Genomic DNA, 57,671 nt, shown 5'->3' on the forward strand with positions numbered 1-57,671 from the left:
CAATATAACTATTCCCAGACACCACGGTGCCATCGACTGGGCAACGTTCACCAGGCCGTATTTCAATCAACATACCTGTTTCAACATCACTAATCGGCAAATCTATATAGCTTCCAGATTGCTCTACACGTGCTGTTTTGGGTTGCATGCCGACTAAGTATTGAATAGCTTGCGATGTTTTACCTTTGGCTTTCGCCTCCATAAAACGACCCAAAAGAATCAACGCCACAATTACTGCGGCTGCTTCAAAGTACACATGAACCGTACCTTGCGGTAATAATTGCGGAGCAAATGTTGCTACACAAGAAAAACTATAAGCAGATAAAGTCCCGACTGCGACCAAAGAATTCATATCCGGGGCAAGTCGCGCAAGTGCTGGTATGCCGTGCTGATAAAAGCGTCTTCCGGGTAGGATTAACACCAAAGTGGTTAATATAAACTGAATATACCAACTATTTTGTGTCCCTAAATTATGCGCAATAAAATGATGAAAAGCTGGAATCATGTGTGATCCCATCTCCAAGATAAAAACAGGAACAGCGAGTACCAATGCGATGATTAAATCACGTTTGAGTAACCGAGCTTCGTCGGCTTTTTTTTCTGCCATTGTCGGTTGTTGCTGCGTAGCAATGCTAGCACTGTATCCCGCTTTTTTAACTGCCGCGATCAATTCTTGTGTTTTTGAAGCGGGAGCCTGAACAAAGGCTTTTTCACTGGCTAAATTTACCGTTGCTTTATTGACACCGTCTACAGCGTTTAAGGCTTTTTCAACCCGTGCCACACATGAAGCACAGGTCATTCCATCAATATTTAATTCAATATTGGGCTGTGCAATATGAAAACCTGCTTTTTCTACGGACTTCGCCAATGCAGAATTTTCAACAGATGCCAATGCCGTAATCGTGGCTTTTTCAGTTGCCAAATTCACTTTTGCATCGATGACTTCTGGAACTATCTTTAAGGCTTTTTCCACCCGTGCCACACAAGAAGCACAGGTCATCCCTTCAATTTCAAGTTCAAGCTGCTTTTGTGCAACGCCAAAACCTGCCTTTTCAACGGCCTGAATTACAGCAGAATAATCCACATTTTTATCACTCTGAACATGTGCTGTTTCAGTGGCTAAATTCACTTGAGCATCAGTGATGCCATCGACTTTTTTTAAGGCTTTTTCCACCCGTGCCACACATGAAGCACAGGTCATCCCTTCAATAGCAAGTGTGCCATCAAAAAGTTTGCGTTCTGTCGAATCTGTCATGGCAACATCCCAATCATATGTGCTTGTTTTAGGCTATATCTTAAACTTTACCACAATGGGAAGGTCAAGTTTTTCTGACTCACAGCAAGGCTTTTCTTTAAGGTATAAAGAATTGCGAAGATTTAAAAACATAATCAATAATATTGAATAATGATTATTCAATTAGTTTATTTTTCTGATATTAAAACTACACCTTTCCTCATTATTCAGTAAGATAGAGATTCGTGACCACCAAACGAATTACTCTCTTTCGCATGTACAAACTGTCGAACATTTGCTTTAACTGCGCATATTTGTGTGCTTTTTTATTTTTAATTTTAAGTTGGAGTCTAGATCATATTGATGTTTGGCTCACTCAAGTGGTTATCCCTGCTGTCACGATATGCATACTCTTAGGCTTCCTGTTTAAATACATCGCTAGAAAGTTAGGACATGAACCGCCTAAACGAAAAATTAAACAACAAAATCCCAAAAACGATGATCAAGACGCGGCTTAAGACACGTACAAATAGCAAAATCATCAATAAAAAAGCCCATTCAATTGAATGGGCTTTTTTTCATGTCAGAATTATTAGTCAGCACTAATATCTTCAAATAAAACTGAAGAAAGGTAACGTTCACCACCATCCGGTAAAATGACCACAATGGTTTTGCCTGCATTCTCAGGACGTGCAGCAAGTTTTGCCGCCGCAGCCATAGCAGCACCGCTAGAGATACCCACTAATATACCGTCATGAGTTGCCGTTTTACGCGCCCACTCAATTGCTTCAGCACTTTCAATACCGATCACTTCATCAACAAGGTCTAGATCTAAGTTACCCGGAATAAAGTTAGCGCCAATCCCTTGAATTTTGTGTGGCCCAGGAGTAAGTGTTTCGCCTTTTTTCGCTTGGGCAATAATCGGAGATTCAGCAGGTTCTACCGCAACAGAATAAAGTGGCTGATTTTTCACTTTTTCAAAATAACTTGAAATGCCAGAAATCGTACCACCTGTACCTACACCCGATACTAAAATATCCACTTTACCACCAGTTGCTTCCCAAATTTCTGGGCCAGTGGTCAATTCATGAATTTTAGGGTTTGCAGGGTTTTCAAACTGTTGTGGTAAATAATACGTTTCAGGATGTTCGGCAACGAGGCGCTGTGCTTCTTCGACTGCACCTTTCATGCCTTTAGCAGGTTCAGTCAATACGAGATTTGCACCAAAAGATTTCAACACCTTACGGCGTTCGATACTCATACTTGCTGGCATGGTTAATGTAATTGCATAACCTTTCGCTGCTGCAACAAATGCCAAAGCAATGCCTGTATTGCCACTTGTAGGTTCTACAATATGCATACCCGGTTTTAATAAACCTTTTTCTTCTGCATCTGCAATGAGAGCTGCACCTACACGACATTTCACTGAAAATGCTGGGTTACGGCTTTCAACTTTAGCCAAGACCGTTGCTTCTGACTGAATCGCACGATTAATACGAACTAAAGGTGTATTACCAATCGCTTCAGCGTTATTACTATATACTGCGATACCTAAATTACTCGTTGCTGGAAAAGCTGAATCTGTTGTCATGACTATTTATCCCTTGTGTATTTATTGAATACGATCTTTAGATGATACAATTATTTTCAAAGTGTGCATGATTTTTTAAGCTAATGTCTTATATTTATGTGCATTTTGTGAAAGCTTGCACTAAAATCAAGCAATAAATTTAACTGATTAACTAAATTTAAACTTATAAAAATTAATGATATTTGATTTCATAAAAAACCATAGAAATTGTCTTATTTATTCAATGTATTAAGCCGTGATATCCGTATACTTGAGCTGTTGTTAATCGTATGGACATATCCAATGAATACCGATCTGGAAATCACTACTATGCGTGATTCTGCCGAATTAGTCGTGGGCGTTTTAAAGTCGCTGGCAAATACGGATCGTCTACTAATTTTATGTCATCTAGCACAGCAAGAATTGAATGTGTCTCAGATTGAAGAAATCACTGATATTAAACAGCCAACCCTCTCACAACAATTAATGATGTTACGTAAAAGTGATGTTGTGACCACGCGTCGTGATGGTAAGCAAATTTATTATTCAATTAAAGATGCAAATTTAGTTCAAGTTCTCAATACTCTTTACCAATTGTATTGCAACCAATCTTATAAATAACACTCAGTTATTTTAAAATTTCAAGCCAGACATGCTGTTCTTGCACCACTATAGATGAATTATCGCAATGGACAGCAATTCAATATCTAAATTTACCCTCCAGACTTCTTCAAAATTTCAATATCTATATTTATATCGAATATCCAAAGCTTTAAATCAGCTCATACTTTTTATTAATTCATTTAGAATGATGGTTTCTTATATATCCCACAAATGTACTGCAATGTTGTACGCTCAAAATTTATTGCACAAGACTTCTTAGCATTTTTTATGCATAATATATATGAAATTGTGATTTAGATAAGTTTATGTCAGATTTAAAACCTCATATCTTACAGAAATTTCCAGCTTGGCAGTGGTTACAGCACTACAGCCCCGTGAAATTTAAATCTGATGTACTTGCTTCGCTGATCGTGATTGCCATGTTGGTTCCTCAAGGTATGGCCTATTCCATGCTGGCAGGTTTACCTCCAATCATGGGTTTATATGCCAGTATTTTACCGATGATTGTCTACGCCCTCATTGGTGGAAGTTCAACCTTATCGATAGGCCCTGTGGCAATCATTTCGATGATGACCTTCGCCACGCTCAATCCACTATTTGAAGTCGGTTCGCCTGTTTATATTGAAGCCGCTACACTTTTGGCCTTAATGGTCGGACTGATTTCTCTGATGCTAGGTGTACTACGTTTTGGTTTTTTAATTCAGTTGATCAGTCATCCTGTCATTAAAAGCTTCATTATTGCTTCGGCACTGCTCATTGCACTTGGTCAGTTTAAGTTTCTCGTCGATGTCCCGCTAAAAGCCAACAACATCCCTGAGTTTGTTTTAAGTTTGTGGGAATATCTGAGTTTGACTCACTTTGCTTCATTCATCTTTGGTGTGCTGGCCATACTGTTTTTAATCTATGTGCCGAAAATATTGGCGACTCAATCAATTCAATCTAGATTCGGCTCTACAGCCTTTCTAAGTAAAGCACTGCCACTGATATTAGTGGTGATCTCGATTGCATCGGTGATGTTATTTGACCTGCAAAATGTCGGCATTAAAACTGTCGGTGAAATTCCTTCAGGTTTTCCACCCTTAAGCTTTCCACATTGGAACTGGGAATTGGTACAAACCTTACTGCCCGGTGCAACAATGATTGCCATGATCAGTTTTGTTGAGTCACTGTCTATCGCCCAAGCCACTGCCTTACAACAACGAAGCCAACTTAATAGTAACCAAGAGTTGATCGCTTTAGGTTTAGCCAATCTAAGCGCAGGTGTTAGCTCTGCCTTTCCAGTGACGGGTAGCTTATCTCGTACAGTTGTTAATGCAGATGCAGGTGCAAAAACACCGGTGGCTGGCGTGTTGTCGTCATTGCTGATTATCGTTGTCAGTCTCTACTTCACTGGTTTTTTCCAAGACTTACCTTTAGTCATTTTGGCGGCCACGATTATTGTTTCCATTTGGAAATTAGTCGACTTTAAACCTTTTGTGGATACATGGCGTTATTCAAAAGCTGACGGGATTGCGATGTGGGTGACCTTTTTCGGTGTGGTGTGTATCGATATTTCTACAGGTCTCATTATTGGCATCATTTCTACTTTTATTCTGTTGTTATGGCGCATCAGTCGTCCACACATTGCGGTGATCGGTTTAGTCGAGGGCACACAGCACTTCCGCAATGTACAGCGCCATCATGTCTATACCGCACCACATATTCTGTCGCTCCGTATAGATGAAAATATCTCGTTTTTAAATGCCAATACGCTTAAAGGTTTCTTGATCAATGAAGTCAGTGAAAATATTGACCTAGAGCATGTTGTTATCAATTGCTCAAGCGTCAGCTCAATTGACCTCAGTGCCTTAGAAATGTTGGAAGATTTAAATGCTGAATTATCAAAATTAGATATTCGACTGCATTTTTCCGAGGTCAAAGGCCCTGTCATGGACAAATTGCAGCACTCAAAATTACTCACGCATTTGAGTGGTCAAATTTTTCTCACCCACTATCAAGCCGTTACAGAGCTTGCGACAGCCAGTTCTGAGTACCAAATTTAAAGGCCTATTAGCTCACTGTTTAATCAATGCGAATTTGATAAACAGTGAGTTTTGAAGGGTTTACATTTTAATACACAAAAATAGATTATAAAAAACAAAGGTTTATTTTTAAATTAAATTATTTTTTAAGCATTCCACATTTTCGTATAAAATACAGGGCTAATTTTCATCATTTTGTCATTGTAATTCTGACAAGGCTCTCCTATGTTTTCAGCATTTACACGCTTGAGTTTAGTAACCCGAATTATTATCGCCATTATTTTAGGTGTATTGGTTGCTGTTGTTGCTCCAGGCGTTGCCCCCTATTTAAGTTTGCTTGGTGATTTATTCATTAAGGCATTGAAATCCGTAGCACCGATACTGGTCTTTGTACTTGTGCTGTCATCCATTGCAAATTTCAAAGTGGGTAGCAGTAATGCATATATTAAACCAATTATATTGATGTACGCTATTGGTATGTTCCTTGCTGCTTTAAGTTCAGTAGTAGCAAGCCTTTTATTCCCTAGTACATTAATTCTTGATGTTGCTGCAGAAAACCTTGTGCCGCCAGGCAGTCTTGCTGAAATATTGAAAAACTTATTATTAAGTTTTGTCGCAAACCCTGTTACAGCAATTTCTGAAGCAAATTTCATTGGTATTTTGGCTTGGGCTGTTGCCTTAGGTATTGCATTTCGTCATGCATCAGAGAACACCAAAGTCTTTTTATCTGACGCTGCTGATGCAGTGAATAAAGTGATCCGTTTAGTGATTAACTTTGCACCTATTGGTATCTTCGGTTTGGTTGCTGTTACATTTGCCGACTCAGGTCTAAAAACGCTTGTTAGTTATGCGCACTTACTTGCGGTATTACTCGGTACCATGTTCTTTGTAGCTTTGGTCATTAACCCACTAATGGTGGCATTTATGACTCGCTCAAACCCGTTCCCATTGGTTTTCCAATGTCTACGTGAAAGTGGTATCACTGCATTCTTTACACGTAGTTCCGCTGCAAACATTCCAGTTAACTTAGACCTTGCAAAGCGTCTTGGTGTACCAGAGTCAACTGCAAGCGTAGCGATTCCTTTAGGTGCAACTGTCAATATGGCAGGTGCATCGGTCACAATTACAGTCCTCACACTAGCAGCAGTTCATACTTTGGCATTTCTGTTGATTTCACCACGATGTTGATTTTATCAGTCGTTGCTACCGTTTCTGCATGTGGTGCTTCAGGTGTTGCTGGTGGTTCATTGCTGCTTATTCCAGTGGCTTGTGGCCTGTTTGGTATTTCAAGTGATATCGCGATGCAAGTTGTAGCCATTGGTATGGTTATTAGCGTACTCCAAGATTCAACAGAAACCGCTTTAAACTCTTCGACTGACGTATTATTTACAGCTGCAGTAGACCGTGGTTTAAGATAATATCCTGATATTGGATACTTTTTAAGGCGAGGCCATGCCTTTACAGACTTTACCGCTTTGGATACAACTGGGTGCTTTTTTCCTCGCAGTGAATGCAGGAATGATTAATGTACTTGGACTGGTGACCATCTTGCACCAGTCAGTATCTCACATGACCGGTAATGTCAGTATGTTAGCCATGGCCTTCATTGCATGGCAGCCAAATACGATTATTTATTTGATTTTAGTCTTACTCTGTTATGTGATTGGCTCATTTTATAGTGGGCTTATTCTTGGAAATAGTCACTTTAGCTTAACCAGACGTTATGGCGTCCCATTAAGCTTGGTGGCTTTTTTTATTGTCCTGTGTTGGCTACTATTGCCCTATTTTCCACGTTACGCTTTGCTTTGGGCATGTGTGGCTATGGGTGTACAAAATGCAATGGTTAGCCACTATAAAGGTACCATTATTCGTACCACACACCTTTCTGGTGTTTTGACGGACTTAGGTTTGGCTTTGGGTTATAAAGCCCGTGGACTTCCGGTTGAGTCTAAACGTGTGGTCTTACATTTATTAATTTTGGCGGGATTTATCGTTGGTGGCATACTTGCCAGTTGGCTTTATCCTTATTTAAAATTAAACGCATTCCTGATTCCTGCCGCACTCAGTTTAGTCATGAGCGCAGTATATTGGATCATCTATTTTCATTATCGACATATACACGATTAGTTGGAACGTATTATGGTTAAAAATGCATTACAGGCGCAACTGCTTAAAGCAGGTCTGGTCGATAATAAAAAGGCAAAAAAATTGTCAAAACAAGCCGTACATGAAAAACGTACTGGTGAAAGTAAAGATGCTGAAATCAAGGCGAAAATTGAGCAAGATCAGCAGCAAAAAATCGCAAAAGATCACGCTTTAGAGCAAGACCGTAAAGCAGTTTTGCAAGAAAAAGAATTAAAAGCTGCCATCATGCAAATGATTAATCAGCATAAAATTCGTGATACTGATGGCGAATCTACCTATCAATTTATCGATGACGCAAAGATCAAAAAGCTTTATATCAATCAGCAAATTTATAATGCCTTGGTTGCTGGCAGTCTTGTTATTGCACGTGAAAATAGCAACTATGCTTTTTTACCAAAAGAATTAGCCGACCGTATTAATGCGAAAATGGAAGGCTTTATTATTGTGAATAATTCTGAAGTGAATGAGCAAACCACGGATGAAGAAGATCCATATGCAGCTTATGTAATTCCTGATGATTTAATGTGGTAAGCATTTCATATCACTAATGAAGCTCCCAATTAGGGAGCTTTTTTTAGCTCAACATTTATTTATTTTAGTTCATCAATTAGGTTATACCTTCAAAAAATCATTCCTCAGCACCTACTAAGTAACATTATGGACTATACATGTCGTAACTCCGTAAAGATTACTACGATAAAATTGCTTAAATAAGCATCATAATTACAATAGTTTGATCATTAACCCTTTCATTTACATCAATAAGAGTAGGATGGTTTTGGAAAAATTTCAGTTCATTAAAAATATTCAAGACTGGTCAGATCAATACCCTTGGCTAGAAATGCTGACTTCTCTCAGTCTTATTATTATTTTTGCCATTATTGCAAATTTTATCGCCAAGCAAATTGTGGTGCGTGGTATTCGTAAGCTCGTGTCTAAAATGGCCTTTAGCCATAGTCAAATTTTGTCAGAACATAGTGTGATTAAACGCTTTGCTAACATTGTTCCAGCAATTGTGATCTTAAATGGCATAACTACAGTCCCACATTTATCTGTGAAATTTATCTCAATCGTGCAAATGGCTTGTCAGGCCTTTATCTTCCTGACTATTGCTTTGGCCATTTCTGAATTACTGAATATTTTTAATCTGATTTATCAACGTAATCCAAAATCTAGAAACAAACCAATTAAAGGTTATTTGCAACTGGTTAAATTGATCATTTTTTTGGTGTGTGGCCTGATGATCTTAGGTACTTTCCTAAAAAAAGATGTATTTACATTACTCGCAGGCTTTGGTGCTATGGCGGCCGTGCTCATGTTGGTTTTTCAGAACACCATTTTGTCACTGGTGGCTTCGGTACAAATTTCTTCTTATGATATGGTGCGAATTGGTGACTGGATTGAGATGCCGTCGCTTAATGCAGATGGCGATGTCATTGATATGTCATTACATACCATAACCGTGCAGAACTTTGATAAGACTTTTACCACGATTCCAACCAATAAATTGGTGACTGATACCTTTAAAAACTGGCGTGGTATGGCTCAGTCAGGTGTTCGTCGTATCAAACGCTCACTTTATATTGATCAAAGCTCTATTCATTTCATGACACAGGATGAGCAAAACAAACTCAAAGAATTTTTATTACTAGATCAATATCTTGATCATAAGCATGAAGAGCTTGCTCAGTTTAATCAGCAACTTTCAAATCAATCGAAATATAATCAGCGCCGTTTAACCAATCTTGGGACCTTTCGTGCCTATGTAGAATTCTACTTACAACAGCATTCAGGCATTGCCCAACACCAAACGATTTTGGTGCGCCAGTTACAACCCACGAGTGAAGGCATACCTTTAGAGATTTATGCTTTTAGTAAAACAATTGCATGGAAAGATTATGAAGCGATTCAATCTGATATCTTTGACCATCTGATTGCAATCACACCCGAGTTTGGACTTAAAATCTATCAAGCTCCTTCTAGTGCCGATTTTAAAGCCCTCGTTCAACCAAATGCCGATAAAAGCTAAGAGCTAAACTTTCCTCTCCCCATGTATATTCAAAGAAGAAATTCTGCAAATTTAAAAAGTCACAATGGCTTTTGAATATACATGGGGCTATCGGTTACCCCCCCTCTACTTCCGCAATTACTTTAGATCATGCGATATAAGGAATAAAAGCGAATCAGATAAATGCGCTAATCGCTCGATTCCTTAAAAATATAATTCATCCGAAACAACTAAATATAATTAAAAAATCAGAACAAATACTATACAAATGTAGACATTTTTAGATACTATTTGTTAACAGTTGCATAAAAACGCTTCTAAAATAGGAACTTGATCATGGAAGGCCCCAATCAACCTTCTCGGAAATCAGTTAAAAACGAATCACAATTACTCATAGAATCGATGAATCGCACTTCTGCCAAACATACGCTCATACAGGCAGAAGCATGTGACCTAGAGAATCGTGTCCGTATTGAGCGTGCTTTATCCGACCCGATTGCACGTATTCCGGCACAGTTTACAAATGCTTATTACAAATTTTTGTACTACAACCAGAAAGACTATTTAAAACAGGTCAACTATTTCGCTCAATTGGCTTTTTTAATCTATTTTTGGGCAGATCGCTATGTGCTGCCAGACGTAGAAATGCTTTCAGGTGTGATTCGTATCATTGCAATTATTGGTGCATTTAGCCTGAACTATGTTCTGTTTAAATATATCAAACAGATTAAATTGCTCGATTTAATATTACCACTCGCCACTTGCCTTTCAGCGATACTCTGGTTTGAGATATTACTTCAGTCGCAAAATGAACTGGTTCATAGTTATCAATATGCTGCCATTATTTTGATTGTATTGGGTAATTTAAGTATTCATGTGCATTTTCGCCCTTCGATTATGACCTCAGCCATGATCACGGCAGCGATCCTTTTTGGCGCATGGCGCATTAATGATTTTGGTGATTTTACAATATTTTTATTGGTGTACGTTCCTGTGCTGCTGTTCAGTATGTATATCTGCTGGAACTCTACGCTCAACTCTCGTAAAACGTTTCTAAGAGCGCTGCTAGATGACTGGAACTTTCATACTCTGCGCAAAATTGCCCATACGGATGAATTAACCCAGTTAAGCAATCGTCGCCAATTTGTACATGCTGCAAATAAAAAAATCCAAGAAACCCCAATGACGGTCTGTACCAGTCTTTTGATTTTTGATGTCGATCATTTTAAAGCGATTAACGATCAATACGGACATGATGTCGGCGATCAAGTGTTATGTCAAATTGCTGAAATTGCACGGAAAGAAATGCGTTTTTACGATATATTGGCGCGTTTCGGGGGTGAAGAATTTATTGTACTTTTGCCTTATACCGTCCCAGAAGATGCATTAAAAATTGCTGAACGGTTAAGACATAAAATGGAACAACATCAGTTTCATATGGATGGTCAATTGATGAAATTTTCGATCTCCATTGGTGTTTCCAAAATTGACCCTGACCACGCCAAACTTGATCAGTTAATTAAACAGGCCGATATTGCTCTATACGAAGCAAAACGCCAAGGTCGTAATCGGGTTGTACATTTTAATTCTATGAACTTTTGCAGCCAAGCTTTTAAGTAAATAAACAAATCAAAATGGAGAAAAACCAGCGAATCCATTACACTCAGAGCTGAAGAAAGAAAGATTAATTACAGCAAAATTCTCAGGTTATCTGCATGCTTAAATGGTTTGAAAATTTAGTTGACGCTTATCCTGAACAGGACTTGAATAAACCATTGCCGACAAAATTTTTCCCCTTTGTATGGCAAGCTGCGACTGGCGTAAAAAAATACCTATTGTTATTGGTACTCTGTACAGCTGGTGTAGCGAGTTTTGAAGCATTGCTTTATTCCAAAATTGGCGATTTAGTCAATTGGATCAGTAAGTCTCAACCTGAAACCTTTTTACAGCAGCACCAGACCAATCTGACCATTTTGAGCTTTATTTTATTGGCAAATATCTTCTTTTCTTGCCTTCAAACCATTATTAAACATCAGATTCTATATAGCACCTTTCCAATGCGCCTACGTTGGAGATTTCATAACTTATTACTGAAACAAAGTTTAGATTTCTTCCACAACGACTTTGCAGGTCGTTTATCTGCCAAAGTCATGCAAACTTCACTGGCTGTACGTGAGTTTTGGATTATTCTTGGTGACATGTTGGCCTATGTCTTCATTTACCTGATTTCTATCACCGTGATTTTAGGTGCTATATCGCCACTGTTAATTATTCCATTATTACTTTGGCTGGCTTTATTTATTGGTTCTGCATGCTATTTCATCCCAAAATTAAGCAAAATTTCAAATGAACAAGCCAATGCACGCGCAGTAATGACTGGTCGTGTCACCGATGCCTACACCAATATTCAAACGGTGAAATTGTTTGCCCATGCAGGCCGTGAAAGCCAATATGCCAAAGCCTCAATGAAAGAATTTATGGTGACGGTGTATAAGCAAATGCGTCTTGCAGCAAAATACAATATCGCGACGAATTTGCTGATCATTGTTTTATATGGTGGCGTACTTGGAACAGCCGTTTGGCTCTGGATGGATGGTCAAGCTGAGCTTGGGGTCATTGCAGCAGCGACCGCCATGATTTTAAAACTCAGTAGTATTTCCGAGTTTATGATGTGGCAAACATCTGCCCTATTTGAAAATGTCGGGACCATTCAAGATGGGATGAAAACCATGGGCCGCCCGATTCATATTCAAGATAAACCTGATGCAACCGACTTAAAAGTACAGCAAGGCGAAATTAAATTTGAAGATGTCAGTTTTGCTTATAATGATAAAAAGGTCATCAATCAATTTAATTTAACCATTCGACCAGGTGAAAAAATCGGTATAGTCGGGCGTTCAGGTGCCGGAAAATCGACATTAATTCAACTTTTACTCCACTTTTACGATATCAACCATGGTCGTATTTCGATTGATGGCCAAAATATAGAAGATATTACCCAAGATAGCTTGAGAAAAAATATTGCTTTGGTGACCCAAGACACCTCGTTATTGCATCGCACGGTTGAAGAAAATATTAAATATGGCCGTCCGAATGCGACTGATGAAGAAATGTATGATGCAGTACGCAAAGCGAAAGCTGATGAATTCATTCCTCAATTGATCGATTTACGTGGTCAACGTGGCTATGACGCATTTGTTGGTGAACGTGGTGTTAAATTATCTGGCGGTCAGCGTCAACGTATTGCAATTGCTCGAGTATTTTTAAAAGACGCACCAATTTTAATTTTAGATGAAGCCACAAGTGCGCTCGATTCAGAAGTCGAAGCTGCGATTCAATCGAGTTTAGATGATTTGATGCAAGGCAAAACTGTGATTGCCATTGCGCATCGACTCTCAACAATTGCGCAAATGGATCGATTGATTGTCTTGGATCAAGGACGTATTGCTGAGCAAGGTACCCATGAAGAGCTTGTCGCTTTGAATGGTATTTATGCACACTTGTGGCAGCGTCAAACCGGTGGATTTTTAATAGAACAACATAAAGTAGAATCAAAGGAAGATGAAAATGCTGTATCTGGAAGACCTTAAAGTTGGTGATCACTTTAGCAGTCGTGAATATGAAATGACTGTTGAAGAAATAAAAAAATTTGCCATCGCTTATGATCCTCAGGAATTTCATACAGATGAAGTCAAAGCCCAACAGCACCCGATCTTTCAAGGGCTAGCGGCAAGTGGTTGGCATACTGCTGCTGTAACAATGCGCTTATGGACTGAATGTTTCCCTGTGGCTTATGGCTTAATTGGCTCAGAGTCAAGTCTGCGTTGGCCGCGCCCAACACGTCCGGGGGATAAAATTCGTGTAGAAGTTGAAATATCAGCAATTACTCCATCGAAAAGTAAGACAGACCGCGGCATTGTGACCTATGTTACTCAAGCGCTCAATCAGCACAATGACGTTCTTTATATGTCTACGACCAAAATAGTGGTCTTTTCCAAAGATTTTAAACCGAATTAATCCTTAACGGCCTACTTTACAACGCTAAGGTAGGCCGCTATAAATAATTGAGCCTAGTCAGTTTGTCCAACAATTTTTGTGGGATACAACACAGAATCATGCCAATATAAGCTTGAACAGAAGAAAAACCCGCATTGCAACGGAACGCTATGAAAACAATTAATTCCCGTCAGGATCAGGGTATTCCCGGAGTATATGGATTGCTCCTATTAGATGTGGTCTCTCGATGGGGCTACACTGCAGAGACATTATTTAGTCCCTTCGGATTAAACAGCGAACAATTGGCTGAACCAGATTTCCGTATTCCAACACCCATCGCCAATCAATTGGTAGAGCACGCCCTACGATTAACTGGTGAGCCAACTCTAGGTTTTCATTTGGGCAACCAAATGCGCATCTCAATTCATGGTTTTATTGGCTATGCCATCATGACGGCGAAGGACATAACTGATGCCTTAGTCTTGGCAAACCGTTTTATTCAGTTACGCATGCCCTTTTTACAGCTTTTTTTCTCAACTTTTGGAACCAAAGCTACTGTTCAACTACAAACCGACGTTACGATTGAGCCTTTGCGTACTGAGATTTCAATTGCCTTAATTTTTGGCATGATCAGCATGGGCAAAGCAATTACCGGTGTGGATTATTCTGCTGGTGAAATTGATTTTGATTTTCCTCAACCTGAAGGTTTTGAGCGGTTTATTGCAAAATATCCACGCCACCAATTTAGATTTGATCAGCCACATCTCTTACTTAGTTTTGATAAGCAATATTTAACCAATAAATTGGTCCATGCAGACCCAATTGCCAGTCAAATCGCGATTAACCAATGTGAAGCTGAACTCTCAGCTTTGGGCGAACGTCACCGTATTGCCATGCGCGTTCGTGATATTTTAACCAACTCCGAACAGCACTATTTAAGTATCGAAAGTGTTGCTGAACGGCTACACATGTCCGATCGAACCCTTAAACGCCAACTTGCTGCCGAAGGGACTTCATTTTCAACATTGGTCGACGAAGTTCGCTACCGTCATGCTACTTCGCTCCTGTCACGAACTGATTTTACCTTAGAGCAAATTGCTGATGAATTGGGCTATAGCGATGTCGCCAATTTTAGCCGTGCTTTTAAGCGTTGGAGTGGTCGTAGCCCAAGCAATTGGCGTAAAGATCCGTACTTATAAGTCTTTTGTTTTAAGTAAAAAGCATGTATAACTCATGCCAAAAATGAATTTAATGGATTTAAGGAGTTATCAATGAATCATCCTTCAGATTTAAAGTACGCAAGTACACATGAATGGGTGCGAATTGAAGGTGACCTTGTTGTTACAGGCATTTCTGATCATGCACAAGACGCATTGGGTGATTTAGTTTATGTTGAAGCACCAGATGTTGGTCAACATATCACTGCTGGCGAACAAGCGGGTGTGGTTGAGTCGGTAAAAACCGCTTCTGATATTCATGCTCCGGTTTCTGGTGTGGTTGTTGAAGTCAATCCAGACCTTGAAGATGATCCAGATTTTGTAAACGATGCGCCTTATAGCAAAGGTTGGATTTATAAAATTAAACCAGACAATATGGCTGATGTAGATGCTTTATTGACCAGAGAACAATATGAAGCTGGCCTGTAAATATTTCTAATATCTAAAAAAATCAGCCCTCAGGCTGATTTTTTTATTTCAATATGATGGCTGAATTGGCTTATATACCATTTGCATGAATATGCAGCTTATATTTCTTCCGAAGCTTCGGTACTTTCAGGTTCTTCTTTCTTTTCTTCAACCATACTAAACGATTGCGCAGCCGCTGAAGTACCATTTGCACGTGAACTTTTTAGTTTAATTTGCAAACGTAGTTCATTGGTTGAATCAGCATTTCTTAAGGCTTCTTCATAAGAAATTGCGCCGTCATTATATAAATCAAATAAAGCTTGGTCGAAAGTTTGCATCCCAAGTTCACGAGATTTTGCCATGATCGCTTTTAATTCATGAAACTCACCTTTCAAAATCAAATCTGAAATAAGCGGCGTGTTTAACATGATTTCAACGGCTGCACGGCGTCCTTTACCATCTTCAGTCCGGATTAAACGCTGAGAAACAATCGCTTTCATATTGCTCGATAAATCCATAAGCAATTGATTTCTTCGCTCTTCTGGGAAGAAGTTGATGATCCGATCTAGGGTTTGATTGGCATTATTTGAATGTAGCGTACCTAAACATAAATGCCCTGTTTCAGCAAAGGCAATCGCATGTTCCATAGTCTCGGTGTCACGAATTTCACCGATTAAAATCACATCTGGCGCTTGTCGTAGTGTATTTTTTAAGGCGTTATGCCACGAATGACTGTCTACACCGACTTCACGATGTGTAATCATGGATTTTTTATGCTTATGCACATATTCCACTGGGTCTTCAACAGTGATGATATGTCCTGCGCTGTTTTCATTTCGATAATCAATCAGCGCCGCTAAAGAGGTTGATTTACCCGAACCTGTACCACCAACCACTAAAACCAAACCACGTTTTTCCATAATCACGTGCTTAAGCGAAGCCGGTAATTTAAGCTTTTCAAAATTTGGAATTTCTGCGGTAATGGTACGAATGACCATACCTACATGTAACTGTTGCTGAAATACATTGACACGAAAACGCGAAACGTTTGGCACACTAATCGCAAAGTTACATTCTAATTCTTTCTCAAATTCTTTGCGCTGCTTCTCATTCATCAAACTATAGGCGAAAAGCTTTGTTTTCTCAGCATCAAGCGCTTGCTGCCCAAAAGGTTTCATCATGCCTTGATGTTTAATACTTGGTGGAAAATCTGCCGTAATAAATAAATCAGAACCACCATATTCAACCACTTTTGTTAACATGTGGAACATAAAGCGGCGTGCTTCTTCCAACAATTCAGCAGTGTACATCAACTTCCCCAATATAAAATTTCAAACACCCAAGCACAGATTGTCATTATTTCTGGCGCTGTATTGGGCTTAGACATTATTGTGCATAAAAAGTGTAACTCACTCAAACATAAAATACTGAATTATCAGTATATATTTTAGGAAATATGCCATTTTTCAATTTTTATATTGAAGTAAGCAACAAAGGATTTTTCAAAATAAAAGCCTTAGAACAATCAATATTCTAAGGCTTTGGGCTACATTAATTCAGACTGAGTATGCTCTGGATTGTTAAGCACTACGTTTGATTTGTGATGCACGAAGTTCATTCGCAACCTGTTGAATTAAATCAATGGTTTTGTCCCAACCTAAGCATCCATCTGTTACAGATTGACCATAAGTCATGTCACAACTAATTTTTTGATTACCATCCACTAAATGACTTTCTAACATCACACCACGCACTTGGGTATGCTCACGCTCTGCTACAATTGTACGTAATACTTTAGGTTGCTTCATTGGATCTTTATGGCTATTTCCATGACTACAATCGATCACTAAAGCTGGTAAATCGCCTTTTGCTTTGCTGCGAATTTTGTCTATTTCAGCCAAACTATAATTTGGGCCTGTATTTGAGCCACGTAAAATCAAATGTGCTTGCGGGTTGCCAACCGATTCTAAAATACACGGTAAGCCGGCTTGGCTCATACCTAAAAACTGGTGTGGATGGGACGCAGATTGAATGGCATCTAGAGCAATTTGGATTGATCCATCTGTTCCGTTTTTGAAACCGATGCTGTATGGCATATGACTTGAGATTTCACGATGAATTTGTGATTCGCTGGTACGCGCACCGATTGCACCCCAAGCCAAAAGGTCATCAAAATAACCCGTCGCCATTGGGCTTAAAATTTCAGAGGCAATTGGCAAACCCATTTCAATAATTTGTAAGTACAGCTCACGTGATTTTTCTAAGCCCAACTGCATATTAGATGAACCATCTAAACTTGGGTCATACATATAGCCTTTCCAGCCCACTGTAGTACGTGGTTTCTCAATGTATGCGCGCATCACAAGAAAAATTTGATCTGAAACCTGTGCCTGTAATTGTTTTAATTTTTCAGCATATTCCAAAGCAGCAATCGGATCATGGATTGAACAAGGACCGGTAATAATCATTAGGCGCGGGTCTAGACCTGTCAAAATATTTTGAATAGTTGCACGATGTGCAGCAATTTGTTCTGCAGCATGAACTGATAAAGGTAATTGTTGTTTCAGTTGATGTGGCAAGCTCAAAAGCGTTTCTTTTGGCCGTGTAGATTTCTGAATTTCTGAATTTTGAGTTTGTTGTAAAGCTGTATTTAGCGCATTCATTGGTTCTATTCCTTTGGACTGTACGTATAAACAGTCCGATCTTTTATCTGAGCGTTATGGGACTTTGGGACTTCAAGGCTTTAGACATAGAATGACTAAAGTAAAACCAATAACCGTTGCTAAAATATGAATTATTTACTGTAAACATGAGATTTCTCCAAAAATATTATAAAAATCAAGACATAAAAAAACCTGATCAGGGTTGCCGATCAGGTATAAACTTGGTGGGCAACCTTTTTCATGCCCGAACGCGTTCAGGCAATTATCTAAACTGCCAGAAGTAATAATATGCGTTTGAGATTAAAGGTTGCTTTAACATCTTGATTTCATCAAAAAGTATCTGTCTGAAAATTAAAATACGCTGTATTCATCGGTTTGACAATAGTTTTTTGCTATTTTGTTGTATTAAATAACTCTGCTGTCAATTATAGCGACCTATTTTTAAAATTTGATGTATTGATTAATAAATAAACATTTATTAGACTGCACAACATTAGGCTGTTTAAAGCTTTTTTCCATTTATTTTTAATTCGAGTATTTGCCAATGAAGTAAGCCCTGTTTTTTTTCATCATCAAATCCATTTTTTTGATGTGCAAACACATGGCTAATGACTTCGACTGCATTTTCTCAAATATTGTCTTTTTTATAGAATAAAATTAGTTATTTGTATTGCGCATCTTTGCTATCGCAAGGTGCATCTATGACTCAAACGGCTTGTACAATTTCCAAATTAAGCTTGGAATTTCCATCCAAAACACTTTTTAAAAACCTGAAATTTAACCTCAATCAACAACAACTTTCGGCATGTATTGGTCGCAATGGTTTAGGAAAGTCCTGCATCCTTAAAATCTTACATGCACAAAATCTGAAAGATCTCCCCTATGAAGGTGAAATTTCATGGAATGTACCACATGCCTATTTATCACAATTTTCTCGACTAGAAGCTGACACGATTGCTTCTGCACTCGGTGTTGAAGACTTATATGACGCATTTCAACGTATCGAAATAGGCAGCGCAAGTTTTGAAGACTTTGAGCTGACTGAAAACCAATGGCACCGTCCTGCACTATGGCAGCAACAACTTAAGCAAGCTTCACTACCAACAGATTTAAATTTCCCAGTCGCTCAGCTGAGTGAGGGACAAAAAACCAAATTGGCATTGTGTGCATTATTTTTAAAAACTGACCACTATTTACTTTTGGATGAACCTAGTAACCATTTAGATGCATCCTCACTCTTATGGCTCATCGATCATTTAAAAAACCATCCTACGGGTGCATTCGTCGTCAGTCATGATCGAGAATTGCTGCAACATGTAGAGCATATCTATGCTTTAAATGAGTTTGGACTCAGTCATGTTACTGGCAACTATGAAGACTACGTTCAACAAAATGATCTGCAAAATAAAGCCTTACAGCGTAATGCTATGCAGCATCAGCGTGAGTTAAAACAACTCAAATCACAGCAACACGAAACACAGCTGAAAGCGCAAAAACGAGAACAACAAGGTCATACACTACGCAAGTCAGGCTCACAAGCTAAAGTGTTACTTGATTTTAAAAAGGAACAAGCTGGTCAAAGCCTCGCAACAGTTCAAACGCAACAGCAGAAGCAATTGGAAGAAAAGAGATCTCAACTGATTCAGTCACAGCAACAACTTGAGCATGTTAAAGAGCAGCAATTCGTTTTTCAACATCACGCTGAAAAAACAGGAGAAATCTTAAGAGTTAAACATTTTCATCGCAAAACATCTCAGCACCAGCCTTTCGATTTGGCCTTACAGGCAGGTGAAAAAATTCATTTAAAAGGAAAAAATGGTATTGGTAAATCTACATTTCTAAAGTATTTGAGTCAGACCACATCACAGTCTAGCCATGAAACGTTTTTGTCTGTGCATACCCTGTATTTAGATCAAAACTTGAGTAATTTATCACCTGAACTGAGTGTTTTGGACAATTTGGCAAAGTTTAATCCTGAGGTTTCGTCAACGGAATGGCGTAATCAACTCGGTCAACTTAGAATCCGTGGTCAAAAAGCGGAACTGCCATTTCACTGTTTAAGTGGTGGTGAGCGTTTAAAAGTGACCTTATTGGGCTTAAATTATTTAACACCGAATATTGAGCTTTTATTGTTAGATGAACCTGAAAATCACTTAGATATAGAGTCTAGAGCGTTATTGGCTCAAGCCATTCAGCATTATACAGGTGCGGTGATCCTCGTTTCACATGATGCATATTTTGTAGAATCTTGTGGCATTCAGAGTAGCGTGCAATTAGTTGAATAACTCTCGCTCGCTAGATATATCTAAAAAAGCCAAAGTAGATGAACGCTACTTTGGCGAATTTAATGCTTTAGAAATCATCCATTGGAAGCATTAAGGGCAATATTGCTAAACAATACTGTATTTTAACACCCGATTTTCTTCATGATTTTTTGTTTAAGACGCTGCTGAAGTGAAGCTGAACGTTCCTTAAGCTCGGCACGCCAGTCATTTGGCACTGAACATTTCGCGAGTCGAACCCAAACGCTGGCAAACTGTTTGATAAAACTGGCTTCGTTGTAGTGAATACCATATTCCTCACAGAGTGCTTTAATTTTAGGTGCGGCTTCTGCATAGCGGTTTGCAGGCATATCTGGGAATAAATGGTGTTCAATTTGGTGACTCAAATTACCACTGAGTATATGCAACCATTGTGTTCCACTAAAATTACTGGAGCCACGAATTTGACGGAGATACCACTCTGCTCGAGTTTCATTTTCAGTATTGTCCATCTCAAAGTTTTCCGCATCTTCTGTAAAATGGCCATTAAAGATGACAGCGGAAGCCCATAAGCTACGAATCACGTTGGCTACCGCATTTCCTGCAAATACCGGAATCGCATTGGGACCTGCAATAAGCGGGAAAAACACATAATCTTTAATCACTTGGCGCTTAATTTTCTGACGTACATCGACCGCTTCATGCCATACATCTTTCCAAGTTTTGGTTTTATACGCAATAACATCTTCTAAATGTAAACGTTGAATGCCGACATACCACTCAAAGAAAACCATGAGTTGGGCTGCCAGTGGAATATTGAAAAGAAAACGTGGCTCCCACTTTTGCGATTCACTCACACGGATTAAGCCATAGCCGACATCATGGTCCATACCGACAATATTGGTATAGGTATGATGCACATAGTTATGGGTATATTTCCAGTCTTGACCTGTGGCAATGGTATCCCAATCATAATTAGCACCATTTAAACTCGGGTCATTTAACCAATCAAACTGACCATGCATCACATTATGACCGAGTTCCATGTTCTCTACGATTTTAGAAATACCCAATAAACCCGTACCCATTAACCAAACTGGTGGAATCCAACCTGCAAACATCAACATGCCACGAGATGCGATTTCGCTATAACGTACAAAATTACGAATTTTATAAATATACGCTGCATCTTTTTCACCTACACTCTGCATGATTTCACGGCGAATTTGCTCAACTTTTTCGCCAAATTCAGCAGTTTGCTCGGGTGATAAATAACGTGACTTACTATTCGGACGAATATATATCGATTGATTCATGGTGATGCCCCTGATTTTTTTTATGCGGCTTGGGTTAGAGTTGAATACGTACAGGTGAAATTGCCTGAGAAACACATAATTTTATTTGTGTGTTATTCGCATGATCTATTTCGCCGGTGAGTAAGTTTTTCACTGAACCCTGTAATTTTGTACACGAACAGGTATTACAAATACCCATCCGACAGCCATGCGCAGGTTTTAAACCAGCTTTTTCAGCACTTTCCAGTAAATTACCCTCTGCCAAAAAATCTTGCTGGGCTAAACTAAAAGTGACAGGTTGAGATGGTACTGAATCATCAGCAATCATTTGAAAATATTCAGTATTTAAATATTCTGAAAGCTTAAACTCACGATACAGTTGCTCAATGCTTTGCATCATTGGCGCTGCACCACAGGCATAGCAATCTCGCTGCTTAAAATCGGGGACCATGTGGTTTAGCACCTCTGGTGAGATATGTAATTTAGTTTTCAGCGTATTAATCGCATGTAAATGTGCATGGTTTGATTGCTTCGCCAGTTGAATCAATTCATCCAAATACGCATCATCTCGATTGAAATAAATCAGGTCAACCTTACGCCCAAGCTTAATCGCTTGTTTAAACAAAGTCATGATTGAGGTAATGCCACTACCAGAAGCAAGCAGTAAAATTGGTCGATCCGAATTTAGCTTTAGGCCAAACTCACCTTGCGGTTGCGATAATTCAACAACATCACCTGTTTTTAATTGCGTCAGGCAATTGGACACTTTGCCTTGCTGTTTAACTGCAATCACCACATGACCAGATGTATTAATTTCGACGACGCTATAGCTACGTTGATGACGTACACCATCCTTTACAACTGTCACCAGAACACATTGGCCTGGTCGATAGTTTGCTACTTTAAAGTTGTGATTCGCTAAAAAACTCAGTTCATAAAACCCGATTCCCACACAACGTGATTTAACCAATTGTGCTTTTACACGTTTGTAGGCCCAAATTGCATCAAATTTTTCTGCAATAAAATCAATAAAATCTTCCCGAATCCACTCAGGCTTGTAACTTGTAGTTGTCATTTTTTGCCTCGGATAATGCATTAATATACATTTGTTTTTAAATTATGCTTACCTTATGTTTAGTGCTAATTTCCCACCATGTGAATTCGGGACAAAATCTATCATTTGGCATTTTTTATCATTTTATGTCTAACAATCTGTCACTTTTTGCAAATCCTAATTTGAAGTTTTGATTTGTTATAACGACACAAAAAAAACTAGGCCAAAGCCTAGTTTTAAAACAGTGAAAATTAACGCATTAATATTTACATCAATGCTTAATCTTCAAAATGTACAACAGAGCGAATTGATTTACCTTCATGCATTAAATCAAAAGCTTCATTGATTTTATCTAGCCCCATGGTGTGGGTCACGAATGGTTCAAGTTTAATCTCGCCTGACATGGCTTCTTCTACCATACCCGGTAATTGTGAACGACCTTTAACACCACCGAAAGCAGTGCCTTTCCAAGTACGACCAGTAACCAATTGGAATGGACGGGTTGAAATTTCTTGACCTGCACCTGCCACACCAATAATCACAGATTGGCCCCAACCACGGTGAGCACATTCCAAAGCAGAGCGCATCACATTGGTATTGCCAATACATTCAAATGAATGGTCGACGCCCCAGCCCGTCATTTCTACAATCACTTCTTGAACTGGACGATCATAATCTTTTGGATTAACAAAATCTGTAGCGCCAAATTCTTCAGCCAGTTTGAATTTGTCAGGATTGGTATCTACGGCAATGATACGACCTGCTTTGGCTTTTTTAGCACCTTGTACCACAGCCAAACCAATTCCGCCTAAACCAAAGACTGCAACTGAGTCACCTTCCTGAACTTTAGCGGTATTTTTAACTGCACCTAAACCTGTTGTTACGCCGCAACCCAACAAACAAACATGTTCGTGGTTCGCTTCAGGGTTAATTTTTGCCAATGAAACTTCTGCTACCACTGTATATTCAGAGAATGTTGAACAGCCCATATAGTGATAAATCGGCTGACCATTATAAGAAAAACGTGTTGTGCCATCCGGCATTAAACCTTTGCCTTGTGTTGCTCGTACAGATACACAAAGATTCGTTTTACCCGATTTACAGAATAAACATTCACCACATTCTGCAGTATAAAGTGGAATAACATGATCACCCGGTTGCACTGAAGTCACACCTTCACCGACTTCAACCACAACACCTGCACCTTCATGCCCTAAAATTGCTGGAAATACGCCTTCAGGATCATCACCTGACAATGTAAATGCATCTGTATGACACACACCTGTATGGCTAATTTTGACTAAAACCTCACCTGCTTTAGGTGGTGCCACATCAATTTCAACAATTTCTAAAGGCTGACCCGGTCCAAAAGCAACGGCTGCACGTGATTTCATGTCTAAAAACATCCTGTATGGCTTATATTAACAGATGAGTTACAGTAACCTCTTTTTAAGCCTAGATACAACCTTAAAACATGATGTTATGATGAATTTTTCAAGGAATGATTAATGCTATTCGAATGATACAATTACGTGAAATAAGTTGTACTGTCGGTTTAACTGTTTCGATCAGCCTATTAACTGGATGCAGCTTACCTAGCAATCAGTCAAAAAAAGATGTCCCTATACAATCACATGCAGAAAAATGGATTACGTCTGCTACGGATTTAGAAAAATTACAACAAAAACAAACGGCTTATTTAGCCTTAGATGATGCCTTCTTAAGCATTGCATCTCGCCTGCATTTGATTCGAAACGCAAAATACACCATCGATTTGCAATATTACATTTGGGAAAATGATGCTATTGGGCATCTGATGTTTCAAGAATTACTGCATGCCGCTGACCGTGGGGTAAAAGTAAGGCTACTAATTGATGATCAAAACGGGACGAAACTCGATCCGACCTTACAATCCCTTTCAGCTCATCCCAATATTTCAATCAAACTGTTTAATCCCTATAAATTTAGAAAATTACGTGTCATTGATTATGCATTTCGCTTAAAGCATATTAACCATCGTATGCATAATAAATTAATTATTGCCGATGGTTTTATGGGCGTAACTGGTGGTCGTAACATCAGTAATGAATATTTTGATGCCAGTGAAAGTTTTCAATTTACAGATTTGGATATCCTTTTCTATGGGGAAGCCATTCAACAAGCCAATCAAGTGTTTTTGAACTTTTGGAATGATGATTTAAGTTATTCTGTTCAGCAATGGATTGGTGCAGGTACAAAAGAAGACTTAAATCAATTAAGACAAACGTACCAAGAAAACTCTACAACGTTGACTAAAGATCAACAGCGCATTAACTATGCACAGCAACAACTGGCGGCTCAGCTTAAACTTAGACCGGTAAATTGGGCCGAAGCACATTTCATTGCGGATAGTCCGAATAAAATTCGTGGTGAGGCTAAAGAGCAAGAATTAATTTATAACCAATTTTCCACCTTAATGGGACAGCCCAAAGAACGCATGGAGTTGGTTTCAGCTTATTTTGTTCCCACGCAACAAGGAACTGACTTTCTGATGGGCCTTGCAGGTAAAAATGTAGAAGTCCGTGTGTTAACCAATTCATTTTTAGCCAATGACGTCGCTGTCGTTCATGCGTTTTATCAAAAATATCGCAAAGACTTACTCAAAAATGGCGTGAAACTATATGAATTTAAACCTTATATAGAGCGTTCAAAACGCACATGGTATGAGGTCATGACCGGAAATATCATCCCTGCGAAAGGCAAAAATGCCTCTAGTTTGCATGCAAAATTTTTCGATATTGACGGTATGGTGTTTATTGGATCGTTTAACTTTGATCCACGTTCCGCAAATTTAAATTCGGAAGTTGGTTTAGTCGTTAAATCTGATCGATTACAAAACGATATTTCGGCGGCATTAAACCAGTATTTACCGCAAATTGCATATGAATTAAAACTAGATGAAAAAGGCGAAATCATTTGGTTAGAGCAACAAAAAAATGGAAAAATCAAAACCTATACTCATGAACCTGAAACAACTCGATTCCAACGATTTAGTATAAAAGCAGTGTCATATCTTCCTATTGAATGGATGATGTAATGACAATGTACTGCTAATTGGTTAAGTTTTTCTCATCGATAAGATCTAATAGGAACGATTTAAGCAGTTTCAAGCAACTCAATAATGCTCTTGTTCAGTCTCGTTCATATGAGTGCTGGCTTATGAAAAGAACCAAACCATTGACTTCACCCAGACATTCCACTTGGCCATAATTGGCTGCTTTCAGCGCATCTAAATGCTCCTTAACAGACATATACAACTCATGATTTTGCTGAGCATTTGGTGCATATAAATGATCACATAGAAAATACACGCCTTGTGTATTTAATAGCGTTTTTACAGTCCGATGAAACTCTGCTGCATACGCCTTATGTCTCAATTCATGTAAGGCCTGATGAATAATAATCACATCAAAGCAGCTGTTCTGATTGAAATAAATAGATTCTTCCCAATTAGATTGTTTGAAATCCCCTGTTATAAAATTACATTTTAAGCGTTGCGCTGCACTTAGTTTTTCTTTTGCCTAGTCATGCATAGCTTCGGAAAAATCAAATGCTGTGTAGTGAATATTTGGACAATGATTGATTAAAAACTCAGCCAAATAGCCTGGACCTGAACCGAATTCAAGCACGTACGCATTCGGGTTGAAAGCCAAAATAGAGTCGACATACATTTGAAAGATGTCATAACGCCACGGACGTTTAAGATTGACTTCAGCGGCCCATTGTTTAACTTCGATTGGATCTTTTAAGTCTATAGGGCTGGGCACATCTGTTATGTGTATATTATTTTCTCAATTCATTTTTCTTAGACTTAATTTAGATAGATTGAATGCTATTTATACATAAAATATCTCAATAAAAGCAAAGGTTTTACTCACACTTGATGATGCTTTAACATCCAACGCTTATTTTGTTTTATCTCCCCCTAAAGTTTTCTAATGCAATTTTTTGATTTAAGCCGCCAATTTAATTTAAGTGATATTTTAACGCCTTTTACAACGCTCTCTGACCTTGGTCATCAAGAATGGTTTTTGTCGAAAGTTCGGGTTGAGCATGACTGCTTATCTGACAATGACATGATTGAAGGCCAAGCTGTACTTAAATCTAATCACAATATCCAAATTGAGTTGGAATGGTTAATTCAAGATACAGGTCATGAATTACAGCTTTTATTTAAAGGCATTGAAACTGCAGCTAGCGAAGAAACTTTGGTGATCGTGAAAGGTGCGCAAATTGTAGATGATGCAAACAAAAAAGTTTCATCTCAGACACTGAGTTTATGGATCGATGGCACTTTACTACCTATGCTGCCTCATATTCGCAAAGAAATTAAAGCGCGTTTAAACCTTTGGGATTATGTTGAATATGATGGCTAATGCCTCGCCTGAAAAACTGTTTGGCCTTAAAAAAAGTAATCAATCACAGACCTGAAATCTGCATGATTTTTTAGTTAAGCTGTATCTTGCAATTTCAGCTCATTCAGACACTGCTGCAAAACATCAAATACTTTTTTGTCGATGCACTGCGCGACATTAAAACGCATGTATTGCCCTGCGTTCTGTGCTGAGCTGAATGAATTGCCTGGTGCAAGAATGATACCTTGCGTCAAACAGCTTTTTGATAGCTGTGCTGCATCAATATTTGCAGGTAATTGACACCATAAAAAAATGCCAGCTTTGGGCATAACGACTGGATGAATGTCTAGATCTGCAAGTTTCTTTATGGTATCCATCATGTGTTTTTGTAGCTGTTTTTTGACCCATTCAATATGCCTTATATAACTACTGTCCATAAGGGCTTGATAAATAATCTCTGCATTTAAATGACTGGTATTAAAATGGGTTGCAATATTCAAATCAATCAGCTGATCAATTATTGATTCGTGAGCAATGATATAACCACAGCGCACAGCAGCAGAAAGCGTTTTGGTAAAACTGCCAATTTGAATTACTTGCTTTAAACCCAGTAAAGTTAAATAACGTGGCGCATGTAGATACTCAAATTCGGCAAAAATATCATCTTCAACGATTATTAATCCACTTTGCTCTGCCAATTTAGCAATTTCAAATGCCGTTTGCATAGAAAGTGCTGCACCAGTTGGGTTGTGTATGCCTGAGTTGGTTAAATAGATTTTGGGCTGAAACTGCAGCATTTGCTTAAATACTTCTACATCTGGACCATTTTTGCCATACGGTACTGTAATGTAATTCAGCCCATGTGCCTTAATCAGTGCCCTAAAATTAAAGTAACATGGATCATCGATCAGAACCGTATCACCAGTTTTAAGTAAATGCCGAAAAATCAGATCAATAGAATGTGTTGCAGAATCACTAATGAAAATCTGCTTCAAATTAAGCATTACATCATAAACCTCACCTTTACGAGCAATATAGCGGCGTAAATTTGTATGACCGTGTGGCGCCGAATAATCTATTAAGAAACTGCTATCAGATTTAGCAGCCGTTTTTAAGGCTTTACGTAAAGTCTGCTCTGGCATCCATTCTTTTGGCAGCCAGCCGCAACCGGGAATCAGCATACCTTCATGAGCATCTAGCGATTGGCGTGAAATCCACAACGGATCGACCTCTCGGTTATATTCAATAGCATGCTCACTTAATAAAACATTTGCAGTAGAACGTTTGCAGACATAATAGCCAGCTCCAATTCTTGACTCCAATACACCGCTACTGACCAACCGTGCATAGGCTTCTACAACAGTTGAAACCGAACAGCCCAACTGTTGGGAAAATTGACGTACCGAAGGAATGCGGCAGCCTTCAGAAAGCTGTTTCTGATCGATCAGTGTTTGGACTTGCTGCATGACCCATTCGATTTTTGTCATCTTTTCATTTCCTTATTCATGCAGCTTTAGTGAAATATTACGACACACTTTGAACTTATTAATTGACAGTTCAGTCTATTAATCGTTCTAAATCTTGGCTTTACAGCTTATTCAAAGATGGCTATAGATGCAAATTGTATGGGTATTTTACCCATAACAGTTCTTTTTAATTGTATTTGACTGTATCTATTTCAGTCATACAGTACGGTATAAATTTTATTACATATCTTTAGACCAAAAATATGGAATGAACATGCAATTTGACCTCAAAGAAGTTCATCAGGGCTGGCTCAACGGTTTTATTGGCGTTGTTATTTTTGCAGGTTCTATGCCTGCAACCCGTGTTGCCGTTCAAGGCTTTAGCCCCGAATTTCTGACAGGCGCTCGCGCCTGTATTGCCGCTATTTTAGCATTGATACTTTTATTCGTTTTAAAGCAGCCTAAGCCATCTATGCTGCAAATTAAATCCTTATGTATTGTTTCAACAGGTGTTGTCATTGGTTTTCCATTATTTACGGCACTGGCTTTACAAACAGAAACTGCGGCTCACTCTTTAATTTTTGTAGCTTTACTACCATTGGCCACGGCTTTTTTTGCAGTGCTACGTGCCAAAGAAATGCCTAAAAATGCCTTTTGGCTGTTTGCAGGTGCAGGCAGTGCTTTAGTCATCTTTTTCATGCTACATCAATCTGGTGTTAAAGGAATTTCTTTCGGTGACATCTATATGATTATTGCTGTTCTGCTCTGCGGATTGGGCTATGCCGAAGGTGGCGTACTGTCTAGAGCTTTAGGTGGATGGCAGGTCATTTGCTGGGCTTTAATCATTGCTTTGCCACTGTTGCTGCCACTCTGCTGGCTCTATTTCCCAAACGATTTTCAACATATTCCTCTCAGCGCATATATTGGCTTAGCGTATGTGTCATTGTTCAGCATGTTAATCGGCTTCTTTTTTTGGTACAAAGGCTTAGCTTTGGGTGGAATTACCAAAGTCGGTCAAATCCAGCTAGTACAGCCCTTTATTGGCCTTATGCTGTGCGCCGTATTATTAAATGAACAGATTAGCCTACTGATGATTGCGGTATCTTTAGCTGTAGTGAGCTGTGTTGTTATAGCTAAAAAGTACGCTTAAATATTTTTTAAATTGCCTAATTTTAAAGCAAATACAGTGGCATGAATGACCAGTTCATTGCCATTGTTTAGCACAAAAATAGTGAAAAACTCTGATAGAGTGATATGCATAGACAATAATAAAAAAGGCAAAATCATGAATCATCAGAATTGGACTCAAATTCGTAAAGTCGTTGCAAATGCCCAACGTGCGTCTATGCATTGCTCGATTGCTACGGTTGATCAAAATTACCAACCAACAATCACCCCAATTGGCACTTTATTTTTACATGAATCAACCTTTTCAGGTTTCTTCTTTGATACTTATTCAGCGTCACTGCGGGATAATTTAACAATGAATCCAAAAGCCTGTATACAAGCGATAAATAGCAGCAAAGTCTTTTGGCTAAAATCATTAATCAATGGTCAATTTCAAGAATATCCAGGGATACGCCTATATGCTGAAATTGGTGAGTTACGGCCAGCAAGTGAAACAGAATTCGCTTTGGTTCAACAAAGAATTAAGGCATTAAAATGGACTAAAGGTAGCCGCCTAATTTGGAATAATTTTCATCAAGTGCGTGATTTTTCTGTACATGACTTCAAATGGGTACAATATCCTGCAATGATGCCTAAATCATCTTTCTAAGGAAAGCAACCATTGATAAAAGATTACACCCCAAGCTTTCTTATAGTAAGTCAATTTCTTTAAATAATTTACTATACGCTTCAGCTTTTTTTTCCAGTGCTAGTGGATAAGCTCTAGATGATGATGGCATACGGTATAAAGTCAAATCTCTGCCTGCAAATTCGGTATGAACAGCATGCCCAATGTGTGGTTTTTCCGTATTTTCTGGCATAGAGAGCATCAAAGTATCAGTCGCTTTGTCTCCTGTCGTCATAATACTATGGCAATTAGGCATCTGCGTAAGAAGCTTCGCAATATCGGTTTGCTGATGGATCTGTAAAAACTTGTCTGACGCATTGCCTTTCAAACGAATCACTTGATAGGCCGTATCAAAAATGCCTATGCCTATTTCATTTAAAAAATCTCGAATGAGCTGTTCTTTAAAAGTTTTGCTCTCTAGATTGAGAAAATGATTTTTATCCTGAAAAAAACATAGGCCAAAGATTTTCCACATGTCATTTTGAAAATTTGGATAATAAAAATCCATTTTCCAGCGTGTTTTGGGTGGCGGAAAACTCCCTAGCATCAATAGTTTCCCATTTGATGGCAAAAATGGTGCTAAAGGATGCGTTTCGATTTGCGGATTCGCGTCGGAAATGTCTTTGCTCATATAAATTTAACTTCGCCCAGTGGTTGAATCATAAAATGTCTATGAAAATTGTTCAGTGATTTGTTTAGCTATTTTTTCAGCCCATAACTGATAAATTTCTTTACTCGGGTGAAAGCCATCTTTGGCCATTTGTAAGTTTTTCTCACGATATTCTTGTAAATCGTATTCAATTAACCGCATATTCGCTTGAGTGTTAACATAATTTTTTAACAGCGCATTCATCTTTTGTGAATATTGTCCAAACAACCATGACAATGGAAACGGTAAAGCTGGAAACGCATCCATTGGTGGCACACCTGAAATGATCAATAGCTGTGGATGAAACTTTTCCTCGACAGCTTGATATAAACGCTGCTGGAGCTTCAACCATTGGTCTGGCTGTTTTAAAGCTGTGACATCATTGACACCAACAGAGCTGATCACGACATCAAAGTTCTGCATAGTGACATTATCCAAAGCATTGATGATTTGCTGGCTGTTATGCCCCGTTGTGGCTTCAAGGCAAAAGTGAACTTGATAATCAGGCGATAAAATTTTAAGCAATTGTCCCAATAGCGCATCCGACTGATGCTCGACGCCGACACCTGCTGCCGCTGAGTCACCAAGGATCAATACCGATAATGGCCGATTACCCTGACCAAGAATTCCACAACGCTCTCCAACTGGTTCTGCTAAACGTGGAGTATTTTTTTTCACACGGTAACCTTGGATCAGTAATGCAGGTAACAGCAGCAGTGTCGATACTTTGAGTAGCATAATATTCGGGCAATGATTTAAAGCTTATCGTCTTCATTATTTTAAATGGTTTATAAAACAAAGCATTGACTCTATTGTAATTTTTCTACGTTTTCTTTTGTTAAAAGTGGCATATTGCTAGTTTTTTATATTAATAATGATTATCATTTATTGGTTTTCATCCTGCCTATTTTATTATTTCAATGAAAAAACTTTCCCCACTTTTTTTAGCTTGTTCTATGAGCATTGCTGTTTCTTCTGCTTTTGCCCAAACTCAAAATTCACCCGCTTTAACCGATACAACGGAAAAAAAACAATTCCCCTATGCTGCTGCATGTGAAGATGTCAAAGCGCAAAGCCAAATATTACTAAACCTACAACATCAGTTAAATCAAAATCCAAAACAACATGCTCAAATTCTTGAAGATTTTTGGAAGCGTGTAGAGCTTATGGGTACACCAATCATTGAAAACTATGATGAAAAACATGACCGTATAATTTTTTTATGGAAAGGTGCGCAGCATAATGTACGCCTTATTGGTGGCCCAAGTAATGACCATGAATGGTTGACGCGCCTACCAAATACAGATATTTGGTTTAAAGAATCGATTATTGATCATCGTTATATTGGCAGTTATAGCTTTGCTGTCGATTTACCGAACTTAGAAGGTTATCTATCAAATTATTGTCCGCATCTGAATCCAAAACTTAAAGAATCAAGAACACAGCGCCGTGCTGTGATACAGGTACAACGCATTGATACTTTCAACAAAAACACTTACCTCGCAAGTGATGACACATCAGGTTTACGTAATGAAAATTTTGTGGCACTTAAAGATGCCCCGCCTTTTATTGATCCAAAACAATATCCAAATGTGAAACAGCCCAAATTACAAGAGTTTGCTCTAGACAGCACAATTTTGAATAACTCACGTAAAATTCAAATTTACCAATCTATAGCCAAGAAAAACCAGAGCTATATCACTGCTATATTTTTTGATGGTCAGCAATATAATGAATTACTGAATGTTCCAAAGGCGTTAGACATTTTAGTTGAACAAGGTCAATTGCCACCAATTCAAGCCATATTTGTTTCTCCACCGAATGATCAGGAACGACCTAAAGAATTAACACCTAATGCAAAATTTTCAGCATTTTTTAGTGATGAACTGATGCCTTGGATTCAAAAAAATGCACCTGCAAAAGTCGATTCGAAGAAAACGGTACTACTTGGGTCAAGTCTTGGCGGTTTAAGTTCAGCTTATTTAGCCTTAGAAAATCCAAATCAAATTAGTCACATCGTACCGTTATCTGGATCATTTTGGTGGCAAAATGCGCCGACAGACCTCCCTAATGGCATGAGTAAAATCATTCGTGATAAAACCTCACAACCTAAACAGCATTGGTTTATTACTGCCAATAGTTATGAAAGCTCTCGAAATAATAATGAACTGAGTATTTTAGAGACTTCACCTATTGTTGCAGCAGATTTAAAAAATAAAGGACATTATGTGCATTACCAATCGTATATCGGCGGACATTCCTATGCGGTATGGCAAGTTGCCTTGCAAGATGCACTCAAACATTTTTTTGCACACAAGTAATTTATAAAAGTTTAGATCATAAAAAAAGCCCTCAATTGAGGGCTTTTTTTTGAAGATGGTACTGATTTAATTCCAGCGGTTTATGCGTTTAAAGGTTCCAAAATCATTGAAACGTACACCAATCTCACGCATGACTTGGTGTGCAGTTTTTGCAGTTAGGTGACGAATATAAAACGGCTCTTTGACCACAAAATGGTGGATAGCATGGGTCGAACCAAAGTTAAAGCAAAATAATTGCATTGGGAACAACCACCACGGATTTAACACCTGAGTTTGTTTAATGACATCGCGTGGGTCAATATCACCATAATAATGCATATTTGAGCTGATAAATTGTAAGCAGAAAGAACGTATAAAGTTCGGAATAATCCAAATCACAGCTAAAAAATTAATCGTTGGAATTAATTTCACTAAATTGACTGACCAACTAATACTTTGTCCTAACATTGGAGCAATACCATTCACCACATGATAAATGACAAATACATACCAAATGCCGTAATAAACAAAACTTAAAGGAAAAAAACCAGTCAGCTGAGAGAAGAATGCAGTTTTACGTTCTTTTTCAGGCTGTTTTTCAATGAATGTCCTAATCATCTTGAACATTTGAAATGGGCGCAAATAAACCGTCATCAATTGATCGCTAATGACCAATATACGACGTAAACCCCAAGGCATGCCATTACTGATGCCCCGTTCTTCCAAATCGTATTCTGAACCTGAATATTTATGGTGGTTGAGATGCAAACGACGACGTGCCCAAGGACTAATGGTATTCGGACGTGCTAACCACACCAAGGCCAACATGAGATGGTGAGCCCACGGCGTCTTTTTAAAGTACATATAATGAATCAGGTCATGTTCTAATTCATGTGTCAGTGAAGCAAACATCGCCACCAAAATCACACAAGCCCATGCCGGTAAAATGCCAACAGCAAACGCCCAAGCTGAACCCAACATTCCCAGTAGCGCAAAAATAAGGATGGCTGCGCCTATAAAGTTTTGATGTTTTAAAATGGGATATTGCTGACGTAAGTCTTCACCAGCTTTCGTTACGACAGTTCTGACTTTGTTAATTCGCTGTTGATCTGTCATATCGGAAGACATAGACATAGTACAAACCTAAAAATTAATGAACAGTTGTACATTAAAGCAAATTAAAAAAAAGGAAATCGCTATTTTGAGAACAAATCATCGTCTGTTCAAATATTCAACATTTTATTTATTTTCAATATCTTATTTATAAATAATCTGAGTATTTACTCCATTTTTTCTTTGCAAAACCGGCTGCTTTTACTGTCTTTTCATCACAGGTTTGATGTATTCCTTTTTAACCTACAGAGGATGACGAATATCACTTGAGAATAAAAAAGCCCCAAAATTGGAGCTTTATTATTGCATAAAGGTTTAACCCAATTTATTCACGATCTTCAATGGCAATACTTTCATCGCAAGACCTAAAGGCAACCACGGCCATTGTGGTACATAAGCTTTAACCGGTGCTTTCTCAATAGCTTTTGCTAAAAGATGTGAACCCGTTTTTTCATCGACTTCAAATGGCAGTTTTTTCGCACCTTCATTGATCTCTGTACGAATATAACCAGGGAAAATAGTCGTCACTTTAATTGGGGTATCAATCAGTTCTGCACGAATACCTTCAGCTAGAGCAGCAACACCTGCTTTACTTGCACCATAAGCCGTTAAATGTTTAGGCATACCACGCATAGCACTCATCGACGAAATCACCACCAAATGCCCTGCATTTTGGCTACGGAAAATTTCAACCGCAGCTTCGCATTGCGCCAAAGCAGAGATAAAGTTGGTTTCAACTGTGGCGCGGTTAATTTCAAAATTACCTTTACCAATACGACGACCTTCACCGACACCTGCGTTGACAATAACACGGTCAATACTGCCAAAATCTGCTTTAAAGGCATGGAACACTTCAAACACTTGATCATAATTTGTGACATCGAGGGTTTTCGCAATCACTTTGATGCCATATTGGCTTTCCAATTCCTGTTTTAGTGTTTCTAGACGCTCTAAACGACGTGCACAAATGGCCAAGTTGTAGCCTTTTTGTGCAAACTCGCGTGCCATTCCTGCACCAATCCCTGAGCTTGCACCTGTAATTAAAATTGTTTTAGCCATGATAATTCCTTTGTTTATCTTAGATCCAAGTCAATAAATTTGGATCAACTGCTTTTATAAAATGATGTTCATTTAAACTGAGTAATTGCGGTTCATTTCCAACCAAACGCAGTGTTGTCATACTGGTATTGGCAATGGCCCAATTAAGTGCAAATGTTTTTTCAGGACTCAGCCCTAAAATTTTACCGACTGCAACGGAGATCACTCCACCTGAAGTAAACACAACGGCATAACGTGGTTTGGTTTCAGCCAGTTGACTGCATAACTTTTCTAGCGCTGTTTCGACTCGATTTTTAAAATGTGGCCAAGATTCATCGTATTCATGATGAAATTCTCCGCCTGTCCAACGTTCAATGGCACCTTCAAAAATTTTAGATAAATAAGCACGCGGGTTTTCATGCTTCGATACATCTTCTTTTAATAAATGCGGCTGGTTAAATCGAGGTTCATATTGAGCAAAAACTTGCTGATGATTAAATTCATTCCACGCGTCATCTGTATCAACTTGTGCTTCTGGAAAGCATTCAGCCAATGCAAGATTGGCTGTTTGTTGATGACGTTGCATGGAGCCCGCAACCACATAAGGACTTTCTTTTAAAATACGGTCGAAATACTGTCCCAGCACCTTAGCCTGTAGCTCACCGTTGGGAGAAAGCTTGTCATAGCTTTCTGCACCAAAAGAAGCCTGACCGTGCCGAATTAAATATATCGTGGTCATTTCCCTAAAATATCCTTCATTTTTTCAATATATTTTTGTGCCACATCATTGGCTTCAAGTTTTTGCAAACCGATAAGTTTTAAGGCACGAATATGTAAAGCATGGATCACAATCCAAAAATCTTTGAATGCTGGATTATTGGTTTGTTTGTGGTAAAAGCGATAATAAATTTGCTGTGCAATTACCGCTAAACGGAAAATGCCGAACACTTCATAAAAGGTCCAATTGTCCGTTTGAAGACCAGTTTTTTCTAAGTAATATTCAACGACTTCTTTACGGCTAAACATCCCTTTTAGGTTGGTCGGCTGACGGCGTGTCGCTTTAAAAATTGCGTTATCGCCACTTTCAACCCAATATGCCAAAGCTGAACCTAAGTCCATCAATGGATCACCCAGTGTTGCCATTTCCCAATCCAATACGCCAATCACTTGGGTTGGATCATTTGGATCTAAAATCACATTATCAAAACGCCAATCGTTATGAATTACACAAGTTTTAGAGTCAGCAGGAATATTGTCTTTGAGCCAATTACGGACATATTTAAAAGATGGAACATTTAAGGTCTTGGCTTTTTCATAGCGTGCGTCCCAACCTTCCACTTGACGACGACAGTACCCGTCGCCCTTACCTATTTTTTCTAGAGCTGTGCCTTCATAAGGAACTTGATGCAGTTCAATTAACTTGTCGATGACGTTGGTACACAACGCTCGAACTTGGCTTTCATCAAAATTGATTTCTTTGGGTAAGTTTGCACGTGGAATGATGCCTTCTACGCGTTTCATCACGTAGAAATCACAGCCAATCACTGATTCGTCCTGACATAGTGCCACCATCTCAGGGAGTACAGGATAAAATTCAGATAATGCCTTCTGAACGTTATACTCACGTGCCATATCATGTGCAGACTTGGCTTTGGTACCTTTCGGTGGACGACGTAAAATTAAATCAGCATTGTCGTATTTTAAGCGATAAGTCCAATTTGATGCACCACCTGAATATTGAGTGACTTCAACAGGCCCTTCTATTTCAACGCCATGTTCAATCAACCAATTTCCTACAGCACGTACATCCAGTTCTTCACCCTCACGAACTGAACCGCCTACATCGATCACTGACATGCTTTTCTTCCTAAACTTGAATCTATCATGATGATAAAAATATAATTTTCTATAGATTTATAGCATGGACAACTCGGGGTTGCCATGCCAAATATGTGACTACAACTTGTTTATTTTTTACGGCGGCTGCTGTAACCGCGCTTTGCCAATTCTAATTTAGCAATCATACCTTTATGCACTTCATCAGGGCCATCAGCTAGACGTAGTGAACGTGCTTGCGCAAAGAAACCTGTGAGCGGTGTATCTCGAGAAACCCCAGCACCACCGTGGATTTGAATCGCCATATCGACAACTTTTTCTAAGACACTCGGCGCAACTACTTTAATTGCAGAAATCTCGGTTAATGCAGCCATATTCCCTAGAGTATCCATTTTATATGCTGCATAAAGGGTCAGTAAACGTGCCTGATCAATCGCAACACGTGCTTCTGCTACGCGTTCTAAATTGCCACCAAGTTTTAAAATTTCTTTACCAAAAGCAGTACGGCTCATACCGCGGTCAATCATCAGTTCTAGCGATTTTTCGGCAGCACCAATACAACGCATACAATGATGAATACGGCCTGGGCCTAAACGACCTTGTGCAATTTCAAAACCTTGACCTGCGCCGCCAATAAAGTTTGCAACAGGAACACGAACATTTGTGAAGCTAATTTCACCATGTCCATGTGGCGCATCATAGTCGCCAAACACAGGTAACATACGTTCGATTTTGACTCCAGAAGTTTCAACAGGTACTAAAACCATAGAATGCTGATGATGACGGTCTTTGCTTTCATCTGGTGTATGCGCCATAAAAATAATGATTTTGGCATTAGGATCACCTAAACCTGAAGACCACCACTTACGGCCATTCAATACAATTTCGTCGCCTTCAACGACAGCCGTAGCTTCCATATTGGTGGCATCACTTGAAGCAACAGCAGGTTCTGTCATACAAAATACTGAACGGATTGTGCCGTCTAGTAATGGTGTTAACCATTGCTGCTTTTGTTCTTCGGTACCATAACGCCAAATCACTTCCATATTGCCGCTGTCAGGTGCATTGCAATTGAATACCGTAGGTGCAAGTAAGCTACGGCCTGAAAGTTCTGCGATGTGCGCATATTCTTGTACAGATAAGCCTTGCCCAAGTTCAGGACAAGGTAAAAACATATTCCATAAACCTGCAGCTTTGGCTTTATCCTTTAAAACCTCTAACTGTGCTGGCCATTGCCATTTGGTCCAATCACCACCTTGGTTCAGCTCATGGACTTCTGCCCAAAACTCAGTTTCTACAGGCTCAATTTCATCTTTAATAAATTTTTTTGTTCTTTCAATATAATCTTGTGCACGTGCAGAAAGTTCAAACATGACAACATCCTTTAAATATTATGTTCTTTACGCTTTACAACACCATAACGTGAAATCTAATATGAACAAAATGATTTAATTCAATAGATGAACATGAATAGTATTCATAAAAACACCGTCATCGATATGGGTGTTTTCCACCGTATGGATATCAATTTATATCCACTTTATATCGCAATTTATGAACAAAAAAGCATTTCAAAAGCTGCGCAAATATTGTGTATTACTCAATCTGCAGCGAGTCATGCACTTCAACGTTTAAGACAACATTTACAAGATGACTTGTTTGTACGTGCTGGGGCAAAAATGCTTCCAACCCCATTTGCCGAGCAGATTTATCCTGTAATTAAAAATGCGCTTATTGCGATTCAAAGCATTTCTATCCAAAAACAACAATTTACTCCTTCAATGGTACAGAGCTTGAAAATTACGGTACATGATGAAATTGAACCGATCATTTTTCCCAAGTTAGTTGAACACTTTCAACAGCAGCAGTTTCAGATTCAATTTTCCAGTATCAAATTAGACCGCAAAACCATTGTGGCTGATCTTGCTGCACAGCAAATCGATTTTGCGATTGACCTTGAGCAAAACTTTGGTGAAAAGATCAATTTTCAAACCTTGGTTGAAGACCAATTCGTGGTTTGTAGTCAACATCCCAAAATGGATGAACATATTTATCTTTCGGCTCCTCATATTGGGGTTTCTTCCCGACGTGCAGGTGTATTAGTTGAAGATATTTATTTAAATCGTAAAAAACACTCTAGAGAGATTTTTTTACGCTGTCAGCATTACTCTACTGCGCTACAAATTTTGGCACAGCAGCCCAAGGCGATATTGACGATTCCGCAAAATATTTTGACGCATTTACAGGTTGCTCCCGAACTGAATATTTTTGATGTACCTGTAGAGTTGCCGAAAATTAAATTAGGGATGTATTGGCATAATGATTTGGAATTAAATTCACGGCATGTCTTTTTGCGAAGCGAAATTTCTAAAATATTTGCTTAGGCTATTTTAATGAAATATAGCTTTGCTTAGGCTATTTACATGGATTTAGATTGAATTTTTCGTGATTAAACGTGCTGTATATTTATAGATCAAATGCTGATTATTTAATGTATTTTTAACTGACCGTCGGTTTATTCGACAGCCATAAATCATGAGTTTTTATAAAATCTAAACTCCTGTTTTTATGCGATATGACTTCGTTCATATCATTGTGTATGCTTTCAAATCTCTCCGCAAAATGGCTCATGGCTTTAGGTGCAGTACTGTGCTTGATCACAGTCTATGTTCTCTATAAAGTCACCATTTTCTTAAAGGATTTTTTTCAACCCTTTAAGAAAGGAAAATCTTACCTCTGCCGTGTATCCGATATTAGTGATGGCGATACCCTCACCTGCTATCGGATGAATCTGAGACGTTCTAAAACCAAACTTCGCTTTGCTTATGTGGATGCGCCAGAATCGACACAAGCCTACGGTAAAGAGTCTGCACGCCTGATCAAATCTATGGTTTACAAGAAATTTGTTCGTGTAAAAATCACTGATGTAGACCGTTATGGCCGCTGCGTTGGGGTCATTTATCGCTATCGTAAATGCATGAATGAAGAAATGGTAAAACGTGGTGCTGCGTGGGTGTACGAAGAATACATCCGTGACCAAAAGCATTTGCACTATATGATGAATTTACAAAGTAAAGCACGTAAACAAAAGAAAGGTTTGTGGAAAGCCAGTCGTCCAATGCGCCCTAAAGAGTATCGTAAATTACATAAATAACAGACCACATTACAGCATGGCTAAGGAATATTTGATGACTTAGCCATGTCTAATATTTGACCTTTTTTTACTTCGCTATACAATAATGCTGCCCTTTTGGGCATAGAAAATAAATTGGAATAATAATGACTGAACTTACTTCAAGCGAATTGAATCCGTTTCAACAAGATCAAAATATTCAGCCTCAAATTCAAAAAGCCGATCATCCCCTGTCTCCTGAGGGACGTTTTGGCCGCCTATCTTATTTAGCGTGGTTATTTATCATTAGTATGATTTATACCTGCCTATTGGGCATCAGCGTCGCGCTGGGTCTTTTTGCATTTTTCAATTCAGCAGAACGTAGTATTGATGCACTTTTTAATTCATTCTTAGGTCTCAGTGCGATCGCTCTGATTGTCGTTTCTATTGTTGCAATGTTTGTCGCAATGATCTGCATTACGATTCGTCGTTTACATGATCTAAATAAAAGCGGTTGGCTCTGTTTAATTTTTCTCATCCCACTGGTCGGAACCATCTTTAGCATTTATGTGATGGCTTCAAAAGGCACTGAAGGTGAAAATAAATATGGCATAAAACGTCCAACGAAACAAACAGAGAAAGTTATTGGGTCATTGTATCTAATCCTGATGATTGTTTATTTATTGGTCATGATCCCATTGATGTTCAATATGCAAAGTATGATGAACAATTTAGAACAAGCGCAATTACAAGAACAAGCGATGATGTCTGATAGTGAACCTGAATTAACGGATGAACAAATTGCGGCTTATTTAGAGCAAGCTGAATCAGAAGGTGAAGAACTTGCTTATGCAGATGGTGAAAGTGTAGAAATTTCAGAAAATGCAGACAGTTCAGCGGAAGATGCTGCAATTGCAGCTGCAGAAGCTTCTGTAGAATAAACACGTATTGTTTAAGGTATCAATTCAATGATATACATTGAACGATAAGCTTTAAATGAAATGTTATGCAAAAAAACCTGTGTGCGCGCAGGTTTTTTTATACCTATTTTTTATGCTTTGAGTTGTTCACTTGAATTCAAAATAAATAAGGCATAAAGTTGCGATAATTTAGTTACCCTAGTTAACTATCATGAATTCCACATTAGGTTTCCGCTCTTCACTTCTACGCTGTGCGCGTTTGATGAGTGATGAAATCAACACGATTTTATTGCCCTATCAATTGAACTATTCACTTTGGCAAGTCATGTTTGTCATCCGTGAAAAAACCGCTTGTACATCTATTGAAATTGCGGAATATTTAAATGTATCCAAGCCATCCATCACTAAGCGTGTCAAAATTCTTGCACAGATGGATATTTTGAGTCATGTACAAACTGACGATAAACGTCAAAAGAAAATGATGCTCAGCGAGACTGGACGTGAGTTATTTCAGCAATGTGCAAAAGACATAGATGCCTTTGAGCAGCGCCTGATCGCGCCATTAGCTAGCCAAGATATCCAACATTCCATTCAAATTTTACACCGTCTCATGCAAGAACTTGAACAAAGCACTGTAGGTGATGATCATGCAAGATAAAGCACCACTTTGGACTCGAAATTTTATTTTAGTCAGCGCCATTAACTTCCAATTGGTTTTAACCTTTTATCTCTTGGTTGTGGTGATCGTGGGCTATGCGGTGGCTGAATTGGGTGCGACTACAGCCCAAGCAGGTTTAGTTTCAGGCTTGTTCATTGTCGGCACATTGGTCGGGCGTTTATTGGTGGGTAAGTTCCTAGAACGTTTTGGTCGTAAAACAACACTGATCGTTGGTTTAATTGGCTTTTTAGTCTTTTCTGGTTTTTACTTCATTCAGTTTGGCGTCGGCATGTTGCTTTTCATACGCTTTATGCATGGCTTTATGATGGGTATTGCATCAACAGTGCTGGGTACCTTAATTGCCCAAATCTTACCAGCGACACGTCGCGGTGAAGGCATTGGCTACTACAGCATGAGTAGTACGTTAGGTACGGCTATTGGGCCATTTCTTGCCATTTGGATGATGTTACATATTGGTTATCATGCGATTTTTATCGTTTCTACGATTATCGCATTGAGCTGCCTATTGGTTGCCTTGCTGATTCAAGTGCCCGATTTACCCAAAATCAATAAACCCCTCGATACTGTTGAAGCTGTCAAAAAACCAAGTTGGATTGCTCAATTTGTAGAGCCTAAAGCATTACCGATATCGTTCATCATGCTTTTCGCTTCAATCTGCTATTCAGGTGTTTTATCTTTCATTAACTTCTATGCCAAAGAAATCGATTTGGTTGAAACAGCCTCGTTTTTCTTTTTGATGTATGCCATTGCGATTTTAATTTCTCGCCCATTTACCGGCCCGTTGATGGACCGTAAAGGTGAAAATGTAGTGATCTACCCTGCTTTTGTGATTATGGGCGTGGCATTGGTATTACTCAGCATCACTCAGAGTTCATGGATGCTTCTACTTTGTGCAGGCCTACTTGGACTCGGTTATGGCAATATTCAGTCGGTCTGCCAAACAGTTGCGGTAAAAAGTGCGCCGCTTGAACGTATGGGCTTTGCCACTTCGACTTTCTTTATCTTTTTGGATGCCGGCTTAGGCTTTGGACCATACTTTATCGGTAAATTGCTCGACCATATTGGCTACTCACAATTGTATTTGTATAGCGCATTTGCTGCCTTTGCATGTATTGGCGCCTACTATATTTTACATGGTCGTTATACTGTTCGAACTGCTTAAACTATAGCTAAACATCAAATCGTCGGCTGAAACGTCGACGATATTCTAAGGGGCTCAGCCCCGTTTTTTTCTGAAATAACCGTCGAAATGAGCTTGGATCACTATAGCCGACCTCTCGCATAATCAGATCTAAAGCGTGTCCCGTTTCTTCTAAACGCTTTCGTGCAGCTTCAATCCGTATTGATTGTAAGTATTGATTGGGAGGAATATCCAAAGCCGCTTTAAAATGTCGAATCAATGTCCTCGTTGTCACATTAAACTGCGCCGCAAGTTCATCTAAGACAATATTTTCATGATAATGCTGTTCTAACCAATCTTGAACTTTTTGCACCAAACCATCCTGATGCGGTTTAGATATTTTCAATAATGAATAGGACAACTGACTGTCACGACGATAATCCAGTACAAATGATTTTGCAGTATGGATTGCCGTTTCAAAACCATAAAAACGTTCTATTAGGTGTAGTCCCAAATCAAACCATGCTAAGCCGCCGCCTGCACAGTAAATATTTTGGTCATGGCTAATGAGCTGATCTACATTCAGTTTGACCAAAGGATAGCGTTCACGAAACATTTGCTGAAAGCCCCAATGCGTCGTTGCCTGCTTACCATCTAAAAGCCCTGCTTCTGCCAGAAAAAAATTACCCGTACAATTTCCTGCGATCAGTCCGCTTTGTAATTGACGAGTTTTTAATAACTCGATCAGTGCTGCATTTTGCGCTAAAACATCTAAGATCGGTGCGCCTATCGTTGGAACAATGATGATATCTGCATCTGTTATTTCAGAAAATGCTAAATCTGCATAAAGCTTGATGCCATTAATACATTGCACTGCTTGACCATGTTGTGAGGCAATTTTAACCTGAAATAGCCGCTGCACATTTTGTTTTTGAATCCGGTTCCAACTGACTCCCGCCATTGCAAAGAGATCAACAACCCCAGTAATCGCAGAAGCCAAAGCACCATCAAATGCTAAAATTATGATTTTCTTCATTTAAAGTTCAAATTATCAAAATGTCATTTTTGACTTATTAAGTGTCATTATTGACAATTCTATATCTAAAAATCAACTGCTAGGCTTAAGCCATAAAATTCGACCCGATTAGAGATTGATCAATGGCGCAGTTAATCAATGACAAAGATTTAAATTTTTTGCTATTTGACGTGTTTAAAGCGCAAGACTTAACGCATTACCCACGTTTTGCTGAACATGATGCTGAAACCTTCAAAAGCATCCTAGAAACTGCACAAGGTATTGCTCAAGACTTTTTTGCACCCCATAACGCAACAGCCGATCAAAACGAACCTACGTTTGATGGTCAACAGATTAAAACTATTACAGAAGTCAAAACGGCATGGAAGCAATTTGCAGATGCAGGTCTGCTTTGTGCGCAGCATGATTATGATGCAGGCGGTATGCAACTACCGACTTTGATCAATATGGCTGCAAATGCCTATTTCATGTCAGCAAATCCTTCATCAGTAGCTTATTCATTTCTAACCGCTGCGGCTGCAAATGTAATTCAAGCTTTCGGTACGATTGAACAAAAAGATATGTTTGTACCGCATATGTTCAGTGGTCGCTTTGCAGGAACGATGGCCATGACTGAACCTGATGTGGGTTCATCTTTAGGTGATTTGACCACAAAAGCTATACCGCAAGCCGATGGTACCTACCTCATCAAAGGCCAAAAGATGTTTATTTCAGGGGGTGACCAAGACATCACTGAAAATATCGTGCATTTGGTCCTTGCTCGCATCCAAGATGCACCTCAGGGCGTGAAAGGTATATCGCTATTTATTGTTCCGAAGTTTAAAACCCTGAGCGATGGTTCACTTGCAGATGCCAATGACGTACAACTGGCTGGCTTATTGCATAAAATGGGCTACCGAGGTACAACATCGACAATACTGAGCTTTGGTGAAAAAGACCAATGTACAGGCTATCTGATTGGTGAAGCAGGTGCTGGTCTTAAATATATGTTTAAGATGATGAATGAAGCACGAGTCGGTGTCGGCTTAGGTGCAGCCATGATTGGATACCGTGGCTATTTAGAATCGCTCGAATATGCCAGAAACCGTCCACAAGGCCGCTTAGTATCAGATAAAAATCCTGCTGCGAAACCTGTCAATATCATTCAACATACAGATGTTAAACGGATGCTTTTGGCGCAAAAATCCTATGTGGAAGGCGCACTTGCATTATGCCTATTTGCTGCACGTTTAATTGATGAACATCAAGCCGCTAACAATGAAGACAGCGCGTTGTTATTAGATTTGATTATCCCTGTCGTCAAATCATTCCCTTCTGCCTATGGACCCAAAGCCAATGATTTAGCCATCCAAGTTTTAGGTGGTGCGGGCTATACCCGTGAGTATCCGCTTGAACAATGCTATCGCGACAATCGCTTAAATCCGATCCATGAAGGTACATTTGGGATTCAGTCTTTGGATTTATTGGGTCGTAAGCTTTGGCAGCACAACAGCAAAGGTTTGATGCTGTTATTACAACGTATGCAAAATACGATTGATCAAGCTCAACATCCAAAAACGGAAGCGCTTGCAGCGATTTTTTCAGCGCATTTAAACACGGTGAAGAAAACCACACAAAGTTTGGGACAAGTCCTCGCCCAAGGTCGTGTCGATCAGGCGCTGGGTAATTCTGCATTGTATCTAGACATGATGGGCAAAGTTATCATTTCATGGTTATGGCTTGAAATGGCTAATCAAGCCCTAGTGAAATTTGAACATTCAGATTTAGCTGAAGATCAACAATTCTTAGCCGGTAAATTACAAGCCGCGCAATATTTTATCCGCTGGGAGTTACCTGAAATAGAACATCAAGCCAAGTTATTGCTAGAACTTGATGATACTTGTCTCAACATGCAAGAAAGTTGGTTCTAGCCACCCGTTTAGCTCAGTCCTCAATGGGCTAATCTGGACAAGGTTTTCACGGATGAAAATCTTGTCCAACCCTATCTATTTCAATAAAAAGAATAATAAAAAAGGAACTTATTTTTCGTTCCTTTTTTATCGAAATTGTGTGTTATACACTGCAATTATTGAAAGACTTTAAAACGAGCAGCATCATCCATATAACCTTTTTCTTTCGCTTCACCTTCCACTGAACCAAAAACCAATTGAGCACGAAGTTTCCAATGCCCAGGAATTTCCCATTCCGCATGCACTTGTTCATCCACAATTGGGTTGTAATGCTGTAGTGATGCGCCTAAACCTTCGGTGTGTAACGCAGTCCAAGTCGCAAATTGGGCAATGGCAGTTGAATGCTCTGCCCAAATCGGAAAGTTTTCTGCATAAGACGGAAACTGTGCTTGTAGACTACTGACCACATCTAAATCTTCAAAGAACAAAACCGTACCTAAACCTGCTGCAAAACTTGCCATTTTCGCAATCGTCTTCGCAGCACTTTCTTCATCTTTTGCATAAGATTTTAATTTGTCAGCGACTAAGCCCCAAAATTTTTCGCTTTCACCATTAAATAAAATAACAGCACGAGAAGATTGTGAATTAAATGAAGACGGGCTTTGTTTAATCGCTGTTTGGATCAAATCAGTTAAATATTCTGTGCTTTGGCTTACATTGTCCCCAATAGCATAAATAGTACGACGTTTGCTTATCAGGTCAATAAACTGATTTGACATATAAAATGGTCCTTTAGAATATAATGTGCAGATGAGTCAGATACATTTGGAATGATAAGTATCGCTACTTTCCAAATGTTGGAATGCTTCACTTGCTTGATGGGTCACTATGAAACAGTCACTTGTCGAAGTAAATCTGAAGTTCTGCTGTACATATAAAAAATCCTCCTAAGCGGAGGATTTTTCGACTAAAACCTTATGAAGTTTAGAATTTTGCTTCTAGCACATTCGCTGACACTTTGTTTTTCCAAAGCTCACGTAAAGTCGGTAGATAGAATTTTTCACCTAGCTCGACCAACTCTGCATCAATCAAACCATGAACTTCGTGCATGAATAGATAATCTAGTTCAACAGTTTGTAATTTTGACTGTGCTTTTTTATATTCTTTGCGCTTTTGCTGTGCTTTTTTTACCAAGTTATCTGCATAAGCACGGTCTTTATATTGGGCAATAGCATTCAAACGTAGTTCGATTACGCCCCAACCACTGAGTAGCAATTTAAATTTTTCAAAATCTGTCGTTGTCGATTCCCAGCTCATTTCTTCTAGATTTTCATTTTCAGGCAAAACTGGTAGCAAAAGCTCCATAACACTTGGGAAAATCTTTTTAAAATTCAAAACAAATTTAACAGGATGCTCGCCCGGATAGTCTTTAAATTGAACGTTCTTTTGGACATCTGTCAAATAGATGGTGAGCATTAGGGGAAATCCTTAAATAAAACACTGTCTTGCAAATATTTATTCAAACAAATGTCAAATAGCAACGAAAACAGAAAAAGAAAGGCATTTTAACAAGTGTGCCAATGAATTCAAAGCCCAATCCAATGAATTGCTCGCTTAATCATCAGGCCTTTCTTCATTTTGTTCGTTCCCCTATTTTTAATAAATCGTCTGGTTTCTATACATACATTTCAAGATGAATATGAATCCAAAGAATCTGTGTTAGGCAATAACTAGTTGAAAAATAATTCAATCATATATCCAATAAAAAGAGAGGCTGAATATGAATCAGCCCCTCTTTTTATTTTCAAACACTCTAGATGAATGATCTCAAAACAATTTATTTGGTATTGGGTGAAACCATTTGCTCAGGACGAACCACTTCATCAAATTGCTCTGCAGTGACTAAACCGAGTTCTACCGCAACTTGCTTTAGAGTTTTACCTTCTTTATATGCAGTTTTAGCAACTTTCGCAGCATTTTCATAACCAATTACAGGATTGAGTGCCGTAACTAACATTAATGAATCATGTAAGAAATGATCGATTTTTTCACGGTTTGGCTCAATGCCTACTGCACAGTGGTCATTAAAGCTATTACATGCATCACCGAGGAGTTGAATAGATTGCAATAAGTTAAAGGCAATAACCGGCATAAACACGTTTAATTCAAAGTTACCCGATGCCCCAGCAACATTAATGGTTGTGTCATTTCCAAGTACTTGAGCAACCACCATCGTCATAGCTTCACTTTGAGTTGGATTAACCTTACCTGGCATGATGCTTGAACCTGGTTCATTTTCTGGAATGCGTAGCTCACCAAAACCACAGCGTGGGCCACTGGCTAACCAGCGCACGTCATTGGCGATTTTATTTAAACTTACAGCAAGTGTTTTTAACGCCCCCGATGCAAATACAGCAGCATCACGTCCTGCAAGTGCTTCAAATTTGTTGGGTGCAGTGACAAATGGCAGACCCGTTTGTTTCGCAAGTTCTGCTGCTGCTTTTACAGCATATTCAGGATGTGCATTCAGACCTGTGCCGACCGCTGTTCCGCCTAGTGGTAATTCATACAGTCCTTCTAAAGCTTGATTTAAACGCTTCAAACCATGATCGAGCTGTGAAACATAGCCGCTAAACTCTTGGCCTAATGTTAAAGGCGTTGCATCCTGTAAATGTGTACGGCCAATTTTAACAATATCTTTAAAATCGTTAGATTTAGCTTCTAAGGTATTACGCAGTTTTGTTACTGCAGGAATTAAAAGCTCATTGATTTGTAGACTTGCAGCCACATGAATTGCGGTTGGGAATGAATCGTTGGTCGATTGCGCACGATTGACATGATCATTTGGATGGACAGGTTTTTGTGAGCCCAACGGATTACCCAGTTTTTGATTGGCAATATTGGCAATTACCTCATTACAGTTCATGTTACTTTGCGTACCTGAACCAGTTTGCCAAACTACCAGTGGAAATTGTGCATCCCACTGTCCTGAGATCACTTCTTCGGCTGCATTGACGATATAACCAGAAAGTTCCTGAGGGATTTGACCCAATGCTGCGTTGGTAAGCGCTGCTGATTTTTTAACGAGACCCATTGCACGAATCATTGGACGTGGTAAACGTTCACCACCAATTTTAAAGTTTTGCAAACTACGCTGTGTTTGTGCACCCCACATCGCATCGCTAGGTACTTCAACATCGCCCATTGTGTCATGTTCAATACGTGTTTGCATAAATGACCTCATATCCTTATCTATAAACTTGAACGTCTTTGCAGAATCAAATTCTGCTGATAAATACAGTTTAGGTAACTTGTTTAGCCTTGTAAATAATAACCATTATCAATTATAAGTGGTTTATTTGATAATCTTTATCGTGATTTTATAAAGAAAATCATGCACGACGATTAAAATTACCCAATACAAGACGAGTTAATTCCCTCTTAATGTTTGTTGATAGAAACGCCATTCATCTTCTAGCATTTTCTTTAAATCTTGTTCAGGCTGCCAATCAAAAGTACTTTTCGCTTTCTGTGTACTTGCCCCAAGCTGGTCATATTCATGGCTTGGGTAAAAACTAGATTCGACCGTCTTAATCTCGGCCTTAGTTACTTCTGAAAGCGTATCTAATAGTTGCTGTATCGAAACCAACTCACCTGAAATATTAAAAGCCTCACAGGCGAATTGCTGCTGCGACAACCATTGCAAACATTGCCACACCGCCTTACAACAGTCGAGTACATGCACGAAACTCCGTTCCACAGTACCATCTTCAGTTTTAGCTTGTTTGCGAAGTTCGATAAAATCTCGTTGTAAAGCCCCAACTTGCATCGCTAGTGGCACGATATTTTTTGGCAATGGCGCTACAAACTCGCCTAAAACTGCATGTTCGAATGCACCTGCGACGTTTCCTAAACGCAAAATCGCAATTTTCCACTCATTATCAGTACGTGCCGTATCCCGTATAATTTCTTCCACCATTTGTTGAGATTTCACATAGGGATTTGGATAGGTAAAATTGATTTCTGTGTCTTCTGTTAATTCTGCCGACGACTGTCCATATACCGCTAAACTTGATAAATGGATCAGTGTTCGTACACCTGTTCGCTGCATAGCACGCAGCAAACTCATGATACAACTGACATTATCATTATAATATTCAAGTGGTTTAAGGACGGATTCTTCCAATGACTTAAAGCCTGCCGTATGAATGACAGCATCGACGGTATATTGTTCAAATACTTTATTGAGTGCGGGAGTATTTCGAATATCGAGTTTGACAAAAGGTACATACATGCCTGAAATAAATTCTAGTCGTTCAAGTGTTTGTAAATTTGCATTGGATAAATTATCCACAATAATGACTTCTTGACCTTGAGCCATTAAACTCAAGGCTATATGTGAGCCTATAAAGCCTAAACCACCAGTCACTAAAATCATTGTTTAGATACTCCTTATAGTTATCAAGCTTTTACAACTCTTTGGCATCATCTTGAAGTAGTCACCAACTTTTCTACAGATCAAAATTATTAAACCTCGCCTCAGCATTTTCCATGAGCCGAACAATCTGCAAGAGCATTCTAGTTTTATCTTACTGCTTTGGAATTTTGACTGTGTTGCAGTTATGAATATTAACTGTATTTGATTTACGACAAATGACCTCGCTAGCCAATCAATTTTGAAGAAATCTCAAGATTACGTGGTATTTGAGTGAACGCTTTTAGAAGAAGATATTTAAAAAAATTCGCACTACTAAATATTTGATGTAGGACAGTCGAACTAGAAAACACCTGCTGGAATGAGCAAATGGAATTGAGCAGTCTGACTATTTTTTGAGGTATAGAATCTGGATGTGAACGCCAGATGAATCATCATAAATATTCATCTGGCAAGATGTTGGCAATGTAACTATAACAGCAGCAAACGTTTGAAATCGCAAATATCTAAGGAACTTAATTTAGCGGATATAGCCTTTTTTAATCATGGCTGAGAATAGGAACTCGTAAACTTTTAATATCATGCTCACCAAATGAAAACCATAGCTTCGCCATAAAGACAGTCCGACAAAATTAAGCAAAACAGCGATGATCAACGCGCCCGCCATATCCATTGGATAATGCACACCTAAATAGACTCTCGACCACGCCACAAGAAAAGCGAATGCTAGAAATACATAGCCGACGGTTTTTTGCTTTGAAAATATATAAGAAAATGCAATCGTACTAAAAAACAGCATGTGATCACTCGGGAATGATCCATTCGGTGAATGTTCTATAATCGTGCGTCCAACATCCAAGACAAAGGGTCTAGGATAGTAAAAGAAACTTGAAATCACTTGGCTGATTAGAAATGCGACAATTGTAAAAACAGTGGCTTTAACGATTTGTTTTTTGGTGTCAAAACTGCCCTTAAACCAAGCCAAAAACATCAAAAGAATCACGATATAAAATAGATCATTGGCTATAAATATGGCAAAAGAAATAGTGAAATCTAAAGCATTGTCCGATGCATTGATTGAATTAAATAAACTTAAATTAAATTTCTCTATATTCATGAGATGGTTTAAAAAATGAAAAGATCATAGCACTCTGTAAAATCAAAAATTGCGTTTTATTCATATAAAGATTATTCAGTATGTAACCGCACAGTTTATTTATGAAAAAGTGATGGCTCGAGGCTGAATCCAAAATAAACCAAAAGTTATATTTGAAGAAAAATTGGCAATGACTTCGCTGCCTAAATAAGCAAAACTTTGCAAATATTCAGATCATTGAGTAAATCATTGTATACTAGCTTTTTCTTCTGAACTCAGAACAAACTGTCGATCTAGACCGTTTATTCATTTAGTGAATTTCGATGAGTACTCTATTACTAATTACCTCCTCACCCACTACGATATTGGCTTGGCATGCTTTGGGTCTTGCCCAAGCGCTGAAACAGAAAGGCGAAAACTTTCGGGTTTTTTTCTATCAAGATGCTGTAAATGTCGCAAATGCCCTGCAATGGGTGCCAGATGATCAACGCAAACTCAGTAGTGAATGGCAAAAACTCGGCATTCGTTTACCTGTTTGCGTAAGTGCAGCTCTCGCACGTGGGATCACAGATCAGGAAAATGCACAGCGTCACAATATTCAGCAACATAATCTAGCTGAGCAATTTGAACTTGTGGGCCTAGGCGAACTTGCCGATGCCGTACAAACTGCTGACCGTTTATTGCAATTCTAAAAATTTTTATTGCCGCGCATTTGTAGCATTGAAAAGGAAAATTACGTGAAATCTGTACTGGTTGTTTTAACCCATGCAAATCTTGCAAGCTTACAAGTACATGAAAGTCTTTCTGCGACCATGGTGCTTGCAACCTTCGGTTGTGACGTAAAAGTGTTGCTCAAAGATGCTGCGCTAAGCTTACTTCAAGCAGAACAAGAGTTTAGTCAGCTCAAGCATGCGTTTAAACTCGCATCCAACATGGTTGATAGCTTTGAGTTTTATGATCTCACTCCGATTTATATTGAACAAAAAAATTCACAGCATCCATTTGTAATCAACAGTGAACAAGAACTTGAGTTTGTTCAATTCAATACTGAATTAATTCAACAATTTGATCATGTGCTGTATTGGTAAAAGAGGAATGATGATGTCAAATTCTACGCTGTATTTAGTCCAAGCCAGCTATGCCAATACCCTACAGCACATCCAGCAGTTAGCCAGTTTAATCAACCCTGAAGATGTGATCATCTTGATGGGTGAAGCAGTCTTACATATTGCAGATGAACAAATTCAGCAATTTGGCACATGTTATGTACTTGAAAATGATGCTGAGATTTTAGGTAAAATTATGAATTATAGTCATATGAAAGTAATCGACTATGCCGCTTTTGCTGATCTATGCCTGAGATTTAAAAGATGTATTTCACTCAAATAATTTGAGTAAAAGCGATCCATTTCTACAATCTTCTCTTTTGGAATGAATATGAATCTTGAATTAGACCAAGATGGCCATTTGGTGGATTACACTATTTGGAATGAAGCTGTTGCCCAAGAACTGGCTAAAAGTTTAGAGCTTGAGTTAAGCCCTTGGCATTTTGAAGTTTTACAAGCTGTACGACAGTTTTATCAACAGTTTGGTCACTCACCGGCAACTCGCCCACTCATTAAATTTTTAATGAAAACGGTGAGCGCTGATATTAATAATGCGGTGTTACAAGACAAATTTAACACGGGTTTGGTCGCTCGGCATTTAAGTCGTTTAGCGGGAATCCCTAAGCCTGCAAATTGTTTGTAATTTTAAAGCAATCTAAATACCGCTTAGGCTATTTTGGCTAAACAGATGCAAATTAACATCTTGAAGAAAGCCATAAAACAGCTTAGGCAGGTTTTAATTGGTTGAGAGCGATGTAATAGGCTTGGGTAAATATCGGTTTGACCTGTTTGGCTTGGATCGGTTCAGCACAACATGAGCACACCAAAACCGGTTTAAATTTTTGCCCACATGCCTGATGCACATATTCAACAGGTGATCCTAAGCCCTGATCCATATATTGATCAGCCCAATGGGTCATAGCTAGAAGGATGGGATACAAGTCTAAGCCTTTTTGAGTCAGCCGATATTCAAACCGTTCCTGACGCTCGACATAAGCAACTTTGGTTAAAATACCTTCTTCAACCAAACGCTTTAATCGGTCAGATAACACATGACGCGTCACACCGAGATTTTGTTGAAAGTCATCAAAACGTCGAATGCCCATAAATGCATTACGGATAATCAACATCGTCCAACGATCCCCTAGCACTGAAAGTGCACGAGCGATTGAACACGGTTGTTGACCAATATCATCCCATTTCATTTTATGAACCATCAAAAATAACGACCAACACCCAATTTAATTCATGCCTGTTGATTTTGCAAAATCCTTTTCAATAATCTTTGATGTACAAATCATAAATCCACCATCGTTTCAACGCATTCATTTTATCTGCTTGATCTGTAAATGAACTAAAAATGTATTTTGTCTTTATTGTCCTCAATTATTTCTAGCCATGCACGCGTTGCGGGACTCATGGCAACAGTGGTATTCCAGGCCATACTGAGTTTCCAGTCTAGGTTTGGATTTTCTAATTCAGCCATATGGTATTTTGCCGCATCAAGTTGTTCACAATAAATTTTAGGCAGGAGTGCAATCCCGACATTTGAATCTACCATTTTGGCGATGAAGTCCCACTGGCTACTTTTACACACTACATTGGGCTCAAATCCGACGTAATTTGCCGCCTGTATAATGATGTCATTGAGTGTGAAGGTATCGTCATACAATAAAAAGGATTCTTCTTTTAATTCAATCAACGAAACGTTTTTTCGCTTACGCCACTGTGAGTTTTTTTTAGATAATAAACATAAAGGTGACTCCATCACTGGAATACCACTTAACACCGGTTTCAAGTGACCCAAAATGATCCCGACATCGACCTGTTTTTTTAAAATGGCATTTTCAATACCTGTTGCCCCTACCTCAAAAAAGCTCAATTCAATATTCGGGTATTTTTTATGAAACAGCGCGATTAACTGACTAAACATCACCGATGCCAATGGCGGTAAACCTAGAGTCAATTTACCTTGTTTTAAGGCACGAACTTGGGTGACTGTATCAAGCATCCGTTGTTGTTCATTCAATATCACTAAAGCATGCTGATAAATCTGCTCTCCCATATAGGTGAGCTGCGCTTCCCTTTTACGCCCTGCTTCACCTTTATGAAATAAAGGCACGCCGATCTCATCTTCTAACTGACGAATTAATTTACTAATGGTCGGCTGAGTGACAAAAAGCGCTTCTGCTGCATGACTAAAACTCTGTTTTTGTACGATGGTCACAAAGACTTTTAGGCTTTTAATGTCCATTATTATTCCATTCAAGCATAATTAATAATTAATTATTCATAATTATACAGGTTATGCACTTTTAAAATAGCGTCATCTCCTATTCTGCTGTTGTCTCATGGATACGTTTCCACAATCTACTTCCAAATTTACCCAGTTTCTTAAAACTTTAGCGCAGATAAGTTTATTGATATTGATCTGGTGGATCGGCTCTTGCATTCAATCATGGTTTAACTTGCCGATCTCTGCTGGCGTGATTGGTTTATTGCTGCTATTAGCTGCATTGTTGAGTGGTTTATTTAAAATGCAGTGGGTCAAACAAGGCTCAGATTTTATTTTGGCTGAGCTGGTTCTATTCTTTATCCCCTGTGTAGTTGGATTAATTAAATATCAAGATTTATTACTCAGCTCTGGCTGGCAGTTAATTTTAGCCGTGGTACTGGGTACCGTCTGTGTCATGGTGTTTACAGCATTTACGGTTTATTGGGGCTTTAAACTCGAGGCAAAACTTAAAGCGAAACACCAAACTGCGACAGATCATGATGTCAACACAGCAGGAAAAACCTTATGAACGATTTTGGGTTGAACAGCATCTCTGTATTGTTTTTCGTCCTGACCCTAATCGGTTATATTTTGGCGAAAAAGCTACATCGTAAGTTACCGTATATGGTTCTTTCCCCTGCACTATTCGTCCCGTTTGTGCTGATTATACTCATGCTTTGCTTTCATATTTCATATGACACCTATATGCAAGAAAGCCAATGGATTGTATGGATGCTCGGCCCTGCCACTGTGGCCTTTGCTATTCCCATCTATGAATATCGGCAAATTATCCGTCAGCATGCGCTGAGCATTAGTTTAGGCATCGTGATTGGCATGTTAGCTGGGATTATTAGTGCTTTTTATTTGGCACAGTTGTTTCAGTTTGACCAAGAAACGTCTTATAGCTTAATGGCACGTTCCATTTCTACGCCCTTTGCCATGGAACTTACCTCGAATATTGGAGGTTCAGTAGAATTGGTGATTCTATTTACCATGATTACTGGGATTGCCGGCGTGGCTATGGCTGACCTAGTTTTGGCTGGGCTTAAATTGCATTCACGCTTTGCACAAGGTGCGGCTCTTGGCAATGCTGCACACGGATTTGGTACAAGTAAAGCATTATCACGTCATAAAGAAGAAGGTGTTGCAGCCTGCTTGAGCATGGTACTTGCTGGAGTATTTATGGTATTGCTTGGGCCATCGCTTATTCATTTAGTCATTTATCTATTGGGATAAATAAAAAGCCCAGTGCAGTCTCTGGGCTTTTTAAATGATGATTTAAACTGTTTCATCTGTAAAACTATACAGCTAAATAATGTATTGCTATGACAAACGCTAAAAGACTCGACACTTCTGTGATTTCAATCGCGGCACCAATTGTATCTCCTGTCACACCACCTATACGCTGAATAAATTTCCATCGTAAATACAATAAAGTACAAATAAATGTAAGAATACTGACCACTCCAGTCCAGCTAAAATACAAACATGCACTTAGGCAGAGTATAAAGACTAGGTATGCCGACTTTCGTGGAATAGTTTCTGCTATCGATGAGCCTAAGCCTTTTTCGCGAACATACTGAGTTGTTAAAAACAAAAATAAAGGGGCTAAACGTCCCAAGACTGGAAATACAATTAATGCCAAATACATTTGCTGTTGTAGCAAAACATAAAGTGCCGACCATTTGAGTAAGCAAATCACGACGAGGCTCAAAACACCGATCGGCCCACATGCAGGGTCTTTCATGATTTTTAGTGTACGCTCGGCATCACCAAAGCCACCGACCCACGCATCTGCCGTATCAGCTAAACCATCTAGATGTAATCCACCTGTGAGCCAAATCCAAACTACCAGCAAAATACTACTGAGTAAGATAATCGGCAGACTATGCAATGTAAAAGCAAGCAAGGCAAGAATGCCACCGATCAACAATCCCACCGCTGGATAAAACAATAAAGACTGTCCATTTTGCTGTTTCGAGGGCATCGCTTTAAGTTGAATCGGAAAAGTCGTGAGAAACTGTAGAGCAATCCAAAAAGGTGTCATTCACTTTGCTCCAAAAGACGGATATTTGCGCGATTTTGAACAAGAAATGAATTTAATTGTCCCAATTCGGCAGTCATTTTTAATAAATTATCTAAGTGACTATGCTGTGCCATACATTTCAATAATTTAATCACGCCACCATGGGAAACCAATAAAACGCGGTGCCAATGATGCTGTTGAGCCTGCAAAACTAGCTCATCTAGACCGCTTAATATCCGATGTTGAAATTGCTGAAGACTTTCAGCATTCGGTGGCGTAAATGTACTTGGACTTTGCCAAAACTGTGCGAGTAACTCTGGGGTGTTTTCATAGATATGCTTGGTTGATACTGCTTCCCAATCGCCAAAATGCATTTCTTGAAACTTCGCATTTTCAAACATTGGACGTTCAAGTTGTTGAGACAGTTCCAAAGCAAATAAACGGCAGCGCTGTAAGTCAGAAGTAATGATGACATCCCAGCTCGCTAAACCGTGTGTATGAATGACGTTCAATACATCATCTATGGTCTGCTGCATCTGCTGCCAACCTTTTTGCGTCAAAGCATCATCTGTAGAGCCACGTAAGGTATGGCTCAGTTCAGTCTCACCATGACGCAATATATCTAAACGGAAATGTTCCATTTAAACTTTTTCACCAATCACAGCAGCTTGTGCAAAAGTCGCCATGTTGTTATGTAAACGACATGCCAAACGAATTAAACCCAAGGCCGCACCGGCACCGCTGCCTTCACCTAAACGTAAATTCAACTTTAAGAGTGGTTCAGCTTCAAGGGCTTGAAGTAAACGCTGGTGCCCATATTCAGCCGATTGATGACCAAAAAGCATCCATTCACGTACAGCTGGATTTAAACGAACAGCGACCAAGGCAGA

At 38.9% G+C, this 57,671-nt stretch carries 56 protein-coding genes and 2 pseudogenes (2 of these 58 only partly in view); 29 read left to right on the forward strand and 29 right to left on the reverse strand.

All coding sequences use genetic code 11. The features are described 5' to 3' along the window. The 3 genes and pseudogenes from FTU02_RS03165 to cysK form a co-directional block, all read right to left on the reverse strand. Positions 1-1,066, reverse strand: the beginning of a protein-coding gene (locus tag FTU02_RS03165) for a copper-translocating P-type ATPase (RefSeq protein WP_373684199.1). 1,418 nt of this gene lie to the left of the window's left edge; 1,066 of the gene's 2,484 nt are visible here — the first part of the coding sequence; the start codon lies at positions 1,064-1,066; its stop codon lies off the left edge, out of view. Continuing rightward, a pseudogene (locus FTU02_RS16490) lies at positions 1,046-1,255 on the reverse strand (heavy metal-associated domain-containing protein); the annotation flags it as partial. The gene FTU02_RS03165 and the pseudogene FTU02_RS16490, both read right to left, overlap by 21 nt. A 571-nt stretch (positions 1,256-1,826) precedes the next feature. Then, positions 1,827-2,825 carry a cysteine synthase A gene (gene cysK / locus FTU02_RS03170; protein ID WP_111884368.1) on the reverse strand — a complete coding sequence of 333 codons (999 nt, stop codon included), beginning with the start codon at positions 2,823-2,825 and terminating at the stop codon, positions 1,827-1,829. A gap of 282 nt (positions 2,826-3,107) precedes the next feature. On the opposite strand from cysK, the gene FTU02_RS03175 reads away from it, so the two are divergent. The 11 genes and pseudogenes from FTU02_RS03175 (at position 3,108) to gcvH (ending at position 15,244) form a co-directional block, all read left to right on the forward strand. Next, on the forward strand, positions 3,108-3,425 hold the full coding sequence (locus tag FTU02_RS03175; RefSeq protein WP_078193801.1) for a helix-turn-helix transcriptional regulator: 318 nt from the start codon (positions 3,108-3,110) through the stop codon (positions 3,423-3,425). Positions 3,426-3,733: 308 nt separating this feature from the next. Next, positions 3,734-5,470, forward strand: a complete 1,737-nt coding sequence (locus FTU02_RS03180; protein ID WP_180155756.1) for a SulP family inorganic anion transporter — start codon at positions 3,734-3,736, stop codon at positions 5,468-5,470. A 204-nt stretch (positions 5,471-5,674) separates the two neighbouring features. Continuing rightward, positions 5,675-6,867: pseudogene (gene sstT, locus FTU02_RS03185) on the forward strand (serine/threonine transporter SstT). Between the two features lie 34 nt (positions 6,868-6,901). Beyond that, on the forward strand, positions 6,902-7,576 hold the full coding sequence (locus tag FTU02_RS03190) for a YoaK family protein (RefSeq protein WP_078193804.1): 675 nt from the start codon (positions 6,902-6,904) through the stop codon (positions 7,574-7,576). Between the two features lie 12 nt (positions 7,577-7,588). After that, positions 7,589-8,125 carry a DUF2058 domain-containing protein gene (locus FTU02_RS03195; protein WP_180011723.1) on the forward strand — a complete coding sequence of 179 codons (537 nt, stop codon included), beginning with the start codon at positions 7,589-7,591 and terminating at the stop codon, positions 8,123-8,125. A gap of 247 nt (positions 8,126-8,372) precedes the next feature. After that, positions 8,373-9,623 carry a mechanosensitive ion channel family protein gene (locus tag FTU02_RS03200; protein ID WP_180107103.1) on the forward strand — a complete coding sequence of 417 codons (1,251 nt, stop codon included), beginning with the start codon at positions 8,373-8,375 and terminating at the stop codon, positions 9,621-9,623. A gap of 315 nt (positions 9,624-9,938) precedes the next feature. Continuing rightward, a complete protein-coding gene (locus FTU02_RS03205; RefSeq protein ID WP_257232742.1) occupies positions 9,939-11,222 on the forward strand; it encodes a sensor domain-containing diguanylate cyclase in 1,284 nt (427 codons plus the stop codon). 95 nt (positions 11,223-11,317) lie between these two features. After that, positions 11,318-13,192 (forward strand): ABC transporter ATP-binding protein, encoded by a 1,875-nt coding sequence (locus FTU02_RS03210; RefSeq protein ID WP_180155759.1) that lies wholly within the window; start codon positions 11,318-11,320, stop codon positions 13,190-13,192. Then, positions 13,170-13,619, forward strand: coding sequence for a MaoC family dehydratase (locus FTU02_RS03215; protein ID WP_180023633.1), 450 nt, complete (start codon positions 13,170-13,172; stop codon positions 13,617-13,619). Before FTU02_RS03210 ends, FTU02_RS03215 begins: the two co-directional genes overlap by 23 nt. 149 nt (positions 13,620-13,768) lie before the next feature. Beyond that, positions 13,769-14,797 (forward strand): AraC family transcriptional regulator, encoded by a 1,029-nt coding sequence (locus tag FTU02_RS03220; RefSeq protein WP_078190954.1) that lies wholly within the window; start codon positions 13,769-13,771, stop codon positions 14,795-14,797. Positions 14,798-14,869: 72 nt separating this feature from the next. Then, positions 14,870-15,244 carry a glycine cleavage system protein GcvH gene (gene gcvH / locus FTU02_RS03225; RefSeq protein ID WP_180155761.1) on the forward strand — a complete coding sequence of 125 codons (375 nt, stop codon included), beginning with the start codon at positions 14,870-14,872 and terminating at the stop codon, positions 15,242-15,244. A 98-nt stretch (positions 15,245-15,342) separates the two neighbouring features. Here gcvH and FTU02_RS03230 read toward each other — a convergent pair whose 3' ends face one another. Both FTU02_RS03230 and FTU02_RS03235 read right to left on the reverse strand, forming a co-directional pair. Next, a complete protein-coding gene (locus FTU02_RS03230) occupies positions 15,343-16,533 on the reverse strand; it encodes a PilT/PilU family type 4a pilus ATPase (protein ID WP_180021768.1) in 1,191 nt (396 codons plus the stop codon). A gap of 270 nt (positions 16,534-16,803) precedes the next feature. Then, the gene (locus tag FTU02_RS03235) at positions 16,804-17,886 is read right to left on the reverse strand and encodes a 3-deoxy-7-phosphoheptulonate synthase (protein ID WP_180155763.1); all 1,083 of its coding nucleotides are present in this window, start codon (positions 17,884-17,886) and stop codon (positions 16,804-16,806) included. Positions 17,887-18,587: 701 nt separating this feature from the next. Here FTU02_RS03235 and FTU02_RS03240 point away from each other — a divergent pair. After that, a complete protein-coding gene (locus FTU02_RS03240; protein WP_180155765.1) occupies positions 18,588-20,171 on the forward strand; it encodes an ATP-binding cassette domain-containing protein in 1,584 nt (527 codons plus the stop codon). A 122-nt stretch (positions 20,172-20,293) separates the two neighbouring features. On the opposite strand, the gene FTU02_RS03245 is transcribed toward FTU02_RS03240, so the two are convergent. The 3 genes from FTU02_RS03245 to FTU02_RS03255 form a co-directional block, all read right to left on the reverse strand. Then, on the reverse strand, positions 20,294-21,463 hold the full coding sequence (locus tag FTU02_RS03245) for an acyl-CoA desaturase (protein ID WP_180155767.1): 1,170 nt from the start codon (positions 21,461-21,463) through the stop codon (positions 20,294-20,296). A gap of 34 nt (positions 21,464-21,497) precedes the next feature. After that, entirely contained in the window at positions 21,498-22,517 is a 1,020-nt protein-coding gene (locus FTU02_RS03250; RefSeq protein ID WP_180155769.1) for a flavin reductase family protein, read from the reverse strand. Between the two features lie 257 nt (positions 22,518-22,774). Then, positions 22,775-23,890, reverse strand: a complete 1,116-nt coding sequence (locus FTU02_RS03255; RefSeq protein WP_078193885.1) for an S-(hydroxymethyl)glutathione dehydrogenase/class III alcohol dehydrogenase — start codon at positions 23,888-23,890, stop codon at positions 22,775-22,777. Between the two features lie 125 nt (positions 23,891-24,015). Here FTU02_RS03255 and FTU02_RS03260 point away from each other — a divergent pair, with 125 nt between their 5' ends. Then, positions 24,016-25,572 carry a phospholipase D family protein gene (locus tag FTU02_RS03260; RefSeq protein WP_180155771.1) on the forward strand — a complete coding sequence of 519 codons (1,557 nt, stop codon included), beginning with the start codon at positions 24,016-24,018 and terminating at the stop codon, positions 25,570-25,572. A 94-nt stretch (positions 25,573-25,666) separates the two neighbouring features. Here the strand turns inward: FTU02_RS03260 and FTU02_RS16435 are convergent, their stop codons facing one another. Continuing rightward, positions 25,667-25,942 (reverse strand): hypothetical protein, encoded by a 276-nt coding sequence (locus FTU02_RS16435; RefSeq protein WP_306670222.1) that lies wholly within the window; start codon positions 25,940-25,942, stop codon positions 25,667-25,669. A 114-nt stretch (positions 25,943-26,056) separates the two neighbouring features. Further along, positions 26,057-26,302, reverse strand: a complete 246-nt coding sequence (locus tag FTU02_RS16440) for a class I SAM-dependent methyltransferase (protein ID WP_306670223.1) — start codon at positions 26,300-26,302, stop codon at positions 26,057-26,059. A gap of 171 nt (positions 26,303-26,473) precedes the next feature. Between FTU02_RS16440 and FTU02_RS03270 the strand changes: the two genes are divergently transcribed. Then, positions 26,474-26,911 (forward strand): hypothetical protein, encoded by a 438-nt coding sequence (locus tag FTU02_RS03270; protein ID WP_180073906.1) that lies wholly within the window; start codon positions 26,474-26,476, stop codon positions 26,909-26,911. Positions 26,912-26,985: 74 nt separating this feature from the next. Here FTU02_RS03270 and FTU02_RS03275 read toward each other — a convergent pair whose 3' ends face one another. Beyond that, positions 26,986-28,377 carry a PLP-dependent aminotransferase family protein gene (locus FTU02_RS03275; RefSeq protein ID WP_180155773.1) on the reverse strand — a complete coding sequence of 464 codons (1,392 nt, stop codon included), beginning with the start codon at positions 28,375-28,377 and terminating at the stop codon, positions 26,986-26,988. A 253-nt stretch (positions 28,378-28,630) separates the two neighbouring features. On the opposite strand from FTU02_RS03275, the gene FTU02_RS03280 reads away from it, so the two are divergent. Both FTU02_RS03280 and FTU02_RS03285 read left to right on the forward strand, forming a co-directional pair. Further along, positions 28,631-29,506, forward strand: a complete 876-nt coding sequence (locus tag FTU02_RS03280) for a DMT family transporter (RefSeq protein WP_180155775.1) — start codon at positions 28,631-28,633, stop codon at positions 29,504-29,506. 132 nt (positions 29,507-29,638) lie between these two features. After that, positions 29,639-30,133: a pyridoxamine 5'-phosphate oxidase family protein gene (locus FTU02_RS03285; RefSeq protein ID WP_180064222.1), complete on the forward strand. Its 495-nt coding sequence runs from the start codon at positions 29,639-29,641 to the stop codon at positions 30,131-30,133. A 40-nt stretch (positions 30,134-30,173) separates the two neighbouring features. Here FTU02_RS03285 and FTU02_RS03290 read toward each other — a convergent pair whose 3' ends face one another. Beyond that, positions 30,174-30,782, reverse strand: coding sequence for a uracil-DNA glycosylase family protein (locus FTU02_RS03290; protein ID WP_180155777.1), 609 nt, complete (start codon positions 30,780-30,782; stop codon positions 30,174-30,176). Positions 30,783-30,821: 39 nt separating this feature from the next. Then, the gene (locus FTU02_RS03295; RefSeq protein ID WP_180155779.1) at positions 30,822-31,538 is read right to left on the reverse strand and encodes an SGNH/GDSL hydrolase family protein; all 717 of its coding nucleotides are present in this window, start codon (positions 31,536-31,538) and stop codon (positions 30,822-30,824) included. Between the two features lie 218 nt (positions 31,539-31,756). Between FTU02_RS03295 and FTU02_RS03300 the strand changes: the two genes are divergently transcribed. Beyond that, on the forward strand, positions 31,757-33,121 hold the full coding sequence (locus tag FTU02_RS03300; RefSeq protein ID WP_180155780.1) for an alpha/beta hydrolase-fold protein: 1,365 nt from the start codon (positions 31,757-31,759) through the stop codon (positions 33,119-33,121). 66 nt (positions 33,122-33,187) lie between these two features. On the opposite strand, the gene FTU02_RS03305 is transcribed toward FTU02_RS03300, so the two are convergent. From FTU02_RS03305 to FTU02_RS03325, 5 genes are all read right to left on the reverse strand, one after another. Continuing rightward, positions 33,188-34,234, reverse strand: a complete 1,047-nt coding sequence (locus FTU02_RS03305; RefSeq protein WP_180155782.1) for a fatty acid desaturase — start codon at positions 34,232-34,234, stop codon at positions 33,188-33,190. Positions 34,235-34,528: 294 nt separating this feature from the next. Further along, positions 34,529-35,272 carry an SDR family oxidoreductase gene (locus FTU02_RS03310; protein WP_180155784.1) on the reverse strand — a complete coding sequence of 248 codons (744 nt, stop codon included), beginning with the start codon at positions 35,270-35,272 and terminating at the stop codon, positions 34,529-34,531. 19 nt (positions 35,273-35,291) lie between these two features. Beyond that, entirely contained in the window at positions 35,292-35,990 is a 699-nt protein-coding gene (locus tag FTU02_RS03315) for a histidine phosphatase family protein (protein ID WP_180155786.1), read from the reverse strand. Then, complete coding sequence (locus tag FTU02_RS03320) at positions 35,987-37,108, reverse strand: phosphotransferase family protein (protein WP_180155788.1); 1,122 nt, start codon at positions 37,106-37,108, stop codon at positions 35,987-35,989. Before FTU02_RS03320 ends, FTU02_RS03315 begins: the two co-directional genes overlap by 4 nt. A 110-nt stretch (positions 37,109-37,218) precedes the next feature. Continuing rightward, a complete protein-coding gene (locus FTU02_RS03325) occupies positions 37,219-38,460 on the reverse strand; it encodes an acyl-CoA dehydrogenase family protein (RefSeq protein WP_180155790.1) in 1,242 nt (413 codons plus the stop codon). Between the two features lie 93 nt (positions 38,461-38,553). Between FTU02_RS03325 and FTU02_RS03330 the strand changes: the two genes are divergently transcribed. The 5 genes from FTU02_RS03330 (at position 38,554) to FTU02_RS03350 (ending at position 42,960) form a co-directional block, all read left to right on the forward strand. Next, entirely contained in the window at positions 38,554-39,471 is a 918-nt protein-coding gene (locus FTU02_RS03330; protein ID WP_180155792.1) for a LysR family transcriptional regulator, read from the forward strand. Positions 39,472-39,686: 215 nt separating this feature from the next. Then, positions 39,687-40,241: a thermonuclease family protein gene (locus FTU02_RS03335; RefSeq protein ID WP_180155794.1), complete on the forward strand. Its 555-nt coding sequence runs from the start codon at positions 39,687-39,689 to the stop codon at positions 40,239-40,241. 125 nt (positions 40,242-40,366) lie between these two features. Continuing rightward, entirely contained in the window at positions 40,367-41,140 is a 774-nt protein-coding gene (locus tag FTU02_RS03340; protein ID WP_180155796.1) for a DUF805 domain-containing protein, read from the forward strand. A 187-nt stretch (positions 41,141-41,327) separates the two neighbouring features. After that, positions 41,328-41,777, forward strand: coding sequence for a MarR family winged helix-turn-helix transcriptional regulator (locus tag FTU02_RS03345; RefSeq protein ID WP_373684200.1), 450 nt, complete (start codon positions 41,328-41,330; stop codon positions 41,775-41,777). Beyond that, positions 41,761-42,960 (forward strand): MFS transporter, encoded by a 1,200-nt coding sequence (locus FTU02_RS03350; protein WP_180155798.1) that lies wholly within the window; start codon positions 41,761-41,763, stop codon positions 42,958-42,960. The genes FTU02_RS03345 and FTU02_RS03350 overlap by 17 nt, the downstream gene beginning before the upstream one ends. Before the next feature lie 7 nt (positions 42,961-42,967). On the opposite strand, the gene FTU02_RS03355 is transcribed toward FTU02_RS03350, so the two are convergent. Continuing rightward, complete coding sequence (locus FTU02_RS03355; RefSeq protein WP_180155800.1) at positions 42,968-43,954, reverse strand: GlxA family transcriptional regulator; 987 nt, start codon at positions 43,952-43,954, stop codon at positions 42,968-42,970. A 122-nt stretch (positions 43,955-44,076) separates the two neighbouring features. Here FTU02_RS03355 and FTU02_RS03360 point away from each other — a divergent pair, with 122 nt between their 5' ends. Further along, the gene (locus FTU02_RS03360; RefSeq protein ID WP_180155802.1) at positions 44,077-45,864 is read left to right on the forward strand and encodes an acyl-CoA dehydrogenase; all 1,788 of its coding nucleotides are present in this window, start codon (positions 44,077-44,079) and stop codon (positions 45,862-45,864) included. 155 nt (positions 45,865-46,019) lie between these two features. Here the strand turns inward: FTU02_RS03360 and FTU02_RS03365 are convergent, their stop codons facing one another. The 5 genes from FTU02_RS03365 to FTU02_RS03385 form a co-directional block, all read right to left on the reverse strand. Beyond that, complete coding sequence (locus tag FTU02_RS03365) at positions 46,020-46,622, reverse strand: nitroreductase family protein (RefSeq protein ID WP_180155804.1); 603 nt, start codon at positions 46,620-46,622, stop codon at positions 46,020-46,022. A 205-nt stretch (positions 46,623-46,827) separates the two neighbouring features. Beyond that, positions 46,828-47,319: a hypothetical protein gene (locus FTU02_RS03370; protein ID WP_180059608.1), complete on the reverse strand. Its 492-nt coding sequence runs from the start codon at positions 47,317-47,319 to the stop codon at positions 46,828-46,830. Between the two features lie 361 nt (positions 47,320-47,680). After that, on the reverse strand, positions 47,681-49,075 hold the full coding sequence (fumC, locus tag FTU02_RS03375; RefSeq protein WP_180155806.1) for a class II fumarate hydratase: 1,395 nt from the start codon (positions 49,073-49,075) through the stop codon (positions 47,681-47,683). 198 nt (positions 49,076-49,273) lie between these two features. Continuing rightward, on the reverse strand, positions 49,274-50,281 hold the full coding sequence (locus FTU02_RS03380; protein ID WP_180155808.1) for an SDR family NAD(P)-dependent oxidoreductase: 1,008 nt from the start codon (positions 50,279-50,281) through the stop codon (positions 49,274-49,276). 517 nt (positions 50,282-50,798) lie between these two features. Beyond that, positions 50,799-51,395 (reverse strand): phosphatase PAP2 family protein, encoded by a 597-nt coding sequence (locus tag FTU02_RS03385; protein WP_180026274.1) that lies wholly within the window; start codon positions 51,393-51,395, stop codon positions 50,799-50,801. A 302-nt stretch (positions 51,396-51,697) separates the two neighbouring features. On the opposite strand from FTU02_RS03385, the gene tusD reads away from it, so the two are divergent. Genes tusD through FTU02_RS03405 form a run of 4 tightly spaced genes read left to right on the forward strand, consistent with a single transcriptional unit; the run spans position 51,698 to position 53,123 of the window. Beyond that, positions 51,698-52,066, forward strand: a complete 369-nt coding sequence (gene tusD / locus FTU02_RS03390; protein WP_180155810.1) for a sulfurtransferase complex subunit TusD — start codon at positions 51,698-51,700, stop codon at positions 52,064-52,066. Between the two features lie 45 nt (positions 52,067-52,111). Further along, positions 52,112-52,462: a hypothetical protein gene (locus tag FTU02_RS03395; protein WP_078193833.1), complete on the forward strand. Its 351-nt coding sequence runs from the start codon at positions 52,112-52,114 to the stop codon at positions 52,460-52,462. Positions 52,463-52,475: 13 nt separating this feature from the next. Next, on the forward strand, positions 52,476-52,763 hold the full coding sequence (locus tag FTU02_RS03400) for a DsrH/TusB family sulfur metabolism protein (RefSeq protein ID WP_180011417.1): 288 nt from the start codon (positions 52,476-52,478) through the stop codon (positions 52,761-52,763). A 48-nt stretch (positions 52,764-52,811) separates the two neighbouring features. After that, positions 52,812-53,123: a TusE/DsrC/DsvC family sulfur relay protein gene (locus FTU02_RS03405; RefSeq protein WP_111884335.1), complete on the forward strand. Its 312-nt coding sequence runs from the start codon at positions 52,812-52,814 to the stop codon at positions 53,121-53,123. Between the two features lie 82 nt (positions 53,124-53,205). On the opposite strand, the gene FTU02_RS03410 is transcribed toward FTU02_RS03405, so the two are convergent. After that, on the reverse strand, positions 53,206-53,685 hold the full coding sequence (locus FTU02_RS03410) for a helix-turn-helix domain-containing protein (RefSeq protein WP_078191046.1): 480 nt from the start codon (positions 53,683-53,685) through the stop codon (positions 53,206-53,208). Between the two features lie 149 nt (positions 53,686-53,834). Then, positions 53,835-54,734 (reverse strand): LysR family transcriptional regulator, encoded by a 900-nt coding sequence (locus tag FTU02_RS03415; RefSeq protein ID WP_180078900.1) that lies wholly within the window; start codon positions 54,732-54,734, stop codon positions 53,835-53,837. Positions 54,735-54,831: 97 nt separating this feature from the next. On the opposite strand from FTU02_RS03415, the gene FTU02_RS03420 reads away from it, so the two are divergent. Further along, the gene (locus tag FTU02_RS03420; protein WP_180120265.1) at positions 54,832-55,284 is read left to right on the forward strand and encodes a CidA/LrgA family protein; all 453 of its coding nucleotides are present in this window, start codon (positions 54,832-54,834) and stop codon (positions 55,282-55,284) included. Continuing rightward, positions 55,281-55,991, forward strand: a complete 711-nt coding sequence (locus FTU02_RS03425; RefSeq protein ID WP_180026276.1) for an LrgB family protein — start codon at positions 55,281-55,283, stop codon at positions 55,989-55,991. Before FTU02_RS03420 ends, FTU02_RS03425 begins: the two co-directional genes overlap by 4 nt. Positions 55,992-56,055: 64 nt before the next feature. On the opposite strand, the gene FTU02_RS03430 is transcribed toward FTU02_RS03425, so the two are convergent. The 3 genes in view from FTU02_RS03430 to cobT are tightly spaced (each overlapping or abutting the next) and all read right to left on the reverse strand, a layout consistent with a single transcriptional unit that may run on beyond the window. Next, positions 56,056-56,802, reverse strand: a complete 747-nt coding sequence (locus FTU02_RS03430) for an adenosylcobinamide-GDP ribazoletransferase (RefSeq protein ID WP_180155812.1) — start codon at positions 56,800-56,802, stop codon at positions 56,056-56,058. Next, positions 56,799-57,422: a histidine phosphatase family protein gene (locus FTU02_RS03435; protein WP_180155814.1), complete on the reverse strand. Its 624-nt coding sequence runs from the start codon at positions 57,420-57,422 to the stop codon at positions 56,799-56,801. Before FTU02_RS03435 ends, FTU02_RS03430 begins: the two co-directional genes overlap by 4 nt. Beyond that, positions 57,423-57,671: the final stretch of a nicotinate-nucleotide--dimethylbenzimidazole phosphoribosyltransferase gene (gene cobT, locus FTU02_RS03440; protein WP_180155816.1), read on the reverse strand. It continues 804 nt past the right edge of the window; only the last 249 of its 1,053 coding nucleotides appear in the window; its start codon lies beyond the right edge, outside the window; it ends in the stop codon at positions 57,423-57,425.

It is taken from the genome of Acinetobacter sp. YH12045, from assembly GCF_013419925.1.
GTDB classification, from domain to species: Bacteria; Pseudomonadota; Gammaproteobacteria; order Pseudomonadales; family Moraxellaceae; genus Acinetobacter; species Acinetobacter amyesii.

Coding starts and splice junctions, on each gene's coding strand:
- fumC (WP_180155806.1), bottom strand. CDS start 49,075: ATGCAAACACGTATTGAACATGACACAATGGGCGATGTTGAAGTACCT.
- FTU02_RS03195 (WP_180011723.1), top strand. CDS start 7,589: ATGGTTAAAAATGCATTACAGGCGCAACTGCTTAAAGCAGGTCTGGTC.
- FTU02_RS03335 (WP_180155794.1), top strand. CDS start 39,687: ATGCTTTCAAATCTCTCCGCAAAATGGCTCATGGCTTTAGGTGCAGTA.
- FTU02_RS03435 (WP_180155814.1), bottom strand. CDS start 57,422: ATGGAACATTTCCGTTTAGATATATTGCGTCATGGTGAGACTGAACTG.
- FTU02_RS03430 (WP_180155812.1), bottom strand. CDS start 56,802: ATGACACCTTTTTGGATTGCTCTACAGTTTCTCACGACTTTTCCGATT.
- FTU02_RS03215 (WP_180023633.1), top strand. CDS start 13,170: ATGCTGTATCTGGAAGACCTTAAAGTTGGTGATCACTTTAGCAGTCGT.
- FTU02_RS03365 (WP_180155804.1), bottom strand. CDS start 46,622: ATGTCAAATCAGTTTATTGACCTGATAAGCAAACGTCGTACTATTTAT.
- FTU02_RS03230 (WP_180021768.1), bottom strand. CDS start 16,533: ATGTACACTGCTGAATTGTTGGAAGAAGCACGCCGCTTTATGTTCCAC.
- FTU02_RS03260 (WP_180155771.1), top strand. CDS start 24,016: ATGATACAATTACGTGAAATAAGTTGTACTGTCGGTTTAACTGTTTCG.
- FTU02_RS03420 (WP_180120265.1), top strand. CDS start 54,832: ATGGATACGTTTCCACAATCTACTTCCAAATTTACCCAGTTTCTTAAA.
- FTU02_RS03245 (WP_180155767.1), bottom strand. CDS start 21,463: ATGAATCAATCGATATATATTCGTCCGAATAGTAAGTCACGTTATTTA.
- FTU02_RS03310 (WP_180155784.1), bottom strand. CDS start 35,272: ATGGCTAAAACAATTTTAATTACAGGTGCAAGCTCAGGGATTGGTGCA.
- FTU02_RS03295 (WP_180155779.1), bottom strand. CDS start 31,538: ATGCTACTCAAAGTATCGACACTGCTGCTGTTACCTGCATTACTGATC.
- FTU02_RS03270 (WP_180073906.1), top strand. CDS start 26,474: ATGCAATTTTTTGATTTAAGCCGCCAATTTAATTTAAGTGATATTTTA.
- FTU02_RS03330 (WP_180155792.1), top strand. CDS start 38,554: ATGAATAGTATTCATAAAAACACCGTCATCGATATGGGTGTTTTCCAC.
- cysK (WP_111884368.1), bottom strand. CDS start 2,825: ATGACAACAGATTCAGCTTTTCCAGCAACGAGTAATTTAGGTATCGCA.
- FTU02_RS03175 (WP_078193801.1), top strand. CDS start 3,108: ATGAATACCGATCTGGAAATCACTACTATGCGTGATTCTGCCGAATTA.
- FTU02_RS03320 (WP_180155788.1), bottom strand. CDS start 37,108: ATGTCAGTGATCGATGTAGGCGGTTCAGTTCGTGAGGGTGAAGAACTG.
- FTU02_RS03340 (WP_180155796.1), top strand. CDS start 40,367: ATGACTGAACTTACTTCAAGCGAATTGAATCCGTTTCAACAAGATCAA.
- FTU02_RS03235 (WP_180155763.1), bottom strand. CDS start 17,886: ATGAATGCGCTAAATACAGCTTTACAACAAACTCAAAATTCAGAAATT.
- FTU02_RS03210 (WP_180155759.1), top strand. CDS start 11,318: ATGCTTAAATGGTTTGAAAATTTAGTTGACGCTTATCCTGAACAGGAC.
- FTU02_RS03415 (WP_180078900.1), bottom strand. CDS start 54,734: ATGGACATTAAAAGCCTAAAAGTCTTTGTGACCATCGTACAAAAACAG.
- FTU02_RS03290 (WP_180155777.1), bottom strand. CDS start 30,782: ATGAGCAAAGACATTTCCGACGCGAATCCGCAAATCGAAACGCATCCT.
- FTU02_RS03355 (WP_180155800.1), bottom strand. CDS start 43,954: ATGAAGAAAATCATAATTTTAGCATTTGATGGTGCTTTGGCTTCTGCG.
- FTU02_RS03280 (WP_180155775.1), top strand. CDS start 28,631: ATGCAATTTGACCTCAAAGAAGTTCATCAGGGCTGGCTCAACGGTTTT.
- gcvH (WP_180155761.1), top strand. CDS start 14,870: ATGAATCATCCTTCAGATTTAAAGTACGCAAGTACACATGAATGGGTG.
- FTU02_RS03425 (WP_180026276.1), top strand. CDS start 55,281: ATGAACGATTTTGGGTTGAACAGCATCTCTGTATTGTTTTTCGTCCTG.
- FTU02_RS03180 (WP_180155756.1), top strand. CDS start 3,734: ATGTCAGATTTAAAACCTCATATCTTACAGAAATTTCCAGCTTGGCAG.
- FTU02_RS03400 (WP_180011417.1), top strand. CDS start 52,476: ATGTCAAATTCTACGCTGTATTTAGTCCAAGCCAGCTATGCCAATACC.
- FTU02_RS03370 (WP_180059608.1), bottom strand. CDS start 47,319: ATGCTCACCATCTATTTGACAGATGTCCAAAAGAACGTTCAATTTAAA.
- FTU02_RS03385 (WP_180026274.1), bottom strand. CDS start 51,395: ATGAATATAGAGAAATTTAATTTAAGTTTATTTAATTCAATCAATGCA.
- FTU02_RS03325 (WP_180155790.1), bottom strand. CDS start 38,460: ATGTTTGAACTTTCTGCACGTGCACAAGATTATATTGAAAGAACAAAA.
- FTU02_RS03250 (WP_180155769.1), bottom strand. CDS start 22,517: ATGACAACTACAAGTTACAAGCCTGAGTGGATTCGGGAAGATTTTATT.
- FTU02_RS03380 (WP_180155808.1), bottom strand. CDS start 50,281: ATGATTTTAGTGACTGGTGGTTTAGGCTTTATAGGCTCACATATAGCC.
- FTU02_RS03350 (WP_180155798.1), top strand. CDS start 41,761: ATGATCATGCAAGATAAAGCACCACTTTGGACTCGAAATTTTATTTTA.
- FTU02_RS03300 (WP_180155780.1), top strand. CDS start 31,757: ATGAGCATTGCTGTTTCTTCTGCTTTTGCCCAAACTCAAAATTCACCC.
- FTU02_RS03190 (WP_078193804.1), top strand. CDS start 6,902: ATGCCTTTACAGACTTTACCGCTTTGGATACAACTGGGTGCTTTTTTC.
- FTU02_RS03220 (WP_078190954.1), top strand. CDS start 13,769: ATGAAAACAATTAATTCCCGTCAGGATCAGGGTATTCCCGGAGTATAT.
- FTU02_RS03205 (WP_257232742.1), top strand. CDS start 9,939: ATGGAAGGCCCCAATCAACCTTCTCGGAAATCAGTTAAAAACGAATCA.
- FTU02_RS03405 (WP_111884335.1), top strand. CDS start 52,812: ATGAATCTTGAATTAGACCAAGATGGCCATTTGGTGGATTACACTATT.
- FTU02_RS03315 (WP_180155786.1), bottom strand. CDS start 35,990: ATGACCACGATATATTTAATTCGGCACGGTCAGGCTTCTTTTGGTGCA.
- FTU02_RS03240 (WP_180155765.1), top strand. CDS start 18,588: ATGACTCAAACGGCTTGTACAATTTCCAAATTAAGCTTGGAATTTCCA.
- FTU02_RS03360 (WP_180155802.1), top strand. CDS start 44,077: ATGGCGCAGTTAATCAATGACAAAGATTTAAATTTTTTGCTATTTGAC.
- FTU02_RS03275 (WP_180155773.1), bottom strand. CDS start 28,377: ATGACAAAAATCGAATGGGTCATGCAGCAAGTCCAAACACTGATCGAT.
- FTU02_RS03305 (WP_180155782.1), bottom strand. CDS start 34,234: ATGTCTATGTCTTCCGATATGACAGATCAACAGCGAATTAACAAAGTC.
- FTU02_RS03255 (WP_078193885.1), bottom strand. CDS start 23,890: ATGAAATCACGTGCAGCCGTTGCTTTTGGACCGGGTCAGCCTTTAGAA.
- tusD (WP_180155810.1), top strand. CDS start 51,698: ATGAGTACTCTATTACTAATTACCTCCTCACCCACTACGATATTGGCT.
- FTU02_RS03410 (WP_078191046.1), bottom strand. CDS start 53,685: ATGAAATGGGATGATATTGGTCAACAACCGTGTTCAATCGCTCGTGCA.